The 57,671-nt window shown below is 69.3% G+C and carries 49 protein-coding genes, 1 tRNA gene, 1 pseudogene and 1 riboswitch (1 of these 52 running past the window's edge); of the genes and pseudogenes, 33 read left to right on the forward strand and 18 right to left on the reverse strand.

From position 1 onward, the window contains the following. Positions 1 to 79 precede the first annotated feature (79 nt). The 18 genes from IJ15_RS25430 (at position 80) to IJ15_RS0101830 (ending at position 17,685) form a co-directional block, all read left to right on the forward strand. Positions 80 to 1,180, forward strand: coding sequence for a tetratricopeptide repeat protein (locus IJ15_RS25430; RefSeq protein WP_407983958.1), 1,101 nt, complete (start codon positions 80 to 82; stop codon positions 1,178 to 1,180). Further along, on the forward strand, positions 1,177 to 2,190 hold the full coding sequence (locus IJ15_RS0101750) for an HAD-IIA family hydrolase (RefSeq protein ID WP_031936629.1): 1,014 nt from the start codon (positions 1,177 to 1,179) through the stop codon (positions 2,188 to 2,190). The genes IJ15_RS25430 and IJ15_RS0101750 overlap by 4 nt, the downstream gene beginning before the upstream one ends. 72 nt (positions 2,191 to 2,262) lie before the next feature. After that, positions 2,263 to 2,490: a hypothetical protein gene (locus tag IJ15_RS25435; protein ID WP_081880531.1), complete on the forward strand. Its 228-nt coding sequence runs from the start codon at positions 2,263 to 2,265 to the stop codon at positions 2,488 to 2,490. 1 nt (position 2,491) lies between these two features. Further along, positions 2,492 to 3,343 (forward strand): TlyA family RNA methyltransferase, encoded by an 852-nt coding sequence (locus tag IJ15_RS0101760; protein WP_031936630.1) that lies wholly within the window; start codon positions 2,492 to 2,494, stop codon positions 3,341 to 3,343. A 23-nt stretch (positions 3,344 to 3,366) separates the two neighbouring features. Continuing rightward, positions 3,367 to 4,293, forward strand: coding sequence for an NAD kinase (locus tag IJ15_RS0101765; RefSeq protein ID WP_031936631.1), 927 nt, complete (start codon positions 3,367 to 3,369; stop codon positions 4,291 to 4,293). 2 nt (positions 4,294 to 4,295) lie between these two features. Next, positions 4,296 to 6,071 carry a DNA repair protein RecN gene (gene recN / locus IJ15_RS0101770; RefSeq protein ID WP_031936632.1) on the forward strand — a complete coding sequence of 592 codons (1,776 nt, stop codon included), beginning with the start codon at positions 4,296 to 4,298 and terminating at the stop codon, positions 6,069 to 6,071. Positions 6,072 to 6,171: 100 nt separating this feature from the next. After that, complete coding sequence (steA, locus tag IJ15_RS0101775) at positions 6,172 to 7,356, forward strand: putative cytokinetic ring protein SteA (protein ID WP_031936633.1); 1,185 nt, start codon at positions 6,172 to 6,174, stop codon at positions 7,354 to 7,356. Beyond that, on the forward strand, positions 7,353 to 8,297 hold the full coding sequence (locus IJ15_RS0101780) for a copper transporter (RefSeq protein ID WP_031936634.1): 945 nt from the start codon (positions 7,353 to 7,355) through the stop codon (positions 8,295 to 8,297). Before steA ends, IJ15_RS0101780 begins: the two co-directional genes overlap by 4 nt. Positions 8,298 to 8,432: 135 nt before the next feature. Then, a complete protein-coding gene (locus IJ15_RS0101785) occupies positions 8,433 to 10,163 on the forward strand; it encodes a CTP synthase (protein WP_197059715.1) in 1,731 nt (576 codons plus the stop codon). Positions 10,164 to 10,172: 9 nt separating this feature from the next. Next, positions 10,173 to 10,823: an NUDIX domain-containing protein gene (locus IJ15_RS0101790; RefSeq protein ID WP_031936636.1), complete on the forward strand. Its 651-nt coding sequence runs from the start codon at positions 10,173 to 10,175 to the stop codon at positions 10,821 to 10,823. Further along, positions 10,820 to 11,749, forward strand: a complete 930-nt coding sequence (gene xerD, locus IJ15_RS0101795) for a site-specific tyrosine recombinase XerD (protein WP_031936637.1) — start codon at positions 10,820 to 10,822, stop codon at positions 11,747 to 11,749. Before IJ15_RS0101790 ends, xerD begins: the two co-directional genes overlap by 4 nt. Positions 11,750 to 11,914: 165 nt before the next feature. Beyond that, positions 11,915 to 12,808 (forward strand): ParA family protein, encoded by an 894-nt coding sequence (locus tag IJ15_RS0101800; protein WP_407983965.1) that lies wholly within the window; start codon positions 11,915 to 11,917, stop codon positions 12,806 to 12,808. Between the two features lies 1 nt (position 12,809). Next, on the forward strand, positions 12,810 to 13,640 hold the full coding sequence (locus IJ15_RS0101805) for a segregation and condensation protein A (protein ID WP_031936639.1): 831 nt from the start codon (positions 12,810 to 12,812) through the stop codon (positions 13,638 to 13,640). Then, positions 13,637 to 14,332, forward strand: a complete 696-nt coding sequence (scpB, locus tag IJ15_RS0101810; protein ID WP_031936640.1) for an SMC-Scp complex subunit ScpB — start codon at positions 13,637 to 13,639, stop codon at positions 14,330 to 14,332. The genes IJ15_RS0101805 and scpB overlap by 4 nt, the downstream gene beginning before the upstream one ends. A gap of 12 nt (positions 14,333 to 14,344) precedes the next feature. Further along, positions 14,345 to 15,301, forward strand: a complete 957-nt coding sequence (locus IJ15_RS0101815; RefSeq protein WP_081880532.1) for a pseudouridine synthase — start codon at positions 14,345 to 14,347, stop codon at positions 15,299 to 15,301. After that, positions 15,298 to 15,990: a (d)CMP kinase gene (cmk, locus tag IJ15_RS0101820; RefSeq protein WP_031936642.1), complete on the forward strand. Its 693-nt coding sequence runs from the start codon at positions 15,298 to 15,300 to the stop codon at positions 15,988 to 15,990. Before IJ15_RS0101815 ends, cmk begins: the two co-directional genes overlap by 4 nt. Then, positions 15,987 to 17,429 (forward strand): ribosome biogenesis GTPase Der, encoded by a 1,443-nt coding sequence (gene der / locus IJ15_RS0101825; protein WP_031936643.1) that lies wholly within the window; start codon positions 15,987 to 15,989, stop codon positions 17,427 to 17,429. The genes cmk and der overlap by 4 nt, the downstream gene beginning before the upstream one ends. 182 nt (positions 17,430 to 17,611) lie before the next feature. After that, positions 17,612 to 17,685, forward strand: a tRNA-Pro gene (locus IJ15_RS0101830). A gap of 93 nt (positions 17,686 to 17,778) precedes the next feature. On the opposite strand, the gene IJ15_RS0101835 is transcribed toward IJ15_RS0101830, so the two are convergent. From IJ15_RS0101835 to IJ15_RS24805, 4 genes and pseudogenes are all read right to left on the reverse strand, one after another. Then, on the reverse strand, positions 17,779 to 20,298 hold the full coding sequence (locus IJ15_RS0101835; RefSeq protein ID WP_156111986.1) for a LuxR C-terminal-related transcriptional regulator: 2,520 nt from the start codon (positions 20,296 to 20,298) through the stop codon (positions 17,779 to 17,781). Positions 20,299 to 20,733: 435 nt separating this feature from the next. After that, positions 20,734 to 20,973 carry a hypothetical protein gene (locus tag IJ15_RS0101840; protein WP_031936645.1) on the reverse strand — a complete coding sequence of 80 codons (240 nt, stop codon included), beginning with the start codon at positions 20,971 to 20,973 and terminating at the stop codon, positions 20,734 to 20,736. A gap of 10 nt (positions 20,974 to 20,983) precedes the next feature. Beyond that, positions 20,984 to 21,484 carry a DUF732 domain-containing protein gene (locus tag IJ15_RS0101845; protein WP_031936646.1) on the reverse strand — a complete coding sequence of 167 codons (501 nt, stop codon included), beginning with the start codon at positions 21,482 to 21,484 and terminating at the stop codon, positions 20,984 to 20,986. Positions 21,485 to 21,584: 100 nt separating this feature from the next. Next, positions 21,585 to 22,846: pseudogene (locus tag IJ15_RS24805) on the reverse strand (hypothetical protein). Between the two features lie 95 nt (positions 22,847 to 22,941). Here IJ15_RS24805 and IJ15_RS0101855 point away from each other — a divergent pair. The 13 genes from IJ15_RS0101855 (at position 22,942) to IJ15_RS0101915 (ending at position 35,101) form a co-directional block, all read left to right on the forward strand. After that, positions 22,942 to 23,559: an NUDIX hydrolase gene (locus IJ15_RS0101855; protein ID WP_031936647.1), complete on the forward strand. Its 618-nt coding sequence runs from the start codon at positions 22,942 to 22,944 to the stop codon at positions 23,557 to 23,559. Between the two features lie 41 nt (positions 23,560 to 23,600). After that, a complete protein-coding gene (locus IJ15_RS0101860; RefSeq protein WP_031936648.1) occupies positions 23,601 to 24,644 on the forward strand; it encodes an SMP-30/gluconolactonase/LRE family protein in 1,044 nt (347 codons plus the stop codon). Positions 24,645 to 24,738: 94 nt separating this feature from the next. After that, positions 24,739 to 25,359 carry a CDP-alcohol phosphatidyltransferase family protein gene (locus tag IJ15_RS0101865; RefSeq protein ID WP_031936649.1) on the forward strand — a complete coding sequence of 207 codons (621 nt, stop codon included), beginning with the start codon at positions 24,739 to 24,741 and terminating at the stop codon, positions 25,357 to 25,359. A 56-nt stretch (positions 25,360 to 25,415) separates the two neighbouring features. Further along, positions 25,416 to 26,222: a DUF881 domain-containing protein gene (locus tag IJ15_RS0101870; protein ID WP_051918447.1), complete on the forward strand. Its 807-nt coding sequence runs from the start codon at positions 25,416 to 25,418 to the stop codon at positions 26,220 to 26,222. Further along, a complete protein-coding gene (locus tag IJ15_RS0101875) occupies positions 26,219 to 26,569 on the forward strand; it encodes a small basic family protein (protein WP_031936651.1) in 351 nt (116 codons plus the stop codon). The genes IJ15_RS0101870 and IJ15_RS0101875 overlap by 4 nt, the downstream gene beginning before the upstream one ends. A 170-nt stretch (positions 26,570 to 26,739) precedes the next feature. Then, positions 26,740 to 27,459 (forward strand): DUF881 domain-containing protein, encoded by a 720-nt coding sequence (locus tag IJ15_RS0101880; RefSeq protein ID WP_031936652.1) that lies wholly within the window; start codon positions 26,740 to 26,742, stop codon positions 27,457 to 27,459. Between the two features lie 45 nt (positions 27,460 to 27,504). After that, positions 27,505 to 27,909 (forward strand): glycine cleavage system protein GcvH, encoded by a 405-nt coding sequence (gene gcvH / locus IJ15_RS0101885; RefSeq protein WP_031936653.1) that lies wholly within the window; start codon positions 27,505 to 27,507, stop codon positions 27,907 to 27,909. Positions 27,910 to 28,131: 222 nt separating this feature from the next. After that, complete coding sequence (gene odhI / locus IJ15_RS0101890) at positions 28,132 to 28,626, forward strand: oxoglutarate dehydrogenase inhibitor Odhl (protein ID WP_031936654.1); 495 nt, start codon at positions 28,132 to 28,134, stop codon at positions 28,624 to 28,626. Then, positions 28,623 to 29,360 carry a transcriptional regulator FtsR gene (ftsR, locus tag IJ15_RS0101895; RefSeq protein WP_031936655.1) on the forward strand — a complete coding sequence of 246 codons (738 nt, stop codon included), beginning with the start codon at positions 28,623 to 28,625 and terminating at the stop codon, positions 29,358 to 29,360. The genes odhI and ftsR overlap by 4 nt, the downstream gene beginning before the upstream one ends. A gap of 99 nt (positions 29,361 to 29,459) precedes the next feature. After that, positions 29,460 to 29,933: a bifunctional nuclease family protein gene (locus tag IJ15_RS0101900; RefSeq protein ID WP_031936656.1), complete on the forward strand. Its 474-nt coding sequence runs from the start codon at positions 29,460 to 29,462 to the stop codon at positions 29,931 to 29,933. A 238-nt stretch (positions 29,934 to 30,171) separates the two neighbouring features. Beyond that, positions 30,172 to 30,789, forward strand: coding sequence for a MerR family transcriptional regulator (locus IJ15_RS0101905; RefSeq protein WP_031936657.1), 618 nt, complete (start codon positions 30,172 to 30,174; stop codon positions 30,787 to 30,789). A gap of 54 nt (positions 30,790 to 30,843) precedes the next feature. Continuing rightward, positions 30,844 to 30,950: riboswitch (glycine riboswitch) on the forward strand. Between the two features lie 180 nt (positions 30,951 to 31,130). Further along, complete coding sequence (gene gcvP / locus IJ15_RS0101910) at positions 31,131 to 33,971, forward strand: aminomethyl-transferring glycine dehydrogenase (protein ID WP_031936658.1); 2,841 nt, start codon at positions 31,131 to 31,133, stop codon at positions 33,969 to 33,971. Between the two features lie 290 nt (positions 33,972 to 34,261). After that, entirely contained in the window at positions 34,262 to 35,101 is an 840-nt protein-coding gene (locus tag IJ15_RS0101915) for a class I SAM-dependent methyltransferase (RefSeq protein ID WP_031936659.1), read from the forward strand. Between the two features lie 336 nt (positions 35,102 to 35,437). Here IJ15_RS0101915 and IJ15_RS0101920 read toward each other — a convergent pair whose 3' ends face one another. The 4 genes from IJ15_RS0101920 to IJ15_RS0101935 form a co-directional block, all read right to left on the reverse strand. Further along, a complete protein-coding gene (locus tag IJ15_RS0101920; protein WP_031936660.1) occupies positions 35,438 to 36,580 on the reverse strand; it encodes a metallophosphoesterase in 1,143 nt (380 codons plus the stop codon). 3 nt (positions 36,581 to 36,583) lie between these two features. Next, a complete protein-coding gene (locus tag IJ15_RS0101925) occupies positions 36,584 to 38,305 on the reverse strand; it encodes a substrate-binding domain-containing protein (RefSeq protein WP_031936661.1) in 1,722 nt (573 codons plus the stop codon). 168 nt (positions 38,306 to 38,473) lie between these two features. Beyond that, positions 38,474 to 40,657: a malate synthase G gene (locus tag IJ15_RS0101930; protein WP_031936662.1), complete on the reverse strand. Its 2,184-nt coding sequence runs from the start codon at positions 40,655 to 40,657 to the stop codon at positions 38,474 to 38,476. 352 nt (positions 40,658 to 41,009) lie between these two features. Beyond that, positions 41,010 to 42,827, reverse strand: coding sequence for a multicopper oxidase family protein (locus tag IJ15_RS0101935; protein ID WP_081880533.1), 1,818 nt, complete (start codon positions 42,825 to 42,827; stop codon positions 41,010 to 41,012). Between the two features lie 310 nt (positions 42,828 to 43,137). On the opposite strand from IJ15_RS0101935, the gene IJ15_RS0101945 reads away from it, so the two are divergent. Beyond that, positions 43,138 to 43,473 (forward strand): VOC family protein, encoded by a 336-nt coding sequence (locus IJ15_RS0101945; protein ID WP_407983966.1) that lies wholly within the window; start codon positions 43,138 to 43,140, stop codon positions 43,471 to 43,473. A 45-nt stretch (positions 43,474 to 43,518) separates the two neighbouring features. Here the strand turns inward: IJ15_RS0101945 and IJ15_RS0101950 are convergent, their stop codons facing one another. Then, positions 43,519 to 43,995: a hypothetical protein gene (locus IJ15_RS0101950; RefSeq protein WP_051918446.1), complete on the reverse strand. Its 477-nt coding sequence runs from the start codon at positions 43,993 to 43,995 to the stop codon at positions 43,519 to 43,521. 110 nt (positions 43,996 to 44,105) lie between these two features. Here IJ15_RS0101950 and IJ15_RS0101955 point away from each other — a divergent pair, with 110 nt between their 5' ends. Then, the gene (locus IJ15_RS0101955) at positions 44,106 to 45,155 is read left to right on the forward strand and encodes a lipoate--protein ligase family protein (protein WP_031936665.1); all 1,050 of its coding nucleotides are present in this window, start codon (positions 44,106 to 44,108) and stop codon (positions 45,153 to 45,155) included. A gap of 23 nt (positions 45,156 to 45,178) precedes the next feature. Here the strand turns inward: IJ15_RS0101955 and IJ15_RS0101960 are convergent, their stop codons facing one another. From IJ15_RS0101960 to IJ15_RS0102000, 9 genes are all read right to left on the reverse strand, one after another. Next, entirely contained in the window at positions 45,179 to 48,580 is a 3,402-nt protein-coding gene (locus IJ15_RS0101960; RefSeq protein ID WP_031936666.1) for a hypothetical protein, read from the reverse strand. A 106-nt stretch (positions 48,581 to 48,686) separates the two neighbouring features. Beyond that, the gene (locus IJ15_RS0101965) at positions 48,687 to 49,124 is read right to left on the reverse strand and encodes a hypothetical protein (protein ID WP_031936667.1); all 438 of its coding nucleotides are present in this window, start codon (positions 49,122 to 49,124) and stop codon (positions 48,687 to 48,689) included. 149 nt (positions 49,125 to 49,273) lie between these two features. Next, positions 49,274 to 50,185 (reverse strand): hypothetical protein, encoded by a 912-nt coding sequence (locus IJ15_RS0101970; protein ID WP_031936668.1) that lies wholly within the window; start codon positions 50,183 to 50,185, stop codon positions 49,274 to 49,276. A 6-nt stretch (positions 50,186 to 50,191) separates the two neighbouring features. Next, entirely contained in the window at positions 50,192 to 51,280 is a 1,089-nt protein-coding gene (locus tag IJ15_RS0101975) for a hemolysin family protein (RefSeq protein ID WP_031936669.1), read from the reverse strand. Further along, positions 51,273 to 52,646: a hemolysin family protein gene (locus IJ15_RS0101980; RefSeq protein ID WP_031936670.1), complete on the reverse strand. Its 1,374-nt coding sequence runs from the start codon at positions 52,644 to 52,646 to the stop codon at positions 51,273 to 51,275. The genes IJ15_RS0101975 and IJ15_RS0101980 overlap by 8 nt, the downstream gene beginning before the upstream one ends. Before the next feature lie 331 nt (positions 52,647 to 52,977). Further along, the gene (locus tag IJ15_RS0101985; RefSeq protein WP_031936671.1) at positions 52,978 to 54,414 is read right to left on the reverse strand and encodes a GuaB1 family IMP dehydrogenase-related protein; all 1,437 of its coding nucleotides are present in this window, start codon (positions 54,412 to 54,414) and stop codon (positions 52,978 to 52,980) included. A gap of 41 nt (positions 54,415 to 54,455) precedes the next feature. Continuing rightward, positions 54,456 to 55,490 carry a pirin family protein gene (locus tag IJ15_RS0101990; RefSeq protein WP_031936672.1) on the reverse strand — a complete coding sequence of 345 codons (1,035 nt, stop codon included), beginning with the start codon at positions 55,488 to 55,490 and terminating at the stop codon, positions 54,456 to 54,458. Positions 55,491 to 55,582: 92 nt separating this feature from the next. Continuing rightward, positions 55,583 to 56,446 carry a DMT family transporter gene (locus IJ15_RS0101995; RefSeq protein WP_031936673.1) on the reverse strand — a complete coding sequence of 288 codons (864 nt, stop codon included), beginning with the start codon at positions 56,444 to 56,446 and terminating at the stop codon, positions 55,583 to 55,585. Between the two features lie 5 nt (positions 56,447 to 56,451). Continuing rightward, positions 56,452 to 57,671: the 3' portion of a DEAD/DEAH box helicase gene (locus IJ15_RS0102000; RefSeq protein ID WP_031936674.1), read on the reverse strand. 160 nt of this gene lie beyond the right edge of the window; the window shows 1,220 of its 1,380 coding nt (coding positions 161-1,380); the start codon falls outside the window, past its right edge; it ends in the stop codon at positions 56,452 to 56,454.

Here is a 57,671-nt window from a genome sequence, read left to right on the forward strand (position 1 = left end):
GAGTAGGACACCGCCGAACATCCGTTACCGAAAGGGGACCCAACACACTGGGTCCCCTTTCGTGTTTTGTATGAAAGGAATGGCTGTGTCGGAAAGCAGTGGTGATCGTCGGAACTTCCGCGGAGACGGCACTCACCGTTCCGAAGGACACCGAGGACAACAGGGCAATCGTGACGGCCGCCCGTCGGATCGTCAGGGTTCCCGTGACGACCGGCGCCAGGCGCCGAGCGGTGGACAGGACCGTGCCGGCCGCCCCAACAGCGGCGGAGGCCAGTGGCGCGATCGCGATGATCGGCGCCCCGACAATCGTGGTGACTACCGCGGTGGTGACAGCCGTGGCGGCGATGCGCGCGGTGACCGTCGCGGTGACGACCGACGGCAGTTCGACGGTCGCGGTGACGACCGGCGCGGACCCGGTGGGGGCCCGCGCCGTCGTGGTGGCGAAGGCGGCTTCGGTCCGGCCCGTGGCCGCGACTCCATGGGCCCGAACCGTCGTGACGCTCGGCCCGACGAGCCGGATCTGCCGGACGACCTCGAGGCCGGCGAGCTCGATCCGGCGGTCCGCCGGGACCTGCTGAGCCTGGACAAGAACAATGCGAACGCCGTGGCCCGCCATCTGGTGATGGCCGGCCGGTTGATCGAGGACGACCCCCGTCTGGCCCTCGCGCACGCCCGTGCCGCACGCCAGCGTGCCGGCCGGATCGCGGTGGTCCGCGAGACCGCCGGTATCACCGCGTACCACGCCGGTGAGTGGGCCGAGGCGCTGTCCGAGCTGCGGGCCGCCCGCCGGATGTCGGGTGGACCGGGATTCCTGGCGGTCATGGCCGACTGCGAGCGGGGTCTGGGCCGACCGGAGCGCGCCATCGAACTGGGGCGCAGCGACGAGGCCCGAGCGCTCACCGGCGAGGATGCCAGCGAGCTGCGTATGGTCGTCGCCGGTGCACGAATGGACATGGGGCAGTTCGACCAGGCAGTGGTGACGCTGCAGACTCCGGATCTGGACGCGTCGCGCACCGGTCCGGCGGCGGCCCGGCTGTTCTACGCCTACGCCGATGCGCTCGTCGCGGCCGGTCGGATCGAGGACGGTCTCAAGTGGTTCCTCAACTCTGCCGCGGCCGATGTCGACGGTGACACCGACGCGGAGGAGCGTGTGGCCGAGCTGACCGGAGAAGGTCAGTGACCCATTCGGTCCCCGTCCCGCTTCGCGCGGGATACGACGTGCTGCTGCTCGACCTCGACGGCACCGTGTACCAGGGCCCGGACGTCATTCCGGGCGCGCGCGAAGCGCTCGACGCGGGTGGCGAACGTCAGCTGTACGTAACCAACAACGCGAGCCGGAGTCCGGCGGACGTCGCCGCCCACCTGCGTGACCTCGGCTTCCAGGCCGCGGACACCGACGTGGTGACCAGTTCGCAGGCGGCGGCTCGTCTGCTGTCCGAACGGCTCGCTCCCGGTTCCCCCGTCCTCGTGGTCGGAACGGAGGCACTCGCGGCCGAAGTCGAGAACGTCGGTCTGCGGGCGGTACGTCGATTCCAGGACAACCCGGTCGCGGTCGTGCAGGGCCATTCCCCGGCGACCGACTGGGCGATCCTCGCCGAGGCGACGTTGGCGATCCGGGCCGGCGCATCGTGGATCGCCGCGAACGTCGACACGACGCTCCCGACCGAACGCGGTCTGGTGCTGGGCAACGGCTCGATGGTCGCAGCAGTGCGGACCGCCACCGGGCGGGAGCCGATCGTCGCCGGTAAGCCCGCGTCCCCCTTGATGGAGGACGCACTGCGCCGTGCCGGGACAGGACGCCCGCTCGTCGTCGGCGATCGTCTGGACACCGATATCGCCGGAGCGAACGCCGTCGGCGTCGAGTCGCTGTTGGTGCTGACCGGCGTGAGCACTACCGCCGATCTGCTGCGCGCCGACGAATTGCACCGTCCGACCTACGTCGCGGAATCGCTGGATGCCCTCAACCGTCCGGCCGCTGATTCCGCGGTCACCGACCAGCCAGGCTGGTCGGTGGAGTTCTCCGGGGGCGACCTCGTGATCCGGGCCGATTCCGCGGCAACGGAGGGATCGCGGGCGAGCGCGTTCCTGTCGGTGCTCGCGGCGGCATGGCGGCATCCGGAGTTCGTCCGTGTGCGCGCCGGCGACGACGCGGCACATGCAGCCGTCTCGCATCTTCTGGGCGGAATGTGACGCCGCGACCGGTCGGGTCACCGGCCGGTCGCAGGTGGTCTGTTGCCGGGCGAATGGGCTAGGTTTGCAGCGATGAGCACGTCAGTACCACTTCCAGGTCAGCACCTCTCGGACACCGGCGGCGGAGCCGATCCGGCGGGTGTCCATCGCCGCGTCGACGTGCTGCTCGCGCAGCTCGACGACGCGTCCGGCGGCTCGACCCAACCTGGCAATGCGGAGGACATCGCACGTCAGGCACAGATTCTCGAACGGGCTCACGACGTTCTCGTCGAGTCCCTGGCAGCAGTAGACAAGGTCTGAGGTGGCACGTCGAGCAAGAGTCGATGCGGAACTCGTGCGGCGGGGGCTCGCCCGCTCACGTGAACACGCGGTCGAGCTGATCTCCGCCGGGCGGGTCCTGATCTCCGGGAACGTGGCGACCAAGCCCGCGACGGCGATCGAGGCCGGCACGCCGCTCCTGGTCACCGAGGTCGACGAGGAGATCTCGTGGGCGTCCCGCGGTGCACACAAGCTGATCGGAGCGCTCGAGGCGTTCATGCCCGAGGGGCTCACCGTCGCCGGTCGACGGTGCCTGGACGCGGGTGCCTCGACCGGAGGATTCACCGACGTGCTGTTGCACAACGGCGCCCGGGAAGTCGTCGCGGTGGATGTCGGCTACGGCCAGCTGGTGTGGCGCCTCCAGTCGGATGATCGTGTCCACGTGATCGACCGGACCAATGTGCGGTCCATCGACGCCGACACCATCGGAGGCCCCGTCGACCTGGTGGTGAGCGATCTGTCGTTCATCTCGCTGAAACTGGTCCTGCCGGCTCTGGTCGCATGCGTCGCGGAAGGCGCAGACCTGGTGCCGATGGTCAAGCCGCAGTTCGAGGTCGGCAAGGAACGTGTCGGCACCGGCGGCGTGGTCCGCGATCCCGAGTTGCGCGCGAGCGCCGTTCTCGAGGTCGCTCAGGCCGCGGCCGAACTCGGTCTGCGGACGGTCGGGGCGGTCGCGAGTCCGCTGCCGGGTCCCTCCGGGAACGTCGAGTACTTCCTCTGGCTGCGCAAGGACGGCGCCGACGGCGCCGCGCCTGCGGAGGCGGGGGACGCGGATGGTGTCCAGCCGTCGGTCGAGGACCTCGTTCGCCGTGCCGTTGAGGAAGGTCCGCAGTGATCGACACGCCCGCGGGCACCGACGTGCAGGTCGATGCGCCGCGCCAGATCCTGCTGGTCGCTCACTCGGGCCGCATCGAGATCACCGAGACTGCCCGCCGTGTGGCCGCGATCTGCGCTCGCGCAGGGATCGCACTGCGGGTACTCGAGAACGAAGTCGACCTGGAACGGATCGAAGCACTCGGAACCGGGTCCGCCCGGCCGGACGTCTCGGTGGTCCCGGAGGGGCCCGGCGCTGCATCCGATTGCGAAATGGTGATCGTGCTCGGCGGTGACGGCAGTTTCCTGCGCGCCGCAGAGTTGGCGCAGTCCGCGGATGTCCCAGTCCTGGGCATCAATCTCGGCCGGATCGGATTCCTCGCCGAGGCGGAAGCCGAACATCTCGAGACGGCGATGGACCAGGTCGTGCGGCGCGAGTACCGCATCGAGCACCGGATGACGCTGGACGTCCTCGTTCGCATCGAGGACCGGATCGTCCAGCGCGGGTGGGCGCTCAACGAGGCCAGCATCGAGAACCGGTCCCGGCTCGGAGTGCTCGAGGTGGTCCTCGAGGTCGACGGCCGTCCGGTCTCCGCCTTCGGGTGCGACGGGGTGCTCGTCGCGACACCGACCGGTTCCACCGCGTACGCTTTCTCCGCCGGCGGTCCGGTCGTGTGGCCGGAACTCGAAGCGCTGCTGGTAATTCCGAGCAACGCACATGCACTGTTCGCGCGTCCACTGGTCACCAGCCCGGAATCGATCGTCGCGGTCGAGACGGTGGCGGACAGTCATGACGGCCTCGTGTTCTGCGACGGACGACGCACGCTGGAGTTGCCGGCAGGTGCCCGAGTCGAGGTGATTCGCGGCAAGGACCCGATCCGCTGGGTGCGTCTGGATTCCGCTCCGTTCGCGGACCGGATGGTGCGCAAGTTCGATCTTCCGGTGACGGGGTGGCGAGGGAGGAAGCGGTAACTGTGCTGGCGGAGATTCGGATCGACAACCTCGGAGCCATCTCGTCGGCCTCCGCTCAGTTCCACGCAGGCCTGACCGTGCTCACGGGCGAGACCGGCGCCGGCAAGACCATGGTCGTGACCAGCCTGCATCTGCTCAGCGGTGCGCGCGCCGACGCGGGACGCGTCCGGGTGGGTGCCAGCCGGGCGGTCGTCGAAGGACGATTCAGCGTCGACGACTCGGCCCCGCAGATCGACCGCGAGGTGGCACGCCTGCTCGAGTCGTGCGGCGCCGAGCGGGACGAGGACGGCAGCATCATCGCGGTGCGCACCGTCGGCGGCGACGGCCGATCCCGTGCCCACCTGGGCGGGCGCAGCGTCCCGGCCGGGGTGCTCTCCGAATTCACCGATCCGCTCCTCACCGTGCACGGGCAGAACGACCAACTGCGGCTCCAACGGCCGGACCAGCAGCGCGCCGCGCTGGACCGTTTCGCGGACAAGTCCATCGGTCCGCTCCTGACGCGTTACCGCAAGCATCGTGCCGAGTGGATGGAGGCGCGCACGGAGTTGATCGAGCGGACAAGTCGCACCCGGGAGCTTGCGCAGGAAGCCGATCAGCTGACGTTCGCGCTCGAGGAGATCGACCGCGCCGCGCCGACTCCCGGCGAGGACACCGACATCGTCACCGAGGTGCGCCGGCTCGGCGATCTCGATTCGTTGCGTTCGGCCGCGGAAGGCGCGCAGGCGGCGCTGGCGGGCGTCGAGGACGATGCGCTCGGGGGAGCGGCCGCCCTCGACCTGCTCGGCGAGGCGCGCGCGCGGATCGAGGCGTCGGACGATCCCGAACTCACCGGTCTGGGGGCCCGGCTGGGTGAGGCGATCGCCGTCGTCGCGGACGTCTCGGGCGAGCTGTCCGGGTACCTGTCCGGGCTGCCGAGCGATCCGGGCGCGTTGGACACCCTGCTCACCCGTCAGGCCGAGTTGAAGGCCCTGACGCGGAAGTACGCGGCGGATATCGACGGTGTGCTGTCGTGGGCGGAGACGGCGCGTGAGCGGCTCGCCCGCATCGACACGTCGTCGGGCGCGCTGGCGGACCTGGCGGTGCGCGTGGAGGCGACTGCGAAGCTCACCGCGGACGCCGCCGCGAAGCTGACCGCGGCCCGCACCAAGGCGGCCACGAAACTCGCGAAGGCGGTCAGCGACGAGTTGGCCGGCCTCGCAATGGGACGCGCCGCGCTCGAGGTGTCGGTGCGTGCCCGGGAGGCGGGACCCAGCGACTCGGCTCCGCTGACGGTCGGCGGCCGTGAACTGCATGCCGGTGCGTCCGGTGTCGACGACGTGGAGTTCCGACTCGCCGCGCACAGCGGGGCCCAGGCACTGCCCATCAGCAAGAGTGCGTCGGGCGGTGAGCTGTCCCGGGTGATGCTGGCCCTCGAAGTGGTGCTGGCGGGCTCGGATCGGGGCGCGACGATGGTGTTCGACGAGGTGGACGCCGGTGTCGGCGGCCGCGCGGCGGTGGAGATCGGCCGTCGGCTCGCGAGGCTCGCGCGGACCCATCAGGTCATCGTCGTCACGCACCTGCCGCAGGTGGCTGCCTTCGCCGACACCCACCTCGTGGTCGACAAGACGGACGATGTTCGCCTCGGCGTCGACAGTGGCGTCCGCGCCCTGACCGAGGAGGAAAGGGTGGTCGAACTCGCGCGCATGCTCGCCGGTCTCGACGACACCGAGACCGGCCGCGCACACGCCGAGGAACTGCTGTCGATCGCGGGGCAGGAGCGCAGCACGGCCCCCGCATAGCACGAAAACCGACATTTCTGCTGGTATAGCTGTGACGGGTGTGGTAATTGGTACGGCGCGCCTCCCCGATCATCCGCGTGCGACGGACGATCATCGAGGCATGAAGATGCCGTCGCTGCTCTCGCGAAAGACCGAATCCCTCCCCGGAATCAGTGGCATCGCCCGAGTCGACCGCGACACCGCCAAGCTGCTGCGTCGGGTCGGACACGGCGACATCGTCGTCCTCGATGAGATCGACCTGGACCGGGTGACGGCCGATGCGCTGGTGGCTGCCGGCGTGCTCGCGGTCCTCAACGCGTCCCCCTCCATCTCGGGGCGCTACCCGAACCTCGGTCCCGAGGTGTTGCTCGCCAACGGCATCGTGCTGGTCGACTCGGCCGGTACGGAGATCTTCAAGGCGATCAAGGACGGATCGAAGATCCGCCTGCACGAGGGCAGCGTCTTCGCCGGCGACCGCCCCCTGGTGAAGGGGGAGGAGCAGACCGAGGCTGAGATCTCCGATCGCATGATCGAGGCCAAGACCGGCCTGGTCGATCATCTCGAGGCATTCTCGGGCAACACGATCGAGTTCATCCGGTCCGAGAGCCCCCTGCTGATCGACGGCGTCGGGGTACCGGACATCGATGTCGATCTCGAGGACCGGCACGTGGTGGTCGTGGCCGACGGACCGGACCACCAGGCCGACCTGAAGGCCCTCAAGCCGTTCATCAAGGAGTACTCACCGATCCTCGTCGGTGTCGGCGCCGGAGCGGACACCCTGACGAAGGCCGGGTACCGTCCCGACCTGATCGTCGGCGATCCCGAGGACATCACTGCCGAGACCCTCAAGTGCGGCGCCGAGGTCGTGCTGCCGGCCGACCCGGACGGTCACGCGCAGGGGCTGTCCCGGATTCAGGACCTCGGTATCGGTGCGATGACGTTCCCGGCGTCGGCGTCGCCGTCGGATCTGGCGCTGCTGCTGGCCGACCACCACGGCGCGTCGCTCATCGTGACCGTCGGCAGCACCGTCTCGCTCGACGAATTCTTCGACCGCGGCCGCCGTGACACCAACCCGGCGGCCTTCATGACCAGGCTCAAGGTCGGCCCCAAGTTGGTGGACGCCAAGGCGGTGGCGACGTTGTATCGCAGCCGGGTCTCCGGCGCGGCGATCGCGCTGCTGGTGCTGGCGGCGCTCACCGCCGTAATCGTCGCGCTCGTCGTCTCGAACATCGGCGGGGACGCATTGGACTGGGCAATCGATACGTGGAACAGCTTCGCGCTGTGGGTTCAGGGGCTCTTCAAGTGATTTCGATGCGTCAACATGCCATCTCCATAGCGGCGATCTTCCTGGCACTCGCGATCGGCATCGTGCTGGGATCGGGGTTGCTGTCGAGCGGAATGCTCTCCGGGCTGCGGGACGACAAGGCCGACCTACAGAACGAGATCGAGCACCTCAACGAGGAGAACAACCGTCTCGGCGAACAACTCGTCTCGGCGGACGGATTCGACTCCGCCGTCTCCGACCGCATCGTCCGCGACACCCTGGCGCAACGTTCGGTGATTCTCGTCACGACGCCGGATGCGGATCCCGCGGACATCGACGGGATCAACCGGGTCGTGACGCAGGCGGGCGGGTCGGTCACCGGCCGGGTGGCGTTGACTAAATCGTTCGTCGACTCGGTGAACGGCGATCAACTGCGCACGACGGTGACGAACATCATTCCCGCGGGTATCCAGCTGCGGACCGGCGCGGTCGACCAGGGCAGTCTGGCGGGGGACCTGCTGGGGTCGGTGCTGCTTCTCAACCCGCAGACGGCCCAGCCCCAGACCACCCCGGAGGAGCGCACGCTGGCGCTCGAGACGCTCCGCGGCGGCGGCTTCGTCGAGTACGAAGGAAACGTCCAACCTGCGCAGTTGGCGATCGTCCTCACCGGTGAGGGCGATCCGGAGAACACCGGCGGTAACCGCGGCGCGGTGATCGCACGCTTCGCCGGAGCGCTCGATGGGCGCGGCGCCGGCACCGTCCTGGCGGGCCCGCCGGCCGCCGCGGAGGGCAGCGGACCGATCGCGGTGGCCCGCGCGGATTCGGCGATCTCGGCGGTGCTCACCACCGTGGACGACATCGATCGGGAATCGGGTCGGATCACGACTGTCCTGGCACTCCAGGAGCAGCTCGGAGGCGGTTCCGGACGGTACGGGACGGGTCCCGGCGCCACCGCCGTGACCGTCGGCGCCGCGACGCCGTAGTGCCGGCTCGATACCTGGCGGGAGCGTCGTGCGCGGCGGGCGGACCAGAAGGTGTTACCGTGAAGTCCCGTGGGTCGGCAGGCCCCAGCACGCTCAACTCAGACCAAGTCCTGCACAGTCGTCACGGGAGCCCCTTTGCCACAGTCACGCATGCATTCGCGTAGCGCCACCAAGCACATCTTCGTGAGCGGGGGTGTCGCCTCCTCTCTCGGTAAGGGATTGACCGCTTCCAGCCTCGGTGAGCTGCTCACCGCGCGGGGACTGCGCGTGACGATGCAGAAGCTGGACCCCTACCTCAACGTCGATCCCGGAACGATGAACCCGTTCCAGCACGGTGAGGTCTTCGTCACCGAGGACGGTGCCGAGACCGACCTCGACGTCGGACACTACGAGCGGTTCCTCGACCGCGACCTCAACGCGTTCGCCAACGTGACGACCGGTCAGGTCTACTCCGCGGTCATCGCGAAGGAGCGTCGCGGCGAGTACCTGGGCGACACCGTCCAGGTCATCCCGCACATCACCGACGAGATCAAGAGCCGCGTCCTCGCGATGGCCGGCCCCGACGCCCAGGGCCAGGTGCCGGACGTCGTGATCACCGAGATCGGTGGCACCGTCGGCGACATCGAGTCACAGCCGTTCCTCGAGGCAGCCCGCCAGGTGCGCCACGACGTCGGCCGCGAGAACGTCTTCTTCCTGCACGTGTCGCTGGTGCCGTACCTCGGCCCGTCCGGCGAGCTCAAGACCAAGCCGACGCAGCACTCGGTGGCGGCGCTCCGCAACATCGGTATCCAGCCGGACGCGCTGATCCTGCGCTGCGACCGCGACGTCCCGCAGGCGCTGAAGGCGAAGATCGCGCTGATGTGCGACGTCGATGTCGACGCCTGCATCTCGACACCCGACGCGCCGTCGATCTACGACATTCCGAAGGTGCTGCACAGCGAGGGGCTCGACGCCTACGTGGTGCGTCAGCTCGGGCTGCCCTTCCGTGACGTGGACTGGACGGTGTGGGGTGACCTGCTCGACCGTGTCCACAACCCGCGCGAGACGGTCCGCGTCGCACTCGTCGGCAAGTACGTCGACCTGCCCGACGCCTACCTGTCCGTCACCGAGGCGCTGCGTGCCGGTGGGTTCGCGCATCGCTCCAAGGTGGAGATCTCGTGGGTGCCGTCCGACGAGTGCGAGACCGAGGAAGGTGCGCTGGCTGCGCTCGGCGACGCCGACGCCGTCCTGATCCCCGGTGGTTTCGGTATCCGCGGTATCGAGGGCAAGCTCGGCGCGATCCGCTTCGCCCGGACCCGCCAGATCCCGCTGCTGGGCCTGTGCCTGGGCCTGCAGGCCGTCGTCATCGAGGCGGCCCGCTCGGTCGGTCTCAAGGACGCGAACTCGGAGGAGTTCGATCCGGACACCAAGCACCCCGTCATCTCGACGATGGCTGATCAGGAGCAGATCGTCGCCGGCGAGGCCGACCTCGGCGGCACGATGCGCCTGGGCGCATACCCCGCGGTGCTGGCCAAGGGCTCGGTCGTCGCGAAGGCGTACGACAGCGAGAACGTCTCCGAGCGCCACCGTCACCGCTACGAGGTCAACAACGCCTACCGCGATCGCATCGCGAAGAGCGGCCTCGTCTTCTCCGGCACCTCGCCGGACGGTCACCTCGTCGAGTTCGTCGAGCTGCCCGCGGACAAGCACCCGTTCTTCGTCGCGACGCAGGCGCACCCGGAGCTCAAGAGCCGTCCGACCCGCCCGCACCCGCTGTTCTCGGCATTCGTCGGTGCCGCCCTCGACCGCAAGGCCGGGCTGCAGGCGCCCGCCGAGGCCGCGACGGACGCACCGGCCGATGCGGCCACCGCGGACAGCGTCGGATAGCGCATCCGGATGAGCCTGCCGGGGGAGCACGAGTTCGACACGGTCGACTCACGTGACGTGTACAGCGGGGCGATCGTGGCCCTGCGGGTGGACCGGGTCGCGATGCCCGGCGGGCGAGAAGCTGATCGGGAGGTCGTCGAGCATCACGGCGCAGTTGCCGTCGCGGTGCTCGACGACGCCGACCGGCTGGTTCTGATCAAGCAGTATCGGCACCCGCTGGGCCGCCGACTGTGGGAACTGCCGGCCGGTCTGCTCGACGAACCCGGCGAGGTCCCATTGGACGCGGCGCGCCGGGAACTCGTCGAGGAGACCGGGCTGGCCGCCGACCGGTGGTCGGTGCTGGTCGACGTCGCGTTGTCGCCGGGGTTCACCGACGAGTCGGTGCGGGTTTTCCTGGCGGAAGGCCTGCACGACGTCGGACGTCCGGACGCGCACGACGAGGAGGCGGACCTCGAGATCGCCCGCGTGCCGCTCGACGACGCGGTGACGATGGCGCTGCGCGGCGAGATCGTCAACGCGACTGCGGTGTCGGGCATCCTCGCGCTCGCGGCGGCCCGCGCCCGCGGCGACGTCCTGCGTCCCGCGGACGCGGACTGGGCGGACCGGCCGGAGACGTTCGCGCGCCGCAAGCACGGTGGGGCGGACCGCGGACCGGCATGAGCGCACTCGAGGGTCAGATCGGCACCTACCTCGATCACCTGGCCGTCGAGCGCGGCGCGGCGCGCAACACCCTCAGTTCCTATCGACGTGACCTGGACCGGTATTCGACGTTCCTGCAGGCCCGCGGAATCGACGACCTGCGGTCGGTCGGTGAGGCCGACGTCAGCGAGTTCGTGGTCTGCCTGCGCAAGGGCGACCCCGAGAGGGGGACGGTTGCGCTCGCCGCGAGTTCGGCCGCGCGGGCGTTGATCGCGGTCCGCGGTCTGCACCGGTTCGCGGCCGCGGAGGGGGTGACGTCGGCGGATGTCGCCCGGGCGGTGAAGCCGCCCACTCCGGGCCGTCGCCTCCCCAAATCGCTGCCACTCGACGACGTGCTCGCGGTTCTGGACGCGGCCGGCGGTGACGGTGCCTCCGACAGTCCGCGCTCTCTCCGCGATCGAGCGCTGCTCGAGTTGCTGTACTCGACCGGTGCGCGCATCTCGGAGGCGGTGGGGCTGGACGTCGACGATCTCGACACCGAGTCGCGTTCGGTGTTGCTGCGGGGCAAGGGAGGCAAGGACCGCGTCGTCCCCGTCGGCCGGCCCGCGATCGCCGCGATCGATGCCTACCGCGTGCGGGGCCGCCCCGCACTGTCGGTGCGGGGTACGCCGGCCCTGTTCCTCAACATCCGCGGTGGCCGGCTGTCCCGGCAGAGCGCGTGGCAGGTGCTGCACGACGCGGCCGAGAAGGCCGGCATCACGGTCCCGGTGTCGCCGCACACGCTGCGGCACTCGTTCGCCACCCACCTGCTGGACGGCGGCGCCGACGTCCGCGTCGTCCAGGAACTCCTCGGCCACGCCTCGGTCACCACGACGCAGATCTACACCATGGTCACGGTGGGTGCGCTCCGTGAGGTGTGGGCGCAGGCCCACCCCCGTGCGCGTTGACGCGGTTGCGTGTTGGCAGTCGTTTGAGATCACGAAGCGGTAGCGTTACGGCATCAGCTGTCGACAGGACGGGATCAACAGGACGGGGAGCATCGGACCGTGGTGATACCGCAGCCGCCGCAGGCGGAGTCAGCGCACCCGTATTCCAGGAATTCCGGGGGCACGCTGTCATATGCACAGGAAGTCGAGACCGGGTCGGGAGTCGAGACCGGGGCGCAGGCCCCGCCGGGTCCCACCGGGCGCCCGCTGCGCGAGGTCCCCGAGCCGGCACCCGTAAGCGGTCACGGGCCTGCCCGGGTCATCGCGATGTGCAACCAGAAGGGCGGCGTCGGCAAGACGACGTCGACGATCAATCTCGGGGCCTCGCTCGCCCAGTACGGTCGCCGCGTCCTGCTCGTCGACCTCGACCCGCAGGGCGCACTGTCCGCGGGTCTCGGCGTGGCACACCATGATCTGGATCGGACCGTCCACAACCTTCTGGTGGAGCGCACACCCATCGACGACGTCCTGATGCGCACACGGATCGACGGCCTGGATCTGCTGCCCAGCAACATCGATCTGTCGGCCGCCGAGATCCAACTGGTCACCGAGGTCGGTCGCGAACAGACCCTCGGCCGGGTGCTGCACCCGGTGCTCGACCGCTACGACTACGTCCTGATCGACTGCCAGCCGTCGCTCGGGCTGCTCACCGTCAACGCGCTGGCCTGCGCGGACAGCGTCATCATCCCGATGGAGTGCGAGTACTTCTCGCTGCGTGGCCTCGCGCTGCTCAACGACACCGTCGACAAGGTTCGGGACCGTCTCAATCCCCGGCTCACCCTCGAGGGCATCGTCGTGACCATGTTCGACAGCCGCACGCTGCACGCCCGTGAGGTGATGTCGCGGGTCGTGGAGGTGTTCGGCGACCTGGTGTACGACACGGTCATCAACCGGACGGTGCGGTTCCCGGAAACCAGCGTGGCGGGGGAGCCGATCGTCACGTGGGCCCCCAAGTCGGGTGGTGCCGAGGCCTACCGGGCGCTGGCTCGCGAGGTGATCCACCGTTCCGGCCGTAAGTGAAGTGAGTACGGATGTTGCAGAACGGGCCGGCGGTGATGTCGCCGAGTCGGCCCCGACCGGCTTCCGGCTGCGCCTGCGAAATTTCGAGGGACCGTTCGACCTGCTGCTGACGCTCATCAGCCAGCACCAGTTGGACGTCACCGAGGTGGCGTTGGCGGAGGTGACCGACGAGTTCATCTCCTACACCCGCAGTCTCGGCAGCGAGATGGGCTTGGATCAGACCACCGAGTTCCTGGTGGTGGCGGCGACCCTGCTGGATCTGAAGGCAGCGCGACTGCTGCCCGCCGGCGAGGTGGACGACCCTGAGGACCTGGCGCTGCTCGAGGCGCGTGACCTCCTGTTCGCGCGTCTGTTGCAGTACCGGGCCTACAAGCAGGTGGCGCAACTGTTCGCCGAACTCGAGTCCGCCGCGCTGCGCCGCTACCCGCGGTCGGTGTCGGTCGAGGACCGATTCGTCGGGCTGCTGCCGGAGGTGCTGCTGGACGTCGATCCGCGGCAGTTCGCGGAGATCGCCGCGACCGTGTTCCGGCCCCGCCCGGTTCCGACCGTCGGGCTCGACCACCTGCACGTCCCGACGGTGTCCGTGCCGGAGCAGGCAGCGCGGATTCTCGAACTGCTCCGGGAACGCGGAGTCGGCGTGTGGGCCCCGTTCGCGGATCTGATCGTCGAGTGCGAGAGCCAGGTGCAGATCGTCGCGCGGTTCCTGGCGCTGCTCGAGCTCTACCGGGAACGGTCGGTGCTGTTCGAGCAGCCCGAACCGCTGGGGGATCTGCTGGTGAGCTGGACCGGCGAGGACCGGTCGGCCCCCGCGAGTGAGGAGGACTACCAATGACGTCCGTCGCTGCCGACGACCTGGGTTCGTTCGAGGACGAGTTCACCGAACTGCCCGACGACCGACTCGTCGCCGCGCTCGAGTCGATGCTGCTCGTCGTGGACAGTCCTGTCGGCCCGGCGACCCTGGCCTCCGCGCTGGGGGTGCCTGAGGCGCGGGTCGACACGATGCTGCGAACCATGTCCGCCGACCTCACCGCCCGCGGCAGTGGCATAGACCTTCGCTACGCCGGGGACGGATGGCGGTTCTACACCCGCAACGAGTTCGCGCCCTACGTGGAACGACTGCTCCTCGACGGCGCCCGCTCCAGGCTCACGCGTGCGGCACTCGAGACGCTGGCCGTGATCGCCTACCGGCAGCCGCTGACCCGGGCCCGGGTCAGCGCGGTCCGCGGCGTCAACGTCGACGGCGTGATCCGCACCCTGCTGGCCCGCGGTCTGATCACCGAGGCGGGCCTCGATCCGGACACCAATGCGACCACATACGCGACCACGGAACTGTTCCTCGAACGCCTCGGAGTGGCGTCGCTCACCGATCTGCCGCCGCTTGCACCCCTGCTTCCCGACGTCGATGTGATCGATGACATTGCCGTGGGCCTCGAAGCGGACCCACGATTTGCGAGAATGGACAAGGCAACACCCTCGACGGGGTCGGCGAACGCGCCGGACCCCGAGATCGACCCAGATAACTGACAGGGATCAAAAGTGAACAAGCCCGCTCGCCGTGATGGCACACCGGACCGCAAGAAGAAGCCGACGACAGGCCGCCCCCAGGCAGCAGCCAACAAGGCGCTGAACAAGCGTGGGAAGCCGAAGTCGGCGAAGCCGCAGCGTGCGCAGACGGCCACGCAGTCGCCCAAGATCAGCAACGCCAAGCCCGCCCGCAACCAGTACGCCGAGGTCGATCGTGATCTCGCGCCTGTGAAGGGTGACGGGGTGCGGCTGCAGAAGGTGCTCGCGCAGGCCGGAGTCGCCTCCCGCCGCGCCGCCGAAGAACTCATCGACCAGGGCCGTGTCGAGGTCGACGGACGCATCGTCGTCGAACAGGGCCTGCGGGTCGACCCCGAGAACGCGATCGTCCGCGTCGACGGCATCCGTGTCGTCGTGAAGAAGGACCTGGTCCACATCGCGCTGAACAAGCCGCGTGGCTGGCAGTCGACGATGTCCGACGACCTGGGGCGCCCGTGCATCGGCGACATCGTGTCCGAGCGCGTCTCCGCCGGTCAGCGCCTCTTCCACGTCGGTCGTCTCGACGCCGACACCGAGGGCCTGATCCTGCTGACCAACGACGGCGACCTCGCGCACCGCCTGATGCACCCGTCGTTCGAGGTGCCGAAGACGTACCTGGCCACCGTCCAGGGTGTCGTGGACCGCAACGTCGCCAAGACCCTCAAGACCGGTATCGAACTCGACGACGGCCCCGCCAAGGTGGACTCGTTCGCCGTGATGGACATCAACGGCGGCAAGTCGCTCGTGAAGATCGTCCTGCACGAGGGCCGCAAGCACATCGTGCGCCGCCTCCTCGACGCCGTCGGGCACCCCGTCGTGCGTCTGGTCCGCACCGACATCGGCAACGTCGCGCTCGGCGACGGCCGTCCGGGCACCCTGCGTGTCCTCGGTCGCGGCGAGGTCGGCGGCCTCTACGGGGCGGTGGGTCTGTGACCGCACCGACCCCACTGGTCGTCGCGATCGACGGACCGTCGGGCACCGGTAAGTCGAGCGTGTCGCGCCGTGTCGCGACCAGCCTCGGCGCCCGCTACCTCGACACCGGTGCGATGTACCGGATCGCGACGCTGCACGTGCTGCGCCGCGGAGTCGACATCGGCGATCCGGCCGCGATCGCGGCGGCGACGGCGTCGCTGCCGCTGACGATCGGGACCGATCCGCAGGCCGACGGCGTGCAACTCGGCGGCGAGGACGTCACCGACGAGATCCGCGGCGCGGCCGTCACCCAGGCGGTGTCCGCGGTGTCCGCGGTCCCCGAGGTGCGGACGTTCCTCGTGGATCTGCAGCGCCGCATCGCCGAGCAGGCCGGGCGGATCGTCGTCGAGGGGCGCGACATCGGCACCGTCGTGCTCCCGGACGCGGACGTGAAGATCTTCCTGACCGCCTCAGCGGAGGCGCGGGCCACGCGACGCAACACCCAGAACATCGCCGAGGGCCGTGGTGACGATCTCGCCGCCGTCCTCGCCGACGTGCAGCGTCGTGACCACCTCGACTCCACGCGCGCGGTATCTCCGTTGCGGCCCGCGGAGGATTCGGTGACGGTGGACACCAGCGAACTGGGTATCGAAGACGTGATCGGCAGGGTGCTGCTGGTGGTAGGCGACAGAACTGGAGCAGTGCAGTGACCGACGGTTTTTCTGGAGATTCGACGGCCATCGAGTACGCCGGAGACGGAATCTGGAGCGAGGAGTCCGACTGGGACCTCGCCGACTTCGTCGACGGTGAGGACGGCGAAGAGGAACTCGCGGTACCGACCCTCGCGGTGGTCGGACGGCCGAACGTCGGCAAGTCGACGCTCGTCAACCGCATCATCGGACGTCGTGAGGCCGTCGTCGAGGACATCCCCGGTGTGACCCGCGACCGCGTGTCGTACGACGCCAACTGGGCCGGACGCCGGTTCATGGTGCAGGACACCGGCGGCTGGGAGCCCGACGCCAAGGGGCTGCAGCAGTCGGTGGCCCGTCAGGCCGAGCTGGCGATGCAGACCGCCGACGCGATCCTGCTCGTCGTCGACGCTGTCGTCGGTGCGACGGCGACGGACGAGGCGGTGGCCCGGGTGCTGCGCCGCTCGAAGACGCCGGTGATCCTGGTCGCCAACAAGGTCGACGACACCCGCACCGAGTCCGAGGTGGCCTCGCTTTGGTCGCTCGGGCTCGGCGAACCGCGTCCCGTCAGCTCCATCCACGGCCGCGGTACCGGTGACCTGCTCGACGATGTTCTGGCCGTGCTGCCGGAGACGCCGCGCGAGGGCACCGGCGGTCAGGGCCCGCGGCGTGTGGCGCTGGTCGGCAAGCCGAACGTCGGCAAGTCCAGCCTCATCAACAAGCTGTCGGGTGACGAGCGCTCGGTGGTCCACGATGTCGCCGGTACCACCGTCGACCCCGTCGACTCGCTGGTCGAGCTCGGTGGCAAGGTGTGGAAGTTCATCGACACCGCGGGCCTGCGCAAGAAGGTCAACCATGCCAGCGGGCACGAGTTCTACGCCTCGCTGCGGACCAAGGGCGCGATCGAGGCCGCCGAGGTCGCGATCCTGCTGATCGACGCGTCGAAGCCGATCACCGAGCAGGACCTGCGGGTCCTGAGCATGGTGTCCGAGACCGGTCGCGCGCTGGTACTCGCCTTCAACAAGTGGGATCTGGTCGACGAGGACCGGCGTCTGATGCTCGAGAAGGAGATCGACCGCGAACTGGTCCGCGTGCCGTGGGCGCAGCGGGTCAACATCTCCGCGCACACCGGCCGCGCCGTCCAGAAGCTCGTTCCCGCGCTCGACACGGCGCTGGAATCGTGGGACAAGCGCATCCCGACCGGACGCCTCAACAACTGGCTCAAGGAGGTCGTGGCGGCGACGCCTCCGCCGATGCGTGGTGGACGCCTGCCCCGCATCATGTTCGCGACGCAGGCCGGCACCCGCCCGCCGACGTTCGTGCTCTTCACCACCGGGTTCCTCGAGGCCGGCTACCGCCGGTTCCTGGAGCGTCGCCTGCGTGAGGAGTTCGGTTTCGACGGCAGCCCCGTCCGCATCTCGGTGCGCGTGCGGGAGAAGCGGGACCGCAACAAGCGTTGATCGCCGTCGTCGCACGGGTTCTGCCGGAGTCACACAGCAATTCCACAGGGATTCGCTGTGCGACGATCGCAGAACCCGTGCGCGATCGCGGCCGAGACCACGAAAGTGGGCGCTGACCAGCCGATTAGCTTTCCGGAGCGACACTGTTGTAATCTTCTGAGGCGCCCGAACGAGGGCGTGGACGGGCTGTGGCGCAGCTTGGTAGCGCACTTGACTGGGGGTCAAGTGGTCGCAGGTTCAAATCCTGTCAGCCCGACCGAGAAATGCCCCAGGTGAGACATTGTCTCACCTGGGGCATTTTCTGTTCGAAGCCTAGGTGAATGGTTCGGAGTCGACGGGCGGCGCCGCCTCAGTCGAGACCGAGGCGGCGCGCCATGTCGACGGCCTCCCCGCGCGAGTGCACGCCCAGCTTCCGATACAGCGACCGCGTCTGCGACTTGATCGTGTTCACACTGACGAACCGCTCCTTCGCGATCGCGGTGGTCGTGGTGCCGGCCACCAGCGCGGAGAGGACGCTCTGCTCCTGCCGGGTCAGCCGGATGTAGGGCCGGCTGGGTGGGAAGACGTCGAACTCGGCGGCCCTCACGCGCACCTCCACCGGCAGGTCGATGCCGAGTGCGTCGACGTCCAGAAGCGTCGTGGGGGCGATCGCGGTGAACGGCCGCAGCAGTCCGGTCTGACGGGACAGCGCGATCGCACGGTTGATGTGTCGTCGGGCAGACGTGAGGTTTCCGCGGGCGTGTGCGGCCGCGGCGCCGATGACGGCGAGTTCCATCGAATCGCGTGCTGTGCAACGGATGTCGGTCCGGTGCTCGTCGACGATGTCCTCGGCGGCCGCGGGATCCGCGGTGAGCAGACGGATCCGTGCCCGCGAGGCGGCGGTGAAGGGGTGTGCCGACCGGCCCACGAGTTCGCGGGCCCGGTCGATCTGACCGATTGCCAGGTGCAGGTCGGCGCGCACCGTGTCGAGCAGGGGGCCGGCCACCGCGGCGTCACCGTGCAGTTCCGGGTAGCGGCGGACGTGATGCTCGATCTGCCGTAGGCCGTCGGCGGGCATCCCGCTGAGCAGCGCGTACTGGCCCTGCACGTACAGCACGTAGGCCCAGTACTCTTCGTTGTCGGCGGGCCAGCCGAGGTCTGTGAGCACCTCGAGCGCGGCGTCCGGCTCGAGTCGGTCCAGTGCGCTCAGCGCGGCCGCCACCATGCCGGCGGTCCGTACGAGGCGTTCGCTCTCCTCGGGCAGCGGAGGATGCCGTTGTTCTTCGTCGATCCACGGCCGCGCCTCGGTGCAGACGCCGCGCATCGCGTAGGCGAGGGCGAGTTTGCCGGCGGCATCGCGCTCGACGAACATTCCGGACCCCGCGCAGTGCGCGAGCCGGAACATCGCGGCCGCGTCCTCGACACGGTCGACGAGTTGGTAGGTGATGCCGATGTGCAGGTAGAGAAAGGCGTACGCGTGCCGCACCCGATCCTCGAGCACATCGAACACCGGCACCGGCGCGGACGCGAGGGGATCGCAGTGTGCCGCCGCCTCGGCGAAGCGCCCCGCGATGCGTAGCGACATCACCCGCATCATCGCCTCGGCGGTGGCCGACGCCGTGTCGGCTGGGGGCTCGGACGGGGCCTCGGCCGAGGTGACGACGACCGGGACGTCCCGCGGCGCCGCGAACTGCCGATGCAAGCGACGAATGGCCACGACCGTCGGATGACCCCGGGCGATCTCGTCGGGGATGCGTTCGATCAACGCCTCGTCGAGGGTGTCGAGGAACCCGCCGGTGTACAGCGCCGTCCAGTGCTCGCCGACGATCTCCAGCACCTGCGTCCAGTCCTCGGCGTCCATCGCGTGCGCCAGTGCCGTGTGGGGCTCCGCGCGGCCTGTCCAGTGCCGGACGAGAGCGGCCCGAGCGTTGTGCAGCTCGCGGGGATGGTTGCGCTGCGCCGCCCGGAGCAGTGCGTCCCCGACCGTGCCGGGGTACAGCCAGGCCGGTTCCTCGATGGATGGTGCCTGCTCGACGACGCCGGCGGCCTCCCAGGCGTCGAGGTCTGCCGACTCGACAGCAGGGTCGGCAATCGCTGCGAGTGACGAGGCAGTCAAGGGACGTGCAGCCGCCGACAGCGTGACGAGGAGTGCTGCCGGTGCCAGTGCTGGGTCGTCGGACAGGGCGCGGCCGATCAGTTCATCGACCGCGGCATCGATGAGGTTGTCGTGCAGACCGATGCGGCCACCGGTGACCGAGTCCACTGCGGATGCCGCGGTACGGACGGCGTCGATCAGCGCCGGCAGCCCGCCGGTGCGACGGGTGACCCACTGTGCCGTGCGCAAATCGTGGGGTACCGCGTGCATCGTGAGAAACGCCGACGTCTCGCTGGCGGTGAACGCCAGATCGGTGGGTGTCACCACCACCGCCCGATCGGGGTGCTCGTCGACCAGTTCGTACCAACGGCCCCCCACCCGGGTCGTGACGACGATCCGCAGCCGAGGGCTGCGCCCGAGGAGCTCGCGGACGTGCTCCTCGGGCGAGTCGAGAGCATGAACTCCGTCGAGAACGAGGGTCAGGGAGCCCTCTCGAGCCTCGAGCAATCTGCACAGGGCCTCGAAGGGCGACGAGCCGTCGATCTCGCGGCCGGGGGTGGGGGCGGCCGTCTCCGCGAGGACGTGGGACCAATAGTCCGGCGGGTCGACTCCGGCACCCGGTGCGGCGACGAACAGCACCTCGGAATCGGGAACCGGATTCGTCGCCAGCCAGGTCGTCACCAGGGTGGTCTTGCCCGAGAACCGGGAGCCGTGAACGACGGCCAACGCCGAGGCCTCCGACAGGACCGGGAATATCTTGTTGCGGCACAACGCAGGTACTTGTGGCTGAGACACGACGCCAGCTCCCTCCCTCCCCGGCCCGAGCCGGCTGCGGACGAGTTCCCCGCGCAGTCGGCGCTTCCGGCGTGGCGCGATACCGTCACACTACAACGATGTTGATCTTGAAAAACTCCGGCGGACCTGGGTCGGCCGTCGATCTCGCGAGTTGCCCGATCGGTTCTGTGGCAATCCGGCGCGGAGGCGCCGGCGGAAGGGTGATTTCGAGGGTGAGTCCGGGGAATTCTTGCCGATCCGGGTGCGCGCCGTCCCGAGTTGGACTAACGTCCAAATCACTGCTCGCCTCCTGACCCGAGTAGTGGCGACGTCCCCTTCCCATGGATCCCGGACGTTGCAGGCGGTGGCTTCCGCGGATATTTCGAACGCACACTTCGGAAGGAAGTCGCCGCCCACACAGGGGGCCGGCGAACCGCGTCGAGTACGGGCCGCTGCCTAGCGCAGTGGAGAGTCCCTGCGGTCGTGGGTGACCTCGCGCATCGCGGCGGTCCAGGTGGGAAACGACTCGACCATTCGGTAGTGCGGTGCACTGTCCGCGCGCTCCCAGACGCCCCATCGGCCTACGCCGTCACAGTTGTGGATCCGGCGGACAGCCCACGGTGCGGGCGTGCGAGCGGGTGCGCCGGGGAGCCCGAGAAGTCGGCGCATCGCGTCATACGGAATCTGTTCGGCCATCGGAATGCACTCAGCCGAAGTCTGGGCAGTACGCGACGGTCGCGGCGCCGAGAACATTGGTGACTTCGGCGGTGGTGTACCGGCCGTCACTCAGGTACTCGGCGGTCACATCCGGCTTGCTCTCCCCGCGGTAGAGCGAATTGCACATGGACAGGCCCATCCGGATCTGGTCGATCTCCGACTTCTCCATCAGGGTGAATTCGGTGATGTACGACAGGAACAGGAGGTCCTCGCCGGTCAGGGTGCTGCTCGGTTCGGCCTCCAGCACGGACGGTTCGACCACGGCGGGGGCATCGCCCGCGGGGGAGGCCGTGGGCGCTGCGACCGACGTGCGCGGGGTCACCTGGATCGTCGGGACGGTATCCGTCCGCGCGGCCGACGTGGTCGGGTCCGGGGTCGTGTGAGCGATGACGACGGGTGCCCCGTCGGTGGGGGTGCTGCTGCAGCCCGTGAGGAGCAGCGCGGAGGCGGCGAGCGTGGAGAAGAAGCCGAAGCGGGCCGAGCGGATCACGAAGCGAAATCTTGCCCTACCAGGGCGACCGGATCGTGTCCGGGGCGTCGAGGCGGCACTTTCACGGCCCCGTCGACGTCGCGAATCCGGATGTCGTGGTTCACGACTGCGGGTCCGCGAGACAACCGTCGGGGCCGCGCTCGACGAATACTGCCGCCGAACAGTAGGCGATCGTGGGGTAGTAGGGGCCCATCGAGACGGCGGGATCGGTGCCGTCGGCCTGCGACGCCTGGACCGACAGAGGATAGAAGCCGGACGACGGCAACATGTTCCGCAGAATGAGGACCCTCTTCGCGACGTCGGTCGAACCCCACGGCAGCACCGTCACTGCCGGACCCACTGCCGGGAGGTCCTGCGGGGCACCGACGACGAACGTGTACCAGCCGTCGTCGTCGAGCCGGGTCTGGAAGTCCGCGGCGCACGCGACCACCGGGTACGGCGAGACCAGGTCGTTCTGGCACATCGACCAGTAGCGAACCTGACGGTCCGGGACGATCGCGGACACACCCGCACGGGTGTCGGGGAACGACGGTGCCTTGCCGCGCACCACGGCGACCCTGCCCGGGCGATAGGTGAGGCGGGCGGCGATGTACTTGTTGTCGCCGTTCGGAAACAGGCCCGACGTGTCGGCCGGGTTCACGAACACCGCCTCCGGGGTGTCGCCGCGGAAGGCACCCGACGCGGCCGCTTCGATTGCCCGGTCGATGCCACGCCGGGCGACATCGGCGACCGGGCCCGCGAACGAGCTCGGATCGAACGGTTCCGCGCAGGCTGCACGGGAAGGCTCGCGCTGCCGAGTCGGTACGTGACATCCGGCAACGGCACGCCGCCGCTGAGCGATCCCGGATCGTCGGGAACGTAGACCCGGAGGATCAGGAACCCGATCGGCGCGGCGTCGGCGCGCACGGCCCGAATCTCGTTGCGTGCCGGGTCGGCCGGCCCCGGCACCAGCGTCGCGTGCCACCGGCGCTGCTCCGGCGGCAGCACCCGGGCGTCGGCGTCGGCGAAAGGATTTGCGCTCCCCGGATCGGGCAAAATCCGGTCGTCCCGCAACGTGTCGATCGTGTCGAGATCCGTGCCGTAGGTGTTGAGCGAGAAGTAGCGTGCCGACGGGTAGGCGCCGGACAGTTCGAGAGAGTCGCGGGGGCCCAGCGCGTAGGGCAGGACCCAGTAGGTGGCACCGGTGTCGGGGAAGGCGACGTTCAGCGACTGCCCGTCGGACATGAACCGCCACGCACAGGGCAGGGGATCTGCGGACACGGCATGCGCCGGAGTGGGCGCCGCGAGCAGTGCGGCCCCGGCACACGCGGCCGCCGAGGCGCCCAGGATGCGGCGGCCGATCGAATGCGGTGACGTGCGCATGGCAGGACCCCCATCGGAGGGTTCCACGGTAGCGAGGACGGCGGGCGGTTGGGGCATGATCGGACGAACAGTCGTTCGGCGCGCAGGAGGCGGTCATGGCGGATTCGGCGAGGGGCACCCGGGAGCGGATCGAACTTGCGTTGCAGACCTTCGAACCCGAAGCGGCGGTCCGCGGCGACTATCGGGAAGCGGCCGTCGCGATCGCGATCATGCGTGGTGAGGACGGTTCGCCCGTGTTCCCGTTGACGCTGAGGCCGTCGAAGATGCGCGCCCACGCGGGGCAGTTCGCGCTGCCCGGCGGCCGGCTCGACGAGGGGGAGACTGGGCAGGACGCGGCCCTGCGCGAACTCGGTGAGGAACTCGGGGTACACGTCGGCCCGGAGGACGTGCTCGGTCGGCTCGACGATTTCGTCACCCACTCGGGCTACGTCATGACCCCGTACGTGGTGTGGTCGGGGCAGTCGATCGCGTCGGTGGTGCCCAGCCCGGACGAGGTGGCGCACGTGTTCGCGGTCGCATTGGACGAACTCGACGTCCCGACGCAGTACACGACGATCCCCGGAGCGCCCGAACGCGTCGCGTGCTGGCCCTTCCGCGGGGAACACATCCACGCCCCCACCGGCGCGGTGATCCACCAGTTCTGCGAGGTGGTCCTGCACGGGCGCCACACCCGGGTCGCGTCGATCGCGCAGCCCGCCTTCGCATGGCGCTGAAACCCCGGTGAGCGCTCACCCACCCGACTAGCGTCGGGCGGGTGAACCTCCTGCGGACGGCCCTGCGCGCCCTCGACCGCACCGGCATCGAACCGGTCGCGTGGCGGCCGCCGCCCGCGCCCGCCGAGACCGGACTGTTCGCGCCGGGACATCACCTCGACGGCACGGAGCAGTGGCGGCTGCCGACCGGCCGCGGACCCGAGGACGTCGCGGTCGACGGCGAGGGCCGGGTGATCACCGGCGGCGACGACGGCCGACTGTGGCGGTTCGACGACGCCGGTCGTGCCACCGAACTGGCGCACACCGGTGGCCGTCCGCTCGGGGTGGAGGTGCTCGACGACGGCCGCTACCTGGTGTGCGACTGCGAACGCGGGCTGCTGCGGGTGGACGAGACCGGGCGGGTCGAACTGCTCACCGATTCGGCGCTGGGCCGTCCGTTGCTGGCGTGCAACAACTCCGCCGTCGGCCGGGACGGGATCGTCTACTTCACCGATTCGTCGGCGCGGTTCACCGTCCCCGATCACCGCCTCGATCTTCTCGAACACAGCGGTACCGGGCGGTTGCTCCGATTCGATCCGCGCACCGGTGAGACGGATCTGCTCGCCGACGGCCTGCAGTTCGCGAACGGTGTCGGCCTCGCCGCCGACGAGTCCTATGTGATCGTGGCGGAGACGGGCGCGTACCGGATCCAGCGTGTGGAACTGACCGGACCGCAGGCCGGCACGGTGTCGGTGTGGGCGGACAACCTGCCCGGAATCCCCGACAACGTCACCTCACAGACCTCCGCGGGCATCTTCTGGGTGGCGCTGTACAGCCCGCGGATGGCGCTACTGGACCGGGTGGCGCCGTACCCGAACCTGCGGGTCGTCACCGCGAATCTGCCGAGCGTCGTGCAACCCGACCCCGACCACCGGGCCTGGGTACTCGGGCTGGACGGTGCCGGACGCGTCGCGCACAGCCTGCGCGGGGGAAAGGGGAGCTACTCGCCGGTCACCGGTGTCCGCGAGACACCGGAGTGGCTCTATCTGGGAAGCCTCACCGCGGGCGCGCTCGCGCGGGTCCCGCGCTGCGAGCTGGGTGTCTGAACCGGGCCGCCTTCGCGCGGTCGGTCCCTGAATCGGCACACCGGGTGTGGAAAGCTGGCCTGCGACAGGGGACGGGAAGCCGGAAGGATCGTTGGTGGACGCGGTAGGACAGAACGTGGGCTCGGAGCAGGTCACCGATCGCATCCTCACCATTCCCAATCTCCTCAGCATGGTCCGCCTCGCCGGGGTGCCGCTGCTGCTGTACCTGATGCTCGGCCCGCAGGCCGACGGTTGGGCGTTGGCGGTGCTGATGCTCAGCGGCTTCACCGACTGGGCCGACGGCAAGCTCGCCCGCCTGCTGAACCAGATGACGCGGCTGGGCGCCCTCCTCGACCCCTTGGTCGATCGGCTGTACGTGATCACGACGCTGGTCGCCTTCGTCGCCCGCGACATCATCCCGTGGTGGGTGGCGGCCATCCTGATCGGCCGGGATCTGATCCTGGCGTTCACACTGCCGATCTACCGTCGGCGCGGGCTTCCGCCTCCGGACGTCATCTACCTCGGCAAGGCCGCGACGTTCGCGTTGATGTTCGCGCTGCCCCTCCTGCTGGCGGCGCAACTCGACTGGGGATTCGCGACGATTGCCAACCCGTGGGGCTACGCGCTGCTGACCTGGGGCACCGCGCTCTACGTCTGGACCGCCGGCCTGTACATCGCGAAGGCCGCCGAGGTGGCCCGTACGGTGCCCCGCGCCGTCACCCGGAGCGGCCCGTGACAGGTACGCCCCGACCGGTGCGGCGGAATCCGGTCCCGTCACTGCTGAAGTCACTCATGAACGACCACCTCGATCCCGGGTACGCCGGCGCCGCCGAGGACCGGGAACAGGGGCACTCCAAGTCCACCCGCATCGCCGCGGGCGCATGGATCTCCTTCGGCGCCGTCCTCGTCGGCATGGTGTTCGGCATCTCGTACGCCCAGGCGACGTCGTCCGCGTCCGACGTGGACCGGACCCGCACCGAGATGCTGACGAAGGTGCGCGACGCCGAGGATCGGGGACAGAGCCTGGCCACCGGGCGGGACGAGCTGACCGTTCGGGTCGACGACCTGCGGGCGTCGGTGCTCGCCGGCGACGCCGAGGGAGCGCAGGTCCTCGACCGGCTACGCACCCTCGAGGCCGCTGCTGCCACCGAACCCGTGCACGGCCCCGGACTGGTCGTGACCCTCACCGATCCGACAGCGAGACCCGACCTGTCGGACTCGTCGCAGCGCGTCTCAGGCTCCCCCCAGTCCGGTGTCCTCGACCGCGACCTGCAGGCGGTCGTCAACGCGCTGTGGGCGAGCGGCGCCGAGGCCGTCGCGGTGGGTGACGTCCGCGTCGGGCCGGCCGTCACCATCCGTCAGGCGGGCGGGGCGATGCTCGTCGACAACCAGCCGGTGCCGTCGCCCTACCAGGTGTCGGCCATCGGCCCACCTCGCAAGCTGCAGACCGGCTTCGTGGTGAGCGACGCCTATCTGAGGATGTCGACTGTCCAGCAGCTGTACGGGGTGGGTTTCACCATCGCCGAGTCCGACGACCTGCGGCTACCCGCTGCCGCCGGTCGTGAAGTGAGATTCGCACAGGAAACGGGGGCACCGTGAAAGGTGGCTACGCGCTCTACGGAGTGCTCGCGCTCGTCGCCGGCATCGCGCTCGGCATCGTCTTCAGTCCGCAGGTGCCCGACGCCGTCCAGCCCTATCTGCCGATCGCCGTCGTCGCCGCACTCGACGCCGTGTTCGGCGGGCTGCGCGCGTACCTCGACGGGATCTTCGACGCCAAGGTCTTCGTCGTCTCGTTCGTCTTCAACGTCCTGGTCGCCGCACTGATCGTGTGGCTCGGCGACCAACTCGGGGTGGGGACGCAGCTGTCGACGGCGATCATCGTCGTCCTCGGTATCCGGATCTTCGGCAACGCGGCGGCGCTGCGTCGACGCCTGTTCGGGGCGTGATCGGCGTGGAACCCGACGACGACACCCCCGCCCAGGGCGCCCCCGTACCGACCCCCGACGCCGAGGGCCCCGAAGTTGAGAGTCCCGAAGCCGAGAGCCCTGAAGTCGAGAGTCCCGAAGCGGAGAGCCCCGCCGAGGCGGGCGGCTCCCGTGGGGAGGGCCGCCACGAGATGCCCGACTCCCCGCGCCCACGCACGCGATCCCGATTCGCGTTCGGGCTGCTCGCGGTGCTGCTGATGGCAGCGCTCGGCGTCGCGATCGCGACACAGGTCAGCAGCACCGGATCGGGCGACAATCTCGATTCCGCGCGGCCCGCGGACCTCCTCGCGGTCCTGGGCAACCTCAACCAGCGTGAGGCTGCACTCCGCCAGGAGATCTCGGGACTCGAGCAGACGCTGTCGAAGCTCGAGGCGGGCGGCGGCAGCTCCGGCGCGGCGTTGGAGGAGGCGAAAGCCCGGTTGTCCGCGCTGTCGATCCAAGTGGGCACCGTCGCGGCAACCGGTCCGGGTGTCACCCTCACGGTCGAGGATCCCGGCTCGTCGGTCGGCTCGGAGGTCCTGCTCGACCTCATCCAGGAACTGCGCGCCGCGGGCGCCGAGGCGATCGAGATCCGCGGCTCCGGATCCGAGCCGATCCGCATCGGTGTCGACTCGTGGGTCAGCGGAGGGGGCGCGAACGTCACCGTCGACGGGCGTCGGATCTCGGCCCCGTTCGGGGTCGTGGCGATCGGGGACCCGCCGACGCTCGCGGCGGCTCTGAACATCCCCGGCGGAGTGGTCGACACCGTCGCACGCAGCGGCGGACAGTTGCGGATCGCGCAATCGCCGCAGGTCACGGTGTCCGCCTTGCGGGAGGTCAAACCACGCCAATACGCTCAGCCCGGAAACTGATCTTCTCCGGCCGGCTCGTTCGGCCGTACCCGAAAGGAAGCCACCGTGAGTGAGCTCGCTACCCCCGCCGATCTGCGTTACACAGCAGACCACGAATGGGTGCGGCGTACGGGTCCGACGACGGTGCGTGTGGGTATCACCGACTTCGCACAGTCGCAGCTCGGCGACGTCGTGTTCGTCCAGCTGCCGGCGGAGGGCGACGACGTCACCGTCGGCGACTCCTTCGGCGAGGTGGAGTCGACGAAGAGTGTTTCGGACATCTTCGCGCCGCTGACGGCGAAAGTTGTTGCGGTCAACGCCGATCTGGACGGCAGCCCCGAACTGGTCAACTCCGACCCGTACGGCAGCGGTTGGCTCGTCGACCTCGAGGTCGACGACGAGGCCGGATTGGACGAGATGCTTGCCGCCACCCTGGACGCCGCGGGATACCTCGCGGTTTCCGGCAGCTGATCCGCGGAGAATTCCGCCTGATTTCGCGGGTCTTCGCCCGGCCTGTCCGCCTACACGCACCGCCCCTGTCAGGGTACGGTCGAGGTGAGCGAGACGCCGTGTCGGTGCGCGGATTCGCATCGCAATGTGATGGTGGCCGAGATACGTCGAGGCCGAGTGGTACCGCGTGACCCCGGGAACGCAGAAAACGTTCTCGGGTAAACGGATTGAGGAGGAGAAACGGTGAGCGAGAACGGCAACGACGCGGTTTACGGAGAGACGCCGGCCGAGACCACATCGGTTTTCCGTGCGGATTTTCTCAATGAGATGGACAGCTCGTCCTCGCAGACAGCTGAGGCCCCGGTCTCCGGAGTCGAGGGGCTGCCCGCCGGTTCCGCGCTGCTCGTCGTCAAGAGGGGTCCGAATGCGGGCTCGCGTTTCCTGCTCGACCAGCCGATGACCTCCGCGGGGCGTCACCCCGACAGCGACATCTTCCTCGACGACGTCACGGTGAGCCGCCGGCACGCGGAATTCCGGCAGGACGACGACGAGTTCCAGGTCGTCGACGTCGGCAGCCTGAACGGTACGTACGTCAACCGCGAGCCGGTGGACTCCGCGGTCCTCGCGAACGGTGACGAGGTGCAGATCGGCAAGTTCCGCCTCGTGTTCCTGACCGGGCCGCGCGGCAACGCCGGCCCGCAGATCGGCGAATCCGCGGCTGGTGCGGGCAACCAATGACAGCCGTCCGGCAGGAGGCCGCCACAGGCATGTCGATCGGCACGGTGCTCGATCGACTGCGCCCGGATTTTCCGGATGTGACGATTTCCAAGATCCGATTCCTCGAGGCTGAGGGGCTGATCAGTCCGGAGCGGACGCCGTCCGGGTATCGGCGGTTCTCGATCGCCGATTGCGAGCGACTGAGGTTCGTGCTCACTGCGCAACGAGATCAGTACCTGCCGCTCAAGGTGATCAAGGAACAGCTCGAGGCGATCGACAGCGGTGTCGCGACCGTCGGTGCGGTGGATTCACTGCCTCGACGTCCGCGCACCCTCGCGGTGGCGCCGGGGGAGGTGTCCCCAGAGGAGTTTCGTGCCGATCGTGAGGTGCGGATCAGCCGGGACGATCTGATCGCGCGTTCGGGAATCGACGAACGCTTCCTGAGCGAGTTGCTCCGGAGCGGTCTCGTCGTGCCCGGCGCCGCGGGTTTTTTCGACGAGGACGCCGTGACACTGTCACGGACCGCCAAGGCGATGTCGGAGTTCGGCCTCGAGGTCCGGCACCTGCGTGCATTCAAGTTGGCTGCCGATCGCGAGGCCGGCCTGGTCGCGCAGATCGCGGGGCCCGTCGCGAAAGGGCGTGACGCGGGTGCGCGGGACCGTGCCGAGGAGATGGTGCGTGAGCTCGCGGCACTGTCCCTGACGCTGCACACCTGCCTGGTCAAGGCGGCGGTGCGAGGGGCTCTCGATCGCTGACGGCCGCAGCGGGTTCGAATAGAATCGGGGCAGTACGTCAAACGGGGCTTGTTCGCCGTTCGAGGTGGACCCGGTCGCCGGTACGAGGTGGAGGACGCGATGAGTGAGATGCGTGTGATCGGAATCCGTGTCGAACAGCCGCAGAACCAGCCGGTGTTGCTTCTGCGCGAAAGCAACGGCGACAGGTACCTGCCGATCTGGATCGGGCAGACCGAGGCCACAGCGATTGCGTTGGAGCAGCAGGGGGTGGAACCCGCACGCCCGCTCACGCACGATCTCGTCAAGGATCTTCTCGAAGCCTTCGGCCACACCCTGCGGGAGGTGCGGATCGTCGACCTGCAGGCAGGTACGTTCTACGCCGATCTGGTGTTCGAGGGCGATGTCCGGGTCTCGGCCCGCCCGTCGGATTCGGTGGCGATCGCCCTGCGGATCGGTGTTCCGATCTTCGTGGACGAGGCAGTGCTCGCGGAGGCGGGTCTGGTGATGCCGGACGAGCGCGAGGACGAGGTGGAGAAGTTCAAGGAGTTTCTCGAGTCGGTGTCGCCGGACGATTTCAAGGCGACCGACGGCTGACCGTCAAACTCTCGACTACAGGTTGAGGGTCTTGGGCGCGTCGCATTGACCTCGGTTCGTCGAGGCCATACCGTCACGTGCTGTGAACGACCGCCGCGTGGGATGCGCGGGGCGTACCCTGAATGGAATCCACCGTTCGGGTTTGCTCGATGTTACGAGTGAGCGATGTGCAGGTAGCGGGGAATCTTCGAGGCTCCGCGCCTGTCAGCGCTGCTGAACACGCGAGAGGGAGTAGTCCGTGGTAGATCGGCCGCAGGAGCACCAGTCGAACCTCGTTGACGAGGCCGCCGTCGGTGCGGTGAGCGTCGACGAAGACGTGCAGCCCGGGTTGTTCCCCGACGATTCCGTCCCCGACGACCTCGTCGGCTACCGCGTGCCGATCGCGTGCCAGATTGCCGGCATCACCTACCGTCAGCTCGATTACTGGGCGCGCACCAATCTGGTCGTCCCGTCGATTCGCGGCGCGGCCGGATCCGGCAGTCAGCGCCTGTACTCGTTCAAGGACATCCTCGTCCTGAAGATCGTCAAGCGCCTCCTGGACACCGGCATCTCGTTGCAGAACATCCGGGTGGCGGTCGACCATCTGCGGCAGCGGGGCGTGCGGGACCTGGCCCGCATCACCCTGTTCTCCGACGGCGTCACCGTGTACGAGTGCACCTCCGCCGAGGAGGTCGTCGATCTCCTGCAGGGCGGTCAGGGCGTGTTCGGGATCGCAGTCAGCGGCGCGATGCGCGAGTTGACCGGAACGATCGCCGACTTCCCCGCCGAACGCGCCGACGGCGGCGAGGCCACGCAGGCCCCCGAGGACGAACTGGCCTCGCGGCGCAAGACCCGGGGCGACCGCAAGACCGGCTAGCCTGTTCTGGGCTTTCGTCCAGGTGCGGGGTCGTGGCATAGACTGACGGAGCGTCGCCGTCGTGCGGGAGAGTTCCGGGCAGTTTTGTAGTAGTTGTCCGGGCGCCGAAGGAGCAACACCTCCCCGTCAATCTCTCAGGCATCCAGGACCGTGCGGGCTCCGACGCCTCTGGAAAGCGGTGGGAGTACCCACCCGCCCACGGGGAAAGGCGCACGCATCCGGTGGATGCGGCGGCGGCTGAATCTCTCAGGCGCTCGGGTCTCCCGAGCAGGCGACAGAGGGGGAGGACCGTTCCATTCGTGGAGCGCATCCTGCACCCGTCGAACCGCCTGGGAGTTCACTTGATCGACGCTCGTAGCCATTCGTTCGCAGACCGTCACGTCGGTCCGGATTCGGCCGAACTGGCCCGCATCCTCGAGGTCGTAGGGGTGGAGTCACTCGACGACCTTGCCACTCGCGCGGTGCCGGCGAGCATCCTCGATCCCACCTCCGGCGGAGTCGCGGCCGGGCTCGAGGCGCTCGACGCCCCGCTGACGGAACACGATGCGCTGGCCGCGTTGTCGGCGCTGGCGGCGCAGAACACGACCGCCGTGTCGATGATCGGCCTCGGCTACTACGACACGCTCACCCCGCCGGTGCTGGTGCGCAACATCCTCGAGAATCCCGCCTGGTACACCGCCTACACGCCGTACCAGCCCGAGATCAGTCAGGGCCGGCTCGAGGCGTTGCTCAACTTCCAGACCATGGTGGGCGACCTGACCGGCATGGAGATCGCGAACTCGTCGATGCTCGACGAGGGCACCGCTGCGGCCGAGGCCATGACCTTGCTGCGGCGCGCGTCGCGCAGCAAGTCGCCGCGCTTCGTCCTCGACACCGACCTGTTCCCGCAGACCCGCGCGGTGGTGATGACCCGCGCCGAGCCGCTCGGCATCGAGATCGTCGAGGCGGACCTCACGCAGGGGCTGCCCGACGGTGAGTTCTTCGGTGTCCTCGCCCAGCTTCCGGGGGCGTCGGGCCGGGTCGTCGACCATGCGGAGATGATCGCGGCCGCCCACGAGCGTGGCGCGTTGGTCGCGGTTGGCGCCGATCTGCTGGCGATGACGCTGCTGACCCCGCCCGGTGAGATGGGTGCCGACGCCTGCTTCGGCACGACGCAGCGCTTCGGTGTCCCGATGGGCTTCGGTGGCCCGCACGCCGGCTATCTCGCGGTGCACAGCAAGCACGCCCGTCAGCTTCCCGGCCGCCTGGTCGGCATCTCGGTGGACGCCGACGGCAACAAGGCATACCGCCTGGCACTGCAGACGCGGGAACAGCACATCCGCCGTGAGAAGGCGACCAGCAACATCTGCACCGCGCAGGTGCTGCTCGCGATCGTCGCGGCGATGTACGCCAGCTATCACGGCGCGGAGGGCCTCAAGGCGATCGCGCAGCGCGTCCATCAGCGCGCCGAGTTCCTCGCAGCCGGTCTGAAGACGGCCGGTGTCGAGGTGGTCCACGAGCAGTTCTTCGACACCGTCCTGGCCCGGGTGCCCGGTCGCGCCGCAGATGTCGTCGCGAACGCGAAGGCGTGGGGAGTGAATCTGCGTCTCGTCGACGCCGACCACGTCGGCGTCGCGTGCGACGAGGCGACCACCGAGGCGCACGTGGAGTCCGTGCTCGCGGCCTTCGGAGTGCCGGCCGCGACCGTCGTCGACCACGCTCCTGCGCCGTTCGGGGACCGGACCACCGCGTACCTGCAGCACGAGTCGTTCACGAAGTACCGCACCGAGACCGCCATGCTCCGCTACCTGCGGGCCCTGTCCGACAAGGACATCGCCCTCGACCGCAGCATGATCCCGCTGGGCTCGTGCACCATGAAGCTCAATGCGACCGCGGAGATGGAGCCCATCACGTGGCCGGGCTTCTCGAAGCTGCACCCGTTCGCGGCCGAGGACGCGCCCGGCATGCTGAAGGTCATCGAGGACCTGCAGAACTGGCTGGTCGCGATCACCGGCTACGACGCGGTGAGCCTGCAGCCCAACGCCGGCAGCCAGGGCGAGTACGCCGGTCTGCTGGCGATCCGCAACTACCACCTCAGCCGCGGCGACGATCACCGCGACACCTGCCTGATTCCGTCCAGCGCGCACGGCACCAATGCGGCGTCCGCGGTGATGGTCGGAATGCGGGTCGAGGTCGTCGCGTGCCGCGAGAACGGTGATGTCGACCTCGACGACCTGCGGGCGAAGATCGCCGACCACGCTGAGCGCTTGGCCGCGATCATGATCACCTACCCGTCGACGCACGGCGTCTACGAGGAGGAGGTCGGCGAGATCTGCGCGGCCGTGCACGACGCCGGCGGCCAGGTGTACGTCGACGGTGCCAATCTCAACGCGCTGGTCGGGCTCGCCCGTCCAGGTCGGTTCGGCGGCGACGTCAGCCACCTGAACCTGCACAAGACATTCTGCATCCCGCACGGCGGCGGTGGCCCGGGTGTCGGCCCGATCGGCGTCCGCTCGCACCTCGCCCCGTTCCTGCCGGGCCATCCGATGGCGCCCGAACTGGGCGGCTCGGGACCGGTCTCGGCGGCGCCGTACGGCAGCGCGTCGATCCTCCCGATCACCTGGACCTACATCAAGATGATGGGTGCTCAGGGACTGCGCCGGGCGTCGCTGACGGCGATCGCGTCGGCCAACTACATCGCCCGTCGTCTCGACGAGTACTTCCCGGTCCTCTACACCGGGGAGAACGGGATGGTCGCGCACGAGTGCATCCTCGACCTGCGTCCGCTCACCAAGGAGACCGGCGTGACGGTCGACGATGTCGCCAAGCGTCTGGCCGACTACGGTTTCCACGCCCCGACCATGAGCTTCCCGGTCGCCGGCACCCTGATGGTGGAGCCGACCGAGAGCGAGAACCTCGACGAGATCGACCAGTTCTGTGACGCCATGATCGCGATCCGACGCGAGATCGACCGGGTCGGGGCAGGGGAGTGGCCGGTCGAGGACAATCCGCTGCGCGGTGCGCCGCACACCGCCGAGTGCCTAGTTTCCGACTGGAGTCACCCGTATTCGCGGGAGATCGCGGTCTACCCGATGGGGACGGGCCGGCCCAAGGTATGGCCGTCTGTGCGGCGCATCGACGGCGTCCACGGCGACCGGAACCTCGTGTGCTCGTGCCCGCCGATCGAGGCGTACAGCAGCTGATCAGGGCTTGAAGTAGGGCAGTGAGGTAGGGCGAGGCCCCGGTCGTTCTCCGGAACGACCGGGGCCTCGCCGTTTCCTGGATCGGCCACCTTTTGAAACTTCGTGCAGGACGGAAGCGGGGGAATTATGGAATCCTGTTGTCGTCACCGCGGGCGGGAACCCGACCGGCACGACACGATCTCGTCGCACCTCCCAATTCGGTCGGGTCACGCCGCTCACTACCGGGGGAGGGGCTTTCCGATACCGAAACGTCGTTGACCGGCCCGGCCGGGCGGGCAGATGATCGAGGAATGGTCGAGGTGCCGGACGGACTGCAGGTTGCGCGGCTCGCGGAGTTGTTCGATCTTGTGGTCGACAGCTACGACAATGTGGGGGTGCCCTTCTTCGGGCCGATCGCGGAACATCTGGTGCGGGAGGCCGATCCGCAACCGGGTTCCCGGGCGCTCGACATCGGATGCGGCCGCGGCGCGGTGCTGTTCCGGTTGGCGGAGGCAGTGGGGCCGGACGGGGAAGTGGTCGGTATCGATGTGTCGCCGAAGATGGTCGAGGCCACCGCCCACGAGGCACGCGCCAGGGGATTGACGAATGTGACCGTCCAGGTGATGGACGCGATGAAGCCGACGCTTCCGCGAGGCAGATTCGACACGATCACGGCCTCGTTCATGATCTTCTTCCTGCCGGATCCCGCTGCGGCCCTGACGGCGTGGCGATCGCTGCTGGTGCCGCACGGAACCGTGGGGGTGTCAACGTTCGGGGCGTGGGATCCGCGGTGGGAGCAGATGGAGGACTTGTTCGCGCCGTACCGGGATCGTGGATTCTTCAGTGTCGATCCGCGGGATCCGAACGGGCCCTTCGGCAGCGACGCCGCGGTCGAAGGGCTGATGCGCGCTGCCGGCCTGGTTCATCCGCGCACCGTCGGCTTCGACCTCGACCTGTACTTCGACGACGCCGAACAGTGGTACACGTGGACGCGCTCGCACGGGCAACGTCAGTTGTGGGACGCGATTCCGGCCGCGGAACTGGACCGGGTCCGGGATGCTGCGCTCGCGCGGGTCGACGGTTGGCGTGACGAGCAGGGGCGGATCACCTCACGGCATCGGATACGGCTGACGTACGCGCAGCGGCCGTAGTACCCCTGCGGTTTCGCGCTTCAGCAGGTCTACGACCGCTGGGGTGGAGGCCTCGGTGGTTACGTGACGAGCGACCTCGGTCCGTGGGGCAGGGGACTGGCGCCGGAGGAAGCGGCGGAACTCGGACCGGTCGCACGCTCTGTCCGTCCCCGTAGCTCGGCGTCGCCGGCGAGGTCGAGAGTCCTACGTCTGTAGAACTCGGTGCAGGACGGAACCTTTGGAATGTCGGAACAAATCCACTAGTACTGCAAGTAGCTCACCTTCACGAAGTCGACAGTTCAGAAAAGCCACGACACCCGGGGTGGAGTCCTCCTCGAACAGGGATCCGCCCGGGCGTCACTCCGCCGGGCGGCTGGCCAATTCCAGGATGGTGATCTCCGGTGGGGCGCCGACGCGAACCGGCGGTCCCCAGGCGCCCGCGCCGCGGGAGGTGTAGAGGACGGTGTCGCCGATGCGATCGAGTCCGGTGACCGACGGTTGCTGCAGGGGGACGAGGTAGCCGAGCGGCCACATCTGCCCGCCGTGCGTGTGACCCGACAGCTGGAGGTCCACGCCCAGTTCCGACGCCTCGACGGCCTGCTTCGGCTGGTGCGCGAGCAGCAGTACGAAGCGTTCCGGATCGCGGCCGGCGAGTGCGGCGGGCAGGTCCGGTTCGTACGGGGTGGGGGAGGTGAGGTCGTGGATGCCGGCGAGGTCGATCACCGCGCCGCCGCGGGCGATCTCGACGCGTTCGTTGCGGAGGGTGCGGATGCCGAGGCGGTCCCACAGGTCCAGCCAGGGGCCACCGTCGCCGGCGTAGAACTCGTGGTTGCCACTGACGCCGTACACGCCGAGCGGCGCACGTAGATCGCGCAGCGGTTCGAGGTCCGGCCCGACCTTCCCGACGGTGCCGTCGACGAGGTCGCCGCCGAGCAGTATCAGTTCGGGTTTCTGGGCGTTGACCAGGTCGACGACCTTGCGGGTGAACCCGACACCGCGTGACGGGCCGACGTGCAGGTCCGTCACGAGCGCGATCCGCATCCCGGCGAACTGGCTCGGCAGGCGCCGCAGCGGCACGCGCACGCGCTGGATGCGTGGGGTGTGCGCCTCGGTGACGCCGTAACCGGCCGCGCCGACGGCGGCCACCGTGACGGCGGCGGTCGCGCTGCGCAGTACGCGCCGCCGGGACGGATCGGTGGGTTGCGGTCGTCCCGTCAGGCGGGCGATCCCGGAACCGGCAGCGACCAGCAGCAATCCGAGCACCAGGTACAGCAGCGCAGCGAGCCACACCCAGCCGACGAAGCCGGGGACCCGGGCCCATGCCGGGTCGAAGACCTCGCCGCTGCCGATGCCGATCAGTGCCAGCACCCACAGGACGACGAGAGCGACGCCGATCGCACGGGCGGGGCGTCCCTTCAGTCCGGTCGTACGGACGAGGCGTCGATGCACCCACCAACTGACGAGCGCGAGGAAGGCCCCGAAGATCGCGATTCGCACCATGGTCTACGACAGCGTTTCGGCGAGCGCGGCACCGAGCTCGAGACCCTGCGTCGACGGCACCGCGACGAACGTGCCCCCGGTCTGGTCGGCCATCGCCCGCAAGGTTGCCTGATCACTGTTCTCGCCGATCGAGACGACGTCGACGCGGACGGGATGCGTGCCGGCGTTCAGCGCCTGCGTGAGCTTCTGCTTGCTGGTGGACGTGTCGTCGTTGGGGCCGTCGGTGATCAGCAGGACGGAGTTGGGACGACCGTCGACGAACCCGTCGACCGCACTCTGGTGGGCGGCGATCACGGACGCGTACGTCGATGTCGCGGTCGCCGGTTTCAGCGACTGCAGCGCGCTCTCCAGTTGCTGCCGTCGTGTGCCCTCGGTCAGCGGTCCGGTCGTCACCTTCACCAGGTAGGGCTTGTTGCCGTCGAGTCCGCGGCTGTACACCCACAGTCCGATGTCGGACGCGTCGGGCAGGTTCGCGAACTGCCGGGACAGTGCGTCGACGGTGTTGCTCAGCCGAGTGCCGGAGCCGTCGTCGTTGCCCATCGAGCCCGAGACGTCGAGCAGGATCGTGGTGGCCTGGGGGACAGCGGGATTCGCGAACGTCTGCTGCAGGTGCTGCTGGGCGGGGCCGGTGGCGGGCACGAGCACCTGCCCGAGGGGCGGCATCGGGGTCTGATCGGTGGCGGCCGGGAGGGCGTCGCCGACCCGGAATCCGGCGTCCAGGAAGGTCCGGGCCTGCTCGGGCTGCCGGATGAAGTCGGCGAACTGGGCGGCGGCACGGCTGAGGGTCTCGTCGACCCACGGCGTCGCCAGGATCGCGGCGGGATGGTCGGCTACGGGCGTCGCCCCGGCGGGTGCGAAGGCGACCAGCCCGGACGCCTTCCGGCCGAGCGCGCGGAGCTGCTGCTCGGTCGACGGCACGGCGTGGAAGGTGCCCTGCGCGGGTTCCGGCTGGGCGGCGAGTGCCGCGGCCGCGTCGGTGGCCGAGTTCGGCACGCCCTCGATCGCGTTGTCGCCGTTCGCGAGGGCCGCGATCGCGGCGGTGACCTTCGGTGCGGCGGCCTGTGTGTCGTCGAGCGGACCCGCGCCGATGTCGGCGGTTGCGGCGGCGACCGCGTCGAGCGTCTGATCGGTGGTCGATCCCGCGGGCAACGCCAGCTTCAGCGAACCCCAGCCGGGGAGTCCGAGCCCGTCCAGGGAGTTCTTCCCGGACTGCAGTGCCGGCAGGTCCCGCCACCCTGTCCCGGCCGCGGTGAGGGCGACCGTCAACTCCTGCGGTGCCGCGAGCACCACCGGACTGGTGGCGAGCGACTTGGGCTGCCCGTCGATGACGCCGGCGGTGGCCGCGGCGCGGGTGACGGACTGGCTGCTCGACGGGATCCACAGTGACGGCGCCGGCCCGAGATCCGCGTTCCACGGCCCGTTCGGTGCGCCGACGAGGGCGTCGGCGACGGCGGCGGAGTCCTGCGCGGTCACCGACACCGACACGCAGTGGTCGCGGATCACGGGCAGAGTTGCGGTGTAGCGGGCGGCGAGATCGCGGATCTGGTCGGCGATGTCGGGGGAGGCGGCCACCTCGAGCGTGGCGTCACCCTCGACGCACGCTCCTGCGGCCGCCGAGCCCTGATCGCTGGTGCGGTCCCGCAGTTGGAACCAGCCGACGACGGCGACGACCAACAGGATCACCGACACCACGGCGATGACCGGGCCCTTGCTGACGCCGCGCACGCGTCGGTCACTGCGATGTTGGCCCACGTGTTCAACCGCCTTGCTTCACAACCGAAGGGCCGGCTCCTGACCGGCCCTGACGAACGCAGTCTAGTTGCGAATCCGGACATCCCGACGAACCCGGCCCCGACACCTGGAAGGTGCCGGGGCCGGGTGGGAGTAGCGGGATCAGGCGCTCGCGGCCTTGAACTCGCGGCGACGGCGATGCAGGATCGGCTCGGTGTAGCCGCTGGGCTGCTTGCCGCCCTCGAGGATCAGTTCCTTCGCCGCCTGGAAGGCGATGTTGGAGTCGAAGTTCGGGGCCATGTTGCGGTAGGTGGAGTCACCCTCGTTCTGCCGGTCGACGACCGGGGCCATTCGCTCGAGGCTCGCGACGACGTCGGCCTCGGTGACGATGCCGTGCCGCAGCCAGTTCGCCAGCAACTGGCTCGAGATGCGCAGCGTCGCGCGGTCCTCCATGAGTGCGACGTCGTGGATGTCGGGCACCTTGGAGCAGCCGACGCCGGCGTCGATCCAGCGCACCACGTAGCCGAGGATCGACTGGCAGTTGTTGTCGAGTTCCTGCTGCTTCTCCGCGTCGGACCAGTCGGTGGACGGGGCGAGCGGGATGGTGAGGATCTCGTCGATCGTGGCGCGCGGCTTGCCCTTCAGCTGGTCCTGGACCGCGAACACGTCCACCTGGTGGTAGTGCGTCGCGTGCAGGGTCGCACCCGTCGGCGACGGCACCCACGCGGTGTTGGCGCCGGACTTGGGGTGGCCGATCTTCTGCTCGAGCATGTCGGCCATCAGGTCGGTCATGGCCCACATGCCCTTACCGATCTGCGCCTTGCCCTGCAGACCCGTCGCGAGGCCGGTGTCGACGTTCCAGTCCTCGTACGCGGCGATCCACGTCTGCTTCTTCATGTCAGCCTTGCGCACCATCGCGCCGGCCTCCATCGAGGTGTGGATCTCGTCGCCGGTGCGGTCGAGGAAGCCGGTGTTGATGAACACCACCCGCTGGTCCGCTTCCTTGATGCAGGCCGCGAGGTTGACGGTGGTGCGCCGCTCCTCGTCCATGATGCCGACCTTGAGGGTGTTCGCGGGCAGGCCCAGGACCTCCTCGACACGGCCGAACAGCTCGGTCGTGAACGCGACCTCCTCGGGGCCGTGCTGCTTGGGCTTGACGATGTAGATCGAGCCGGTGCGCGAGTTGTCGAGCGGGCCGTTGTCGTCGGACCGGGTCAGGCCGTGCACCGCACATGCGCTGGTGATCAGGGCGTCGAGGATGCCCTCGGGCATCTCGTTGCCGTCGGCGTCGAGGATCGCCGGGTTGGTCATGAGGTGTCCGACGTTGCGGACGAACAGCAGTGAGCGGCCGTGCAGCGTGAGCTCGTCGCCGGCGGGGGTGGTGTAGGTGCGGTCACCGTTGAGGGTGCGGGTGAACGTCTTGCCGCCCTTGCTGATCTCCTCGGCGAGATCACCGCGGTTGAGGCCGAGCCAGTTCCGGTAGCCGACCACCTTGTCGTCGGCGTCGACGGCGGCCACGGAGTCCTCGAAGTCCATGATCGTGGTGATCGCCGACTCGAGCACGACGTCCTTGACGCCGGCGCCGTCGGTCTTGCCGATCGGTGAGGTCGGGTCGATCTCGATCTCGACGTGCAGGCCGTTGTTGCGCAGCAGCACCGACGTGGGGTTGTCGCCGTCGCCGAGGTAGCCGACGAACTTCTCGGGTTCGGCCAGCGTCGTGACGACCTCGCCGCCCAGCTCGACGGCCAGCTTGCCGTCGACGACGAAGTAGCGGGTGGCCTCGGTGTGCGAGCCCTTCGCCAGCGGCGCGGCAGTGTCCAGGAAGTTCCGGGCCCACGCGATGACCTTGTCACCGCGAACCTTGTTGTAGCCCTTCCCCTTGTCCGCGCCGCCTTCCTCGGAGATGGCGTCGGTGCCGTACAGGGCGTCGTACAGCGAACCCCAGCGGGCGTTGGACGCGTTCAGCGCGAAGCGGGCGTTGAGAACCGGGACCACCAGCTGCGGGCCGGCGGTGGTGGCGATCTCTGCGTCCACGTTCTCGGTCGCGACCTGGAACGGTGCCGGCTCGGGCAGCAGGTAGCCGATCTCCTGGAGGAACGCCTTGTACTCGGCGGCGTCGAGGGGCTTGCCCGCGCGCTCGCGGTGCCATGCGTCGATCTGCGCCTGCAGGTCGTCGCGCTTGGCGAGCAGGGCCTTGTTCTTGGGGGCCAGGTCGGCGAACACCTTGCCCGCGCCCTCCCAGAACGCCTCGGCGGTGACGCCGGTACCCGGAAGAGCCTCATCGTTCACGAAGTCGTAGAGAACCTTGGCGACCTGAAGACCACCGACCTGCACGCGTTCAGTCATTGAACTGCCTCACTTTTCCGGTACCACCAGCAGCGTCCACGACGGGACGCTGAACGGGACGACAACAATGTTACCCGGCGGTAGCTTCCGGAGGAGATCAGTCCGGTGCGCGGGCCGGGGCATCGACGAATACAGCTGCTGGAGCTGAGGCGCGTGAGGTGGGCGCCGACTGCGGTGGGACGAACGGTTCGCGTCCGAATGCAGACTCGATCATGAAAGGCGGTTTGGCCGATCGTGCACAGATGATACTGACCAGCCGCTGTCGCCGCGCGTCGGGCCGCGCGGTCCGGGATGCGGCGCGCCGAGCGGTCGGGCGGGAGCGGTGAATGGCGCCGCGCGCGAGTCGGCCCGTCTACCGCTGTACCCGGATCTGCTGCATCATGTCGTGGTCCTGGTGTTCGAGGTTGTGGCAGTGCCAGGTGTATCCGCGGATCTCCTGGCCCGGGCCGTGGTGCCCCTCCGCGTCGTGAGGTACCGGGATGGGCGCGTCCGGGTCGAAGCCGAGATCCTCGGCCGATGGCCAGTGCACGAGGAGGGTGAGCACCGCGTCGGCCTCTACGAGCGCGGTGTCCTTCCAACTCGCCTCCCACGCGGCCGGCTGCGTCTGCTCCCCGATGAGGAACGGGGTCGGGTCCGGTGCCCAGCGGATGTCCTCCTCGAGCGGCGGGAGCGAGGTGGCCATGTAGCCGGCCGTCCACAGCTTCTGCCGGCCGAGTACCCGGAACCGGGCCAGGTGCAGGTGGACGGGGTGCTCGAACGGAAAGGTGTTGACGATCTGCCAGATCTCGGTCGTCCCGGCCCGGGCGACGTCGATGTCGTCGGTGAGGAACGGCAGATTGTTGATCGTCCCCATCAGGGGCAGCACCGCGGCAGTCCGATTCAGATCGAAGCGCGCCAGGAACGTCATGATCCGGGTGCGGGTGACGTCGTCGGTGGTGGCGGGCGCAATCGGCTGGGGGAGGCCCGGACCGCCGCGCAGCCGTGCGGGTACCGGAGACGGCGCCGCCGCTGCCTGATCCGCGTCGAACCGCATGATCTCGGGCAGCGCCGGGACCCCGAGCACGGCATTACCGGAGCTGTTGAGGGCGTTGTTGACGAGCGTCACCGACTCGCCCGGCGCGAGCGCCGAGAAATCGACCAGCAGGTCGGCGCGTTCCCCGGAGGTCATGACTATGTGGTCGGTGTCCATGGGCGCGTCGAGCAGGCCCTGGTCGCTGCCGATCACGCTGAACCGCATCCCGTTCGAGAACCCGAACCGGTAGGTGCGCGAGTTCGATCCCTGCAGTAGCCGCAGCCGATACATCGCGCGCCGCACCGTCATCCGTGGCCACGCGACACCGTTGACCACGGCGACATCGCCGAACTGGCCGCCCTGGTTGTAGCCGGCCGGCTGGTAGCGGGCCAGCCGCGGCTGCAGCGTCCCGTCGGCGTTGAACATGCGGTCCTGCACCACGATCGGCACCTCGAACTCCCCGGCGGGCAGCCCGAGCGGATTGTCGGCGCGGCCGGTGTCGAACTCGTCGCGCAGCAGATAGAAGCCGGCGAGCCCGGCCTGCACGTTCAGGCGGGTGTTCGCCATCGAGTGGTCGTGGTACCAGAGTGTCGCCGCCTCCTGGTCGTTCGCGTAGCGGTTGTGTTGCACCCCGCCGCGTCGCCATGTGATCAACGGATTCCCGTCGGAGTCGGGACGGCTCGCGGCGCCGTGCAGGTGCACCGTCGTCCGCGGATTCGTCCGGTCCTCCTCGGTGGCCCCGTGCATCGTCAGGTCGACGGCGTCCCCGAGCGGATTGACCTCGATCGCGTTGACGAACGACACCGTCGTCGGCGCGCCGCGACGGGCCTCGAGTGTGGGGCCGAGGATGCCGGCGTGGTAGCCGAGGGCCGTCGACGCCGGGAGGTCCGGGTGGTACGTGTGGGTGGTGGACTGGGTGGTGAGCGATCCCGACGCCGGGGCCGTCGGCAGTCGTGGCAGGTCGACGGCGAACCGGCGTAGCGGGGGCGAGGAGAAGTTCAGCGGACTCGGAACGGTGGGAGGCGGCAGATCCGGGATCGGAACCGGTGCCGGGGGAACAGGTGCACCCGGTGCGGCCGAGGCCGTTCGCGTACCCAGCCAGCCGAGCGCGGCGATCGAACCCGTCATTCCGAAGAGTCCACGTCGTGAGACTGTCATCGTCGAACTCCTTTGGCTGTCAGGACCTCAGGGAGAAGCAACTGACCGGGATTTTACCGGTGGGCTGGGCGCGACAAGCCGCTATCGATCGCATCCGAACGACCCCAGGTCGTAGGGCCTCAGGTCCCCTGTACGCAGCACCGACGGCGGGTCGAGGTGTACAGGACCTGGCTGTGCGTGAGGATGATCGGGCACCCGGCGCGGCGATGACCGTGGGCGAAGTCCGGATGGTCTGTTCGGCGCACTCGCCGCCGCCCGTGCCGAATTGGATCAATTACCGGAGGTGCATGTGAGCGACTACGACGCCAAGATGATCATGTTGTCGGTCGAGAACCTGGACGAGGCACTCGAGTTCTACACCGAGACCCTCGGAATGGCTCTCAAGTTCCGAGATGGCGCGCACTTCGCCGCCCTCGACGGGGGATCGGTGACGATCGCGCTCGCGACTGCCGTCGACCACCCGATCCCCGGCAAGGTGGTCGTCGGCATCAAGACCGCCGACGTCGATGCGGCGGCGAAGGCTATCGAGGACGGCGGCGGGGCCATCGTGAAGGGCCCGTACGACGACGCCCACGAGCGGCGCGCGGTGGTCTACGACAACAACGGCAACGGCCTGGTGTTCTACAGCCCGCTCGCTCGGAAGTGAGCCGGTGACGGCCCGCGGCGTGCGACGCGGCGGGCCGTCACCGCGCTACGCCAGTTGCGCGGCCGCCGCGGTGGCCATCTTCGCCGCGGCGTCGGAGAGCGGGACACCGTCGTCGGCGAGCGCCGGAACCAGTAGGTCCATGCTCTTGCCCAGCATCACCACCAGCAGCACCCGCAGCGCGCTGATGTCGGCGGTCACCCGGACCCGGTCGGTGCTCACACACGACAACCGCGAGTACGCCTGCTCCACGGTCTGCCATTCGCCGATCAGTCCCTCCACCAGCAGTTGCGCCCGGACGACCGGCGCGGCCGCCGGGTACAGGAACTCCTCGGCCGCCCGGTGCCACGGACGCAACGTGAACTCGGCGAAGTCGACGACGGCGCGGTGCGCGGCCGCGAACTCGGCATCGCTTGCGCCGACGGTGCGGAACACGTCGCGTTCCAGTCCCGCGATCCTGCCGAGCAGGTCGAACATCGTCGCCTGCAGTTCGACCGCCGCCTCCTGATTCGTCGTGTCGGTCATCGCAAATCCTCTCGTCCCGTCGGCTCGGTCGTCTCCGCCGTCGGTCCCACCGTAGGGGTCCCCGGTTCCCGCATCACCGCTCTGTCGCACTCACCGATACGCTTCTTCTCGTGCGTGGTGAGTACAAGGTTTCCGGTGGCAAGTTGGTCGTGGTCGACGTCGAGGCGGAGGACGGGCGCCTGTCGCGGGTGTCGCTGTCCGGGGACTTCTTCCTCGAACCGGACGAGGCGCTGGACGACATCACCGCGGCGGTGACCGGGATGCCCGTCACCGCGGACGCCACGCAGCTCGGCGCCGCCATCACCGGCGCACTCGCCGACGACGTGGCGATGATCGGCTTCACCCCCGAATCGGTCGGCATCGCGATCCGCCGCGCCCTCGGCCACGCGACCAGCTGGCACGACCACACCTTCGACGTCATCGAACCGGTGGTGCTCGACCCCGCGATGCACGTCGCGCTCGACGAGGTGATCACCCGTGAGGTGGCCGCCGGGGACCGCGGCCCGACGCTGAGGTTCTGGGACTGGGATTCACCGCTGGTGGTGCTCGGCTCGTTCCAGTCGGTGCGCAACGAGGTCGACGAGGAAGCTGCGGCCCGGCACGGCATCGGCGTCGTGCGGCGCATCTCCGGCGGCGGCGCGATGTTCATGGAACCCGGCAACTGCATCACCTATTCGCTGGCGGTGCCGACGTCACTGGTCGACGGGCTGAGCTTCGAACGCTCCTACGAGTTCCTCGACCAATGGGTGATGGGCGCACTCGCCGACGTCGGCATCAAGGCCCGCTACGTGCCGCTCAACGACATCGCCTCCGAGCAGGGCAAGATCGCCGGGGCCGCGCAGAAGCGGTTCGCCGCCGGCGCGGTGCTGCACCACGTGACGATGGCCTACGACATCGACGCCGACAAGATGACCGACGTGCTGCGGATCGGGCGGGAGAAGATCTCCGACAAGGGCATCACCAGCTCCGGCAAGCGGGTCGACCCGATGCGCTCGCAGACCGGCATGGACCGCGACGCCATCATCGATGCCTTCCTCGCGCACTTCCGTGCCCGCTACGAGACCCGCACCAGCACCTACACCGACGCCGAACTGGCCGCCGCGCGCGAGCTGGTCGAGACGAAGTTCGCGAACCCGGAATGGACCTACCGGGTGCCGTGACGGCGTAGCCGGCGAGTGCGTGACTAGGACCCGAGGAGTCGATCAAGCTCGTCCACCGCGGCCTCGATCGATTCCGGGTCGCCGGCCCCGACTGCATCGTGCAGCGAGAGAACAGCGTCGTAGACGGAGCGGCGGACAGGCATCGATGTGTCCGCTGACGCCAGTGCGCCCGCTTGCAGAATCGACCGGGCAGCCGGAACGGGCTCGCAGCCGATGGTGATCGCGGACTCGCCGACCTCGACAGTGAGTGTGGGAAACTGTGCCCGCATCAGGGACACGAACGGGTCCGACAATTCGCTGGGATCGACGTCGGAAACGACGACGGTGAACTCGTCCGACTCCTGCCGCACACGGGCACGGCCGCCGCGCCGGTCCGCGGCCACGACGATCCATTGCACCGTTTCCGCGGTGGCCGCGTGGTCCCGGTCGTCGTGTTCGAGACTTGTTCGGATCACCCGGTGGGCCACATCGAGAAGGCGCCGATCGCTGTCGGACAGGCCTAGGCCGCGCGCCTGCCGGCGAAGGTGATCCAACGCCGCCCGGAGCGGCTTCTTGGAAGCGGGGGCGCTGCCGACGTCACGCAGGCATCGAACGTAGAAGCGTCGCAACTCCTCGGCCTCGTCACCGTCGATGCCGCCGGTCAACTCCTCGACCTGTTGCGCCCATGCCGCGAACGCCGGAATGTCCTCGGTCAGCAGGTACGTGACACCCAGCGCTCCTCGACTGACGAGCCGAGTCAGGTGGGACTGCTTGACCTGTGCACACCGTGTCAGCTGGCTCCGCAGCAGAAACTCCGCCAGTGCCGGATCGTTCGCATCGACCTGCCAGTCATCGCAGCTGGATGTGGTCTCGACGATCGCAAGTACTCGACCGGCTACTCCCTGCTTCGCGAGCGACTTCGACATCGTGGGCGCTCCGGTGATCGCATGGCGCCCCTCCTGTGAGGTCATGGTCAGTGTGCACGTGAACGTCCGCTGATGATCGGGGCCCGTCGCCTCGTAGGTTTCCTCGAACTCGATGCCGAAGGGCCGGCACGACTCCACGAGGCGGGTGTAGTGGTCGGTCGAACCGTCCGACGCCTGGTTGACGTGGTCGATCAGTTCGGTGGGCATCGCACGCAACAGGTCTCGCCCGCGGAATCGCCACGCCACGGCCAGCATTGCCTGCATCGCATTCGCGTAGGACCGCGCCGGATGCTGTCCTTCCCCCTTGCCGAGGAGCAGTCCCGGTGCCAACGCGGTCGCCGTGAAGGCGTCCCGCCACACCTTCTCCGGCGGGGTCGTGACTCGGGCGTCGTCGGCGGTCGGGGTGAGGCTCGACGACAAGACCTGTTCGGCGCGGCGGTGTGCGGTGAGGGCATCGACGACCGCCGAGCCGTGATGCGCGAGCACGGCGTTGTCGTGCTGCCGAGCGAGGCTGGCCACGGCGCGGTTCTCGTACACCCAGGAGCTGTGGATGAGCGCCTGCGCCAGGTAGGTGTCGGCATCCGGTGGCAGATCGAACATGCGCCGCGCAGCGCCGACGGCACGCCAATGCGCCGCGTACTGGTCTCGCGGCAGTGGCTGCGGTCGAACCTGGGGTTCGTACCGGAACGAGGTCCGCACCGACGAGATCAGCCGCGCGGCCTCCTGCGGAGAGTGAGTACGCACGAAGTCCTCACAGGCCGCGCGTTCCGCGCGCTTCCTGCTTGGTCCTACGCCGCGGCCGGTCCGGCCTCGTCGATCGGTTGCCGTGACGATGAACGTCTTGTCGTGATCAGGGCCGGATGCCGTGCCGTCGAAGGCAATCGACGCGTCGAGCTGGATGAGCGCGGTCTTCCAATCAACGGACTCAGCTGCACCGTCCCCGCCGCGGACTGCCTCCTTGACCTCGGGGTACCAGCGCCGGGCCAGTTCGTAGAGAGAATCGACACCACCCCAGAGTGCGACCGCGCCGCAGATCTGCAGCACGCCGTCGACCTCGACGCGGGACTTGGCCCGGTACGCGTCGTTCTGCATCGCCAGTGCCTCGCCGCGCCCGAGGATGTGATGGCGAGCCAGTCTCGACCGAGTGCCGAGCGCGTCGAAGAACGCGGCGCGGAGGTTCGCGAGGACCTGGCTTTGCTCACCCGCGGACTTCGCCCGGTATTCGAGGGCGAAACTGTCGAGGATCGCGAGGCCGAGCCATCGTTTGCCGACCTCCGCAAGCATGTGTAGCACCTTCGGGTCCGCCTCGATCGTGCGGTTCTCGTAGAGATAGCTGCTGTGGACGGATGCCAGTTTCAGCCACCGCATGCGTTTGAGGTCGGTCGTCGGATCCCACCCCACGTCGCGCAGCACTGCGATGACGTCGTCGTGCAACGGAATCGCATCCACGGACGGCCCCGGATCCGCCGGTTGTGCGCCGTCGTCGGCGCGGTTGTCCGGCACCCCCAGTTCGGCAGCGATCGCGCGCTGAAGCCAGAGCGGAAACGCGATGCTGTCGACGGGGGCATCGTCCAGCGATCGGGCGTGTTCGGCGATGGCACGGGACTTGTCGGCATCCCCGGCGAACCCGCTCCGCTGCGCGAGTCGGCCCAGGAGCACGCGGAGTTCCGGTAGTGACATCTCGATCCCGTTGTCGAGCGGCACCATTCGAGCTCCCGGAACCGGTGACGGCACGGGCATCGCCGTCGGCGCCGGGAGTTGCGGCTCAGGAACCAGCATCGGTGTGGGTGGGATCGCGGCATCGCGGCGGGCGCACCGTGCGTCGGCCGCAGCCGGTGTGACAAGTCCGTCATCGCCGAATCGTGCGTCGTGGAGATCGATCCACTCCGTCGGGGCGGCGAGGAGTTGGGTGCCGAGCTTCATCGGCCGCCCCGGGGCTCGCTCGTCGAACATCAGGTGCACCGCGAAGCCGTCCCGGTGCAGCAGACGTTGCGGCGCTCGAAGACCCGGCCCGAACAACCAGCTGATCCATGGCGACGACGCGCGGAGGCGATCCTCCCGCTCTTCCCAGTCCGACAGGTCGGCGCCACGGAGCGCGACCACCACCACTCCCTGCGCGTCGGCGAGGTCGATCGTGATCCAGTGACATCCGCCGCCGCTGTCGAACTCGCCGTCGAATCTGGTCCTGCCCGGTCGGCGTCCGTGACGGTGCAACAGATCTCGGACGCCGTGGTTGATGAACAGGTGGTCGGCGCTCGAACCGTCCGTGTGGAGGCGGTGACACGAGGTGAGGGTGCCGTCGGCGTTCGGGAAATGCGCGAAGTGCGGTACCCGTTCCCGACCGATGCGCGTGGACAACTGGCGCCCGCATCCACCCAGCAGGTGCCCGCACCACAGACTCTGCTGGGCGATCGCAGCGCGCAGTGCGAGCGCATCCCAGCGTTCCATCGGCATCAGCACGGGCCTGTCGGATCCGGCATGCTTCAGAACCGCGGTCTGAACCAGGCGTGTGTCGCGCATCGAACGGCCCCCCGAATGCAACTGGACGAATCGCTCGGAGCGTAGCGGAGCAGCGGGGGCACGAACTCGTGCCGGTGCCGCGAACGATCGAACCGGCGGGTGCCGGTCAGCCGGCCCGCACCACCTTGAACTTGTTGCGGTAGCCGGCGTCCTCGCAGAATCCAGTGGGGACCGGTGCGGTCTCGTGCGCGCGGCACGTCCAGTCGCCGACGACGATGGTGTTGCGGTTGCCGTGGATGGCGAACGCGGGATCGGCGACTGCCGCCGCCCACACCTCGTTGAGTGTGCCGCACTCGACAGTGCCCTGCACGACCATGACACGGGCGCCCGCCTGGTTCAGGGTGCAGGGACCATCGATGGGGGCCATGGGGAGCGGCTCCTCGACCTGGGATTGCGCGGTCGCCGGTGCTGTCACGGTCTCGGTGACGACCTCCGTCACGGTCGTCGACTCCGGGGCGGCCGGGGTGTCGGATGCGGAACATCCGGTGAGTGCGGCGGCGAGCAGGAACGTGCCCGCCGTCAGCGGCAGGGCAGGGCGGGACATGGCGACAAAGCTCCTCGAGTGCGTGACACAGGTCCGAATCGGGCCCTCGAGCACGCTACGCCGGTCGCCGGAGGTGTCCCCAATTCGCTGGGATGAGGTTGATCACGACCCGCCGCATGGGCCCGGCTTCCCCTGGACCGTCGAACCGGTCAGCCGTAGCAGGGAGATGTGGGCTGATCGGTGCGAGGTGACAGCAGTCCCCGGCAGGCCGCGAGTAGCCGTTCGCGCAGTTCCGTCGCCCGCTCGGCCAGTGCCACCTGTTCGCGGACGTAGTCGGCGCGGCCCTGCGGGGTTTCGATGCGGACGGGTTCGTAGCCGTAGTCGGACAGGTCGTAGGGGCTGGCCCGCATGTCGAGTTCCCGCGCGTCCGTTGCCAGTCGGAAGCAGTCGATGACGAGTTCGGATTCGACGAGCGGTCCGAGCTTGGTCGCCCACTTGTACAGGTCCATTCCGGCGTGCAGGCAGCCCGGTTGCTCCCGTGCGATCTGGTCGTCCCGCGACAGCGGCGCCTCGTTGCGGGGGACCGCGTCGGGGGTGAAGAAGCGGAAGGCGTCGAAGTGGGTGCAGCGCAACTGCATCGACTCGACCACCTCGTCGGTGCCGGTGTGCCCGAGCCGCAGTGGGACCTGCGTGTGCCGGATCGCGTCGTTGCCGCCGCGGTAGACCATCGCCCACTCGTGCAGGCCGAAGCAGCTCAGGTGCGGGCGGCGCGCGGCGGTCGCGGACAGCAGTGCGGCGACGAACTCGACCGTCTCGCGGCGCCGCGCCAGCACGCCGGGGGACAGGGCCACGAGATCGTCGGAGCCCGCGCAGGCTTCGTAGCCGGAGTAGATCAGGTATTCCCGCGCCGAGCCGCCCGCGAGCGCGGTCCCGAAACCCGGATGCCATCGCCGCAGTTGACTCGGCTTGACGCTGTAGTACGTGAACAGGAAGTCGTGCACCGGGTGCCGATCACCGGCCGCGCGGCGGCGCAGGTGCGGCCCGACGAGATCCGCCACCACCTCGTGGTGGCGGTCCCGTCGGGCGGTCCACACCTCTTCCGGCAGAACTGCCGAACTCACTTGCTCTCAGACCACCTTCTGGCCGGGAATCGTGTCCACGATCCGGTGGGTGCCGTCGCGTACGGTGCCGACGAACTCCTCGACCAGATCCTCGAGCGCGACGATACCGATCACGGCGCCGGACGCGTCGACCACCGCCCCCAGGTGCGAGCTGGCGCGGCGCAGCCCGGCGAGGGCGTCGTCGAGCGGCAGGGTCACCGAGATGCGGGGCAGCCGTCGGATGTCGGAACGCGGAATCACCGTCTCCGGTCCGGCCGACTCGTCGGCGACCCGGTCGAGCACGTCCTTGAGATGCAGGTAGCCGACCAGTGCGCCGTCGGCGTCGCGCACCGGGTACCGCGAGTAGCCGGTCTCGATGACCGCCTCCTCGACCGAACCCAGGGTGGTGCCGTTGCCGGACAGTGGCACCGTGCGGACCTTGTCGGACGGGATCATGACGTCGGCGACGGTGCGGCCCTCCGTCTCGAGCGCCTGCGTCAGACGTCGGTGCTCCTCCTCGTCGATCAGGCCCTCGGTGTGGGATTCGCCGATCATCTCGGACAGTTCGATCGAGGAGACGGTGGCGTCGAGTTCGTCCTTCGGTTCGACGCGCAGCATCCGCAGGATGCCGTTGGCGGTGATGTTGTAGAAGCCGATCAGTGGGCGCACCAGCTTGATGAACCCGAGGTGGATCGGAACCAGCAGCATCGCGGTCTTCTCCGGTCCGGCGATAGCGATGTTCTTCGGGACCATCTCGCCGAGCAGGATGTGCAGGACCACGACCAGTCCCAGCGCGATCGTGAACGCGATGGGGTGCAGCAGCGACTCCGGGACGCCCAGCGCGTCCATCGGGGCCTCGATCAGGTGCGCGATGGCCGGTTCGCCGACCTTGCCGAGCAGGATCGAGCAGATCGTGATGCCCAACTGCGCGCCGGCGAGCATCAACGACAGGTTCTCGCCCGCGGTGATGACGGTGCCGGCCCGCTTCTTGCCCTGCGCCTGGAGGGCGTCGAGGCGGTCGCGGCGGGCGGTGATGAGTGCGAATTCGGCACCGACGAAGAACGCGTTGCCGGCGAGCAGGACGACGGTGAGCAGAACACCGAACAGGTCACCCACGGTGGCTCTCCTCTCGTGTCGCGCCGATCGCGGGGACCGGGGTCAGCAGCACCCGGTCGATGCGGCGGCCGTCCATCGTCAGGACCCGGGCGATCCAACCGCGGCCGTCGGGGCCGATCGGATTGCCGTGTGCGTCGGGCAGCGGGACCTCGTCGCCCTCGACCGGGATTCGGCCCAGGCCGGTGAGGACCAGTCCGCCGAGGGTGTCGTACTCGCCCTCGGGCGCGGTGTAGCCGGTGGCCCGGGTGATCTCGTCGGTGCGCAGCAGACCCGAGCAGGACCAGCTGTGCCCCACCCGCTGGACGTCGATCTCCGGTTCGTCGTGTTCGTCGCGGACGTCGCCGAGGATCTCCTCGATCAGGTCCTCCATGGTGACCATGCCGGCGGTGCCGCCGTACTCGTCGACGACGAGCGCGACCTGCATGCCGTCGGCGCGGATCTGTTCCATCACCGAGTCGCCGTCGAGCGTGGACGGGACGACCGGGACGGCCTGCGCGAGGCTGTCGAGGCGGGTGACGGAGCGCCGCGCCGCCGGGACGGTGAACGCGTGCTTGATGTGCACGACGCCGACGGTGTTGTCGAGGTCGCCGTCCACGATCGGGAACCGGGAGAACCCGGTGCGGCTCGCGGCCTCCATCAGGTCGGAGACGGTCGCGTCGGTCTCGAGGGATTCGATCTTCACCCGGGGTGTCATGAGTTCCTCGGCGCTGAGGTCTCCGAACCGCAGGGAGCGGTTCACCAGCAGTGCGGTGCCGGCGTCCAGCGAACCGCGTTCGGCGGACGTGCGGACCAGGGACCCGAGTTCCTGCGGGGACCGTGCGGACCGCAACTCCTCGGCGGGTTCGATGCCCAGGCGGCGAACCACCCAGTTGGCGGTGCCGTTGAGACCGTTGATGGCCCACTTGAAGATCAGTGAGAAACCGGCCTGCAGGCCGGCGGTGGCGCGGGCGGTGGACAGCGGCCGGGAGATGGCCAGGTTTTTCGGGACCAGTTCACCGAAGATCATCGAGAACGACGTCGCGATGATCAGGGCAAGCGCCAGCGAGACCCCGCTCGATGTCGATGCGGACAACCCGATCGCGTCGAGCAGCGGGGTGATGAACCGGGCCAGCACCGGTTCCGCGAGGTAACCGGTGATCAGTGTCGTGATGGTGATGCCGAGCTGCGCGCCGGACAGCTGGAACGAGAGCGTGCGGTGCGCGTGCTGGACCTGTCGGGCGCGTCGGTCGCCGTCACGCGCGTGGGCGTCGACGGTGCTGCGCTCGAGGGCGGTGAGGGAGAATTCCGCCGCCACGAAGATGGCGGTGCCTGCGGTCAAGGCTACGAAGCCGACCAGGCTGAAGGTGGTGAGGGCGATGTCTGCGATGTTCACGTCAGCACCGCTCGCCGAGTGTTTCGGGGCCGCCGGGTTTGTCTCCCGGCTCGGTAGAGGAGCCCTCTGAGGTTTCGGAGGAGCCTTCGACGCCGGCGGACTCGGTGGTCGAGCCTTCGGAGGTCGCTGAGGTGGCTGCGGCGGGTGTGTCGGGGGGCGTGTGTATGGGTGCCTCGGGCACCTGGGTCCTCTCGGTCGGGCGGCGCAATGCGTCACGAACAACGGATGCTGCGCCGAGCATATTCCGGAAACGAAGCCTCCACTGTACCGACCAGGCCTCGAACGGGATGAAACGGACACTCGGTGGCGCGGTCGGTGCGGGTGTTCACCAACCGGTCGGGAGCGGGCGGCCCTCCGCGAACCCGGCGGCCGACTGGACACCGACGACGGCCTTGTCGTGCAGTTCGTCGAGCGTGCGGGCGCCGGCGTACGTGCACGTGCTGCGCACACCGGAACAGATGTGGTCGAGCAGGTCCTCGACGCCGGGGCGCGCGGGGTCCAGCAGCATCCGGGACGTGGAGATGCCCTCCTCGAACAGGCCCTTGCGGGCGCGGTCGAACGCGGTGTCCTGGGCGGCGCGGGCGGCGACGGCCCGTTTGGACGCCATCCCGAAACTCTCCTTGTACCGGTTGCCGTCGCGGTCGATCCGCAGTTCACCGGGCGACTCGTAGGTGCCCGCGAACCACGATCCGACCATCACGTTCGCCGCACCGGCCGCCAGTGCGAGCGCGACGTCCCGGGGATGCCGGACACCGCCGTCCGCCCACACGTGCGCGCCCAGTTCACGCGCCGCGGCGGCGCATTCGGCGACGGCCGAGAACTGGGGCCGGCCCACACCGGTCATCATCCGGGTGGTGCACATCGCGCCCGGGCCGACACCGACCTTGACGATGTTCGCGCCGGCCTCGATCAGGTCCCGGGTGCCGCGGGCGGACACCACGTTGCCGGCCACGAGCGGCACGCCCAACCCCAGCGCGGCGACCGCGCGCAGGGCGTCGATCATCCGCTGCTGGTGGCCGTGCGCGGTGTCGAGCACCAGCAGGTCGGCGCCCGCCTCGGCCAGTGCCTTCGCCTTCGCCGCGACGTCCCCGTTGACCCCGACGGCGGCCGCGATCCGCAACCGGTCGTGCGCGTCGACCGCGGGGGTGTAGATCCCGGCCCGGATCGCGCCGGTGCGGGTGAGCACCCCGGTGAGCAGGCCGTCGGCGTCGACGATCACCGCGAGCGGGTCGTGCCGCGACTCGAGCAGGGCGAACACCTCGCGGGGTGTCGCGGTGACCGGGGCGGTCGCGAAATCGCGGACGGCGACGGCGCCGACGCGCGTGAACCGGTCCACGCCCGTGCAGGACGCCTCGGTGAGCACCCCGACGGGTCTGCCGCCGTCGACGACGACCGCGGCCCCGTGCGCGCGCTTGTGCAGCAGCGTCAGCGCATCCGAGACGGCGGCCTCGGGGCCGAGGGTGATCGGGGTGTCCGCCACCAGGTGCCGGCTCTTGACGAAGGCGACGGTCTCGGCGACCGCGGACGCCGGCACGTCCTGCGGGATCACCACGAGCCCGCCGCGCCGGGCGACGGTCTCGGCCATCCGCCGTCCGGCGACCGCGGTCATGTTGGCGACGACGATCGGGATCGTGGACCCGGACCCGTCCGACGTCGCGAGATTCACGTCGAAACGCGACGCGACGTCGGTCCGGTTCGGGACGAGGAACACGTCGTCGTAGGTGAGGTCGTACGGCGGGCGGTGCCCTGCGAGGAACTCCACAGTGGCCGAGCGTACTTCCCGCACCGCCGCTGTACCGGGAATCAGGCCTGTGCCGAATCCGGGCGTTCGAGCCGGCCGTCGCCGTAGCGGGCGAAGCGGCCGCTCTCACGGTCGTGGACGGGGGCCTCCGACGGCCACGGCCAGCCACCGAACCGGGTGGTCCGGTACTCGTGGTACGCCTGGGCGATCTCGCGGTCGGTGTTCATGACGAACGGGCCCTGCGCCGCGACCGGTTCCCCGATCGGCACGCCCTGCAGCACCAGCACCGTCGACCTGCTTTCGGCGCGCAGCGACAGGGCATCGCTGTCGTCGGGCGCGTAACCCCATCCGGAGTCGACGGCGGCGCCGTCGATGTCGACGCGGGCCCCGTCGCCGTGGACGTAGAGCACCCGCCGGGCGTCGGCGGAGGTCGCGGCGGGGAGTTCCACCACCGCACCGGGTTCGAGGTCCAGCAGCCAGATGGCCACATCGGAACTGTCCGCGCCCGCCCACGAGCGTGCCGGTGGCGTCAGGGCGTCGGTGTCCCCGAACCGTCCGGCGATCACCCGCACCCGCGCGGTGCCGGCCTCGCCGGCGACCTCGACGTCGGGGATGTCCTCGTTCCACAGCATCTTGAACTCCGCCGGCGCGGACTTGTCGCGGGCCGGCAGGTTGAGCCAGATCTGGTACAGCTCGAAGTCGTTGTCCCGGTCCTGGTTCAGCAGGGGGAACATCTCCGAGTGGCTGACGCCGCCGCCCGCGGTGACCCACTGGACGTCGCCGCCGCCGTAGCGGGCGGACGCGCCGGTGGAGTCGGCGTGGTCGACGAAGCCGCGTCGCACGATCGTGATGGTCTCGAAGCCGCGGTGCGGGTGCGCGGGGAACCCGGGCACCGTGGTGCCGTGGTACATGTTCCAGCCGGACGGGTGGCCGAAGTCCTGGCCGAGCGGGCGGTCGGAGACGTCGACGGCGGGCGTCAGGTCCGCGGTGCCCTCCGGGTAGTGGTCGACGTGGTGGACGGCGAACAGGAACGGGTCCAGTCCCGGCCACGGTCCGTCGAGGCGGAAGGTCTGTCCCGTACGGGTGGGTGTGCCCATGGTTCCTCCAGGTGGCGTCGAGCGAGTCGTTAGTTGAAGATTTGATTTTATTCTCAGGGGTGGCAACGCCGGCCGGGCGCGGGACATTCCCGTCAGCGCGTGACCGGCGCCGGTGCCGGCTGCAGCGTCGCCTGACCGCGGGAGAGCGCGATCGTGGTCCACACCATGACGGCGGCCGCGACCGCGATGACCGCGATCCCGGCACCGGAGACACGCAGGCGTTCGTCGAGCACCGTCATCCCGAGGAAGATCGCGATCACCGGTTCGCCGATCGTCATGGCCGGCAGCGACGCCGACAGCGGGCCCACCTGGAAGGCACGCTGCTGCAGATACACCCCGGCGATCCCGGCCGCGAGCAGCGCATACGTCTGCCACGCACCGACGACCTCGACGAACCCGCGCTCGAGGAGATCGGTCACATACTTGGTGAACGCCACCGCCACCCCGTACAGCGCACCGCTCGCCGCGCCGAGCAGCAGCGCCCGGCGCCCGGGTGCGACCCGCGGGGACAGCCCGACCAGTGTCGCGACCGCGATGGCGACCACGGTCACCGTCAGCGGGAGCGCCCACCGCGCCCACGGTGCGTCGGTGCCGCCCTCGGTGGGGTTGCCGACGACGAGAAACACCGCCAGCGCGGCACTGAGCGCGACCGCAAGACCCCACGAGCTGCGCGGGAACCGGGTTCCGGAGAACCGCGCCGACAGCGGCAACGCGAACAGCAGCGCCGTGACCAGCAGCGGTTGCACCACCAGCACCGATCCCAGCGCCAGCGCCACCACCTGCATCAGATAGCCGCCGCCGTCGCCGAGCAGGCCCGCCCACCAGCGGGGACTGCGCATCAGCGATGCGATGAGGGACTGCTCCTCCGGGACCTGCGCCGCCGCGCTCTGCTGCGCGACCGAGGCACACGCGAACAGGAATGCCGCGATCAGTGCGCACAGGACGGAGGCGAGCATCGGACTCACGCACCCCCGCGGCGTCTGCGGCTCCGCGGCGGCGACCCGGGCCGTGCCCGACGCTGGTCGCCGCGGCCGGGTTGCTGCGCGCCGCCACGGCCCTTCTCCGCTGCCGCGCCGCGGGGCGGCAGCGCCGTGCCCCGCAGGGACACCCGGGTGGGCCGCTCGTCCTTCGCGACTTCGCGGGCCGGCGGCTCCGGCACCGGGACGCCGCTGGGGCGGCGTGCCCCGGTGATCTCGGCCAGCCGGGGGTCGTTCGGCCCGACGGTGATCGGTTCGACGTCGACCCCGGCCGCGCGCATCACCTTGGCGGCGGGGGCGCGCTCGTCCTCGGCGACCAGCGTGACCACCGAGCCGGATTCGCCGGCGCGGGCGGTGCGACCGGCACGGTGCAGGTACGCCTTGGCCTCGGTCGGCGGATCGACGTGGACGACGAGGGAGACATCGTCGACGTGGATGCCGCGCGCGGCGACGTCCGTGGCCACGAGGACCGGCCGGGTGCCGTCGGTGAACTCCGCGAGCGTCCGCGTCCGGTGCCCCTGCGGCTTGTCGCCGTGCAGCGCACCCGCGTCGACACCGACGGCCCGCAACTGCTCGTGCAGCCGGTCGACGCCGTGTTTGGTCCGCACGAACAGCAGTGTGCGCCCCGACCGGGACGCGATCCGCGCGACGACCTCCGGCTTGTCGGCCCGGTCGACGTACAGCACGTGGTGCGTCATCGTCTCCACCGACGCCTCCGGCGGTGCCGTCGCGTGCAGCACCGGATCGGTGAGGTAGCGGCGGACCAGGGCGTCGACCTCGCCGTCGAGCGTCGCGGAGAACAGCAGCCGCTGCGCCTGCGCGGGTGTCCGGTCGAGCACCTCCGTCACCTGCGGCAGGAACCCCAACTCGGCCATGTGATCGGCCTCGTCGACGGTGGTGACGACGACGTCGTCGAGCACGATGGTGCCCTGTGCCAGGTGGTCGGCGATCCGCCCGGGCGTACCGACCACGATGTCCGCGACCCGGGACAGCCGCACCGCCTGCGCCTTGAACGGGACCCCGCCGACCAGCAGCGCGATCCGCAGGCCCAGCGACAGTGCCGCCTCGTCGAGCGCCTTGTCGATCTGGGCGGCCAGCTCCCGGGTGGGCGCGAGCACCACGCCGCGGGGCCGGCCCGGCCGGCTCGCCTTCCCGATGAGCCGCACCAGCATCGGCAACCCGAACGCCAGGGTCTTGCCGGAAC

Origin of the sequence: Prescottella defluvii, from assembly GCF_000738775.1 — a bacterium.
Classification (GTDB): Bacteria; Actinomycetota; Actinomycetes; order Mycobacteriales; family Mycobacteriaceae; genus Prescottella; species Prescottella defluvii.

Excerpts from the sequence above, each read along its gene's own strand:
- IJ15_RS25430 (WP_407983958.1), top strand. The coding sequence starts at position 80 with ATGGCTGTGTCGGAAAGCAGTGGTGATCGTCGGAACTTCCGCGGAGAC.
- IJ15_RS25435 (WP_081880531.1), top strand. The coding sequence starts at position 2,263 with ATGAGCACGTCAGTACCACTTCCAGGTCAGCACCTCTCGGACACCGGC.
- steA (WP_031936633.1), top strand. The coding sequence starts at position 6,172 with ATGAAGATGCCGTCGCTGCTCTCGCGAAAGACCGAATCCCTCCCCGGA.
- IJ15_RS0101790 (WP_031936636.1), top strand. The coding sequence starts at position 10,173 with ATGAGCCTGCCGGGGGAGCACGAGTTCGACACGGTCGACTCACGTGAC.
- xerD (WP_031936637.1), top strand. The coding sequence starts at position 10,820 with ATGAGCGCACTCGAGGGTCAGATCGGCACCTACCTCGATCACCTGGCC.
- scpB (WP_031936640.1), top strand. The coding sequence starts at position 13,637 with ATGACGTCCGTCGCTGCCGACGACCTGGGTTCGTTCGAGGACGAGTTC.
- IJ15_RS0101840 (WP_031936645.1), bottom strand. The coding sequence starts at position 20,973 with ATGGCCGAACAGATTCCGTATGACGCGATGCGCCGACTTCTCGGGCTC.
- IJ15_RS0101855 (WP_031936647.1), top strand. The coding sequence starts at position 22,942 with ATGGCGGATTCGGCGAGGGGCACCCGGGAGCGGATCGAACTTGCGTTG.
- IJ15_RS0101870 (WP_051918447.1), top strand. The coding sequence starts at position 25,416 with ATGAACGACCACCTCGATCCCGGGTACGCCGGCGCCGCCGAGGACCGG.
- IJ15_RS0101880 (WP_031936652.1), top strand. The coding sequence starts at position 26,740 with ATGCCCGACTCCCCGCGCCCACGCACGCGATCCCGATTCGCGTTCGGG.
- ftsR (WP_031936655.1), top strand. The coding sequence starts at position 28,623 with ATGACAGCCGTCCGGCAGGAGGCCGCCACAGGCATGTCGATCGGCACG.
- IJ15_RS0101900 (WP_031936656.1), top strand. The coding sequence starts at position 29,460 with ATGAGTGAGATGCGTGTGATCGGAATCCGTGTCGAACAGCCGCAGAAC.
- IJ15_RS0101915 (WP_031936659.1), top strand. The coding sequence starts at position 34,262 with ATGGTCGAGGTGCCGGACGGACTGCAGGTTGCGCGGCTCGCGGAGTTG.
- IJ15_RS0101920 (WP_031936660.1), bottom strand. The coding sequence starts at position 36,580 with ATGGTGCGAATCGCGATCTTCGGGGCCTTCCTCGCGCTCGTCAGTTGG.
- IJ15_RS0101930 (WP_031936662.1), bottom strand. The coding sequence starts at position 40,657 with ATGACTGAACGCGTGCAGGTCGGTGGTCTTCAGGTCGCCAAGGTTCTC.
- IJ15_RS0101935 (WP_081880533.1), bottom strand. The coding sequence starts at position 42,827 with ATGACAGTCTCACGACGTGGACTCTTCGGAATGACGGGTTCGATCGCC.
- IJ15_RS0101945 (WP_407983966.1), top strand. The coding sequence starts at position 43,138 with ATGATCATGTTGTCGGTCGAGAACCTGGACGAGGCACTCGAGTTCTAC.
- IJ15_RS0101950 (WP_051918446.1), bottom strand. The coding sequence starts at position 43,995 with ATGACCGACACGACGAATCAGGAGGCGGCGGTCGAACTGCAGGCGACG.
- IJ15_RS0101960 (WP_031936666.1), bottom strand. The coding sequence starts at position 48,580 with ATGCGCGACACACGCCTGGTTCAGACCGCGGTTCTGAAGCATGCCGGA.
- IJ15_RS0101965 (WP_031936667.1), bottom strand. The coding sequence starts at position 49,124 with ATGTCCCGCCCTGCCCTGCCGCTGACGGCGGGCACGTTCCTGCTCGCC.
- IJ15_RS0101990 (WP_031936672.1), bottom strand. The coding sequence starts at position 55,490 with ATGGGCACACCCACCCGTACGGGACAGACCTTCCGCCTCGACGGACCG.
- IJ15_RS0101995 (WP_031936673.1), bottom strand. The coding sequence starts at position 56,446 with ATGCTCGCCTCCGTCCTGTGCGCACTGATCGCGGCATTCCTGTTCGCG.